The 56128-nt window shown below is 21.3% G+C and carries 48 protein-coding genes, 1 tRNA gene and 1 other RNA gene; 33 read left to right on the forward strand and 17 right to left on the reverse strand.

The features are described from left to right. On the forward strand, positions 1-1043 hold a 1043-nt coding region (locus tag T403_RS0101960), incomplete at its 5' end, for a restriction endonuclease subunit S (RefSeq protein WP_033161148.1). A gap of 104 nt (positions 1044-1147) precedes the next feature. On the opposite strand, the gene T403_RS0101965 is transcribed toward T403_RS0101960, so the two are convergent. Beyond that, positions 1148-2341, reverse strand: coding sequence for a restriction endonuclease subunit S (locus T403_RS0101965; RefSeq protein WP_033161149.1), 1194 nt, complete (start codon positions 2339-2341; stop codon positions 1148-1150). Between the two features lie 99 nt (positions 2342-2440). After that, positions 2441-4201, reverse strand: coding sequence for an alpha-amylase family glycosyl hydrolase (locus tag T403_RS0101970; protein ID WP_051619072.1), 1761 nt, complete (start codon positions 4199-4201; stop codon positions 2441-2443). A gap of 142 nt (positions 4202-4343) precedes the next feature. Between T403_RS0101970 and T403_RS0101975 the strand changes: the two genes are divergently transcribed. From T403_RS0101975 to T403_RS0102010, 8 genes are read left to right on the forward strand one after another with little or no spacing between them, the layout of a single operon-like run. Further along, the gene (locus T403_RS0101975) at positions 4344-4673 is read left to right on the forward strand and encodes a hypothetical protein (protein WP_156933539.1); all 330 of its coding nucleotides are present in this window, start codon (positions 4344-4346) and stop codon (positions 4671-4673) included. 53 nt (positions 4674-4726) lie between these two features. After that, complete coding sequence (locus tag T403_RS0101980) at positions 4727-5278, forward strand: inorganic diphosphatase (RefSeq protein ID WP_033161151.1); 552 nt, start codon at positions 4727-4729, stop codon at positions 5276-5278. A 48-nt stretch (positions 5279-5326) separates the two neighbouring features. Then, complete coding sequence (locus tag T403_RS0101985) at positions 5327-5854, forward strand: tRNA (cytidine(34)-2'-O)-methyltransferase (protein WP_033161152.1); 528 nt, start codon at positions 5327-5329, stop codon at positions 5852-5854. Further along, complete coding sequence (locus T403_RS0101990; RefSeq protein WP_033161153.1) at positions 5847-6572, forward strand: TrmH family RNA methyltransferase; 726 nt, start codon at positions 5847-5849, stop codon at positions 6570-6572. Before T403_RS0101985 ends, T403_RS0101990 begins: the two co-directional genes overlap by 8 nt. A 2-nt stretch (positions 6573-6574) precedes the next feature. Further along, complete coding sequence (locus T403_RS0101995) at positions 6575-6865, forward strand: DivIVA domain-containing protein (RefSeq protein ID WP_033161154.1); 291 nt, start codon at positions 6575-6577, stop codon at positions 6863-6865. Position 6866: 1 nt separating this feature from the next. Next, positions 6867-7427, forward strand: a complete 561-nt coding sequence (gene yihA, locus T403_RS0102000) for a ribosome biogenesis GTP-binding protein YihA/YsxC (RefSeq protein ID WP_033161155.1) — start codon at positions 6867-6869, stop codon at positions 7425-7427. A 38-nt stretch (positions 7428-7465) separates the two neighbouring features. Next, positions 7466-8560 (forward strand): class I SAM-dependent RNA methyltransferase, encoded by a 1095-nt coding sequence (locus tag T403_RS0102005; RefSeq protein ID WP_033161156.1) that lies wholly within the window; start codon positions 7466-7468, stop codon positions 8558-8560. Further along, positions 8553-10664, forward strand: a complete 2112-nt coding sequence (locus tag T403_RS0102010) for a Tex-like N-terminal domain-containing protein (protein WP_033161157.1) — start codon at positions 8553-8555, stop codon at positions 10662-10664. Before T403_RS0102005 ends, T403_RS0102010 begins: the two co-directional genes overlap by 8 nt. 83 nt (positions 10665-10747) lie before the next feature. Here T403_RS0102010 and T403_RS0102015 read toward each other — a convergent pair whose 3' ends face one another. After that, positions 10748-11524 carry a leucine-rich repeat domain-containing protein gene (locus T403_RS0102015; RefSeq protein ID WP_033161158.1) on the reverse strand — a complete coding sequence of 259 codons (777 nt, stop codon included), beginning with the start codon at positions 11522-11524 and terminating at the stop codon, positions 10748-10750. A gap of 80 nt (positions 11525-11604) precedes the next feature. Here T403_RS0102015 and T403_RS0102020 point away from each other — a divergent pair, with 80 nt between their 5' ends. Continuing rightward, entirely contained in the window at positions 11605-11859 is a 255-nt protein-coding gene (locus T403_RS0102020) for a hypothetical protein (protein ID WP_033161159.1), read from the forward strand. Here T403_RS0102020 and T403_RS0102025 read toward each other — a convergent pair. The 4 genes from T403_RS0102025 to T403_RS0102040 all read right to left on the reverse strand — a co-directional run bounded on the left by T403_RS0102025 (position 11856) and on the right by T403_RS0102040 (position 15883). Next, entirely contained in the window at positions 11856-13322 is a 1467-nt protein-coding gene (locus T403_RS0102025; RefSeq protein ID WP_051619074.1) for a DEAD/DEAH box helicase, read from the reverse strand. The genes T403_RS0102020 and T403_RS0102025 overlap by 4 nt on opposite strands. An 8-nt stretch (positions 13323-13330) precedes the next feature. Then, on the reverse strand, positions 13331-14041 hold the full coding sequence (locus tag T403_RS0102030; RefSeq protein ID WP_033161160.1) for a pseudouridine synthase: 711 nt from the start codon (positions 14039-14041) through the stop codon (positions 13331-13333). Positions 14042-14123: 82 nt separating this feature from the next. Next, positions 14124-15200, reverse strand: coding sequence for a nicotinate-nucleotide adenylyltransferase (locus T403_RS0102035; RefSeq protein WP_033161161.1), 1077 nt, complete (start codon positions 15198-15200; stop codon positions 14124-14126). Positions 15201-15214: 14 nt separating this feature from the next. Beyond that, positions 15215-15883: a 16S rRNA (uracil(1498)-N(3))-methyltransferase gene (locus T403_RS0102040; RefSeq protein WP_033161162.1), complete on the reverse strand. Its 669-nt coding sequence runs from the start codon at positions 15881-15883 to the stop codon at positions 15215-15217. Between the two features lie 69 nt (positions 15884-15952). Here T403_RS0102040 and T403_RS0102045 point away from each other — a divergent pair. Continuing rightward, positions 15953-16028: transfer RNA gene (locus T403_RS0102045), tRNA-Thr, on the forward strand. 20 nt (positions 16029-16048) lie between these two features. Here T403_RS0102045 and T403_RS0102050 read toward each other — a convergent pair. The 5 genes from T403_RS0102050 to rpmF are packed head-to-tail and all read right to left on the reverse strand — an operon-like array spanning position 16049 to position 20762. Continuing rightward, the gene (locus tag T403_RS0102050) at positions 16049-17080 is read right to left on the reverse strand and encodes a glycosyltransferase family 2 protein (RefSeq protein WP_033161163.1); all 1032 of its coding nucleotides are present in this window, start codon (positions 17078-17080) and stop codon (positions 16049-16051) included. Then, positions 17043-18032, reverse strand: a complete 990-nt coding sequence (gene galE, locus T403_RS0102055; protein WP_033161164.1) for a UDP-glucose 4-epimerase GalE — start codon at positions 18030-18032, stop codon at positions 17043-17045. The genes T403_RS0102050 and galE overlap by 38 nt, the downstream gene beginning before the upstream one ends. 5 nt (positions 18033-18037) lie before the next feature. Further along, on the reverse strand, positions 18038-19240 hold the full coding sequence (locus T403_RS0102060; RefSeq protein ID WP_033161165.1) for a phosphopentomutase: 1203 nt from the start codon (positions 19238-19240) through the stop codon (positions 18038-18040). A 20-nt stretch (positions 19241-19260) separates the two neighbouring features. Further along, a complete protein-coding gene (gene glyA, locus T403_RS0102065; RefSeq protein WP_033161166.1) occupies positions 19261-20517 on the reverse strand; it encodes a serine hydroxymethyltransferase in 1257 nt (418 codons plus the stop codon). 50 nt (positions 20518-20567) lie between these two features. Beyond that, positions 20568-20762, reverse strand: a complete 195-nt coding sequence (rpmF, locus tag T403_RS0102070; protein ID WP_033161167.1) for a 50S ribosomal protein L32 — start codon at positions 20760-20762, stop codon at positions 20568-20570. Positions 20763-20899: 137 nt separating this feature from the next. On the opposite strand from rpmF, the gene ssrA reads away from it, so the two are divergent. From ssrA to T403_RS0102105, 8 genes are all read left to right on the forward strand, one after another. Then, positions 20900-21261: a transfer-messenger RNA gene (gene ssrA / locus T403_RS04365) on the forward strand. Between the two features lie 53 nt (positions 21262-21314). After that, a complete protein-coding gene (locus T403_RS0102075; RefSeq protein WP_033161168.1) occupies positions 21315-21755 on the forward strand; it encodes a Dps family protein in 441 nt (146 codons plus the stop codon). A gap of 275 nt (positions 21756-22030) precedes the next feature. Continuing rightward, a complete protein-coding gene (locus T403_RS0102080; RefSeq protein ID WP_051619076.1) occupies positions 22031-23395 on the forward strand; it encodes an ABC transporter ATP-binding protein in 1365 nt (454 codons plus the stop codon). Positions 23396-23397: 2 nt separating this feature from the next. Continuing rightward, complete coding sequence (locus T403_RS0102085; protein WP_211246930.1) at positions 23398-24246, forward strand: ABC transporter permease; 849 nt, start codon at positions 23398-23400, stop codon at positions 24244-24246. Continuing rightward, positions 24239-25063: an ABC transporter permease gene (locus T403_RS0102090; RefSeq protein ID WP_033161169.1), complete on the forward strand. Its 825-nt coding sequence runs from the start codon at positions 24239-24241 to the stop codon at positions 25061-25063. Before T403_RS0102085 ends, T403_RS0102090 begins: the two co-directional genes overlap by 8 nt. Beyond that, entirely contained in the window at positions 25050-26765 is a 1716-nt protein-coding gene (locus tag T403_RS0102095; protein ID WP_033161170.1) for a type 2 periplasmic-binding domain-containing protein, read from the forward strand. The genes T403_RS0102090 and T403_RS0102095 overlap by 14 nt, the downstream gene beginning before the upstream one ends. Before the next feature lie 16 nt (positions 26766-26781). Then, positions 26782-27429 (forward strand): winged helix-turn-helix domain-containing protein, encoded by a 648-nt coding sequence (locus T403_RS0102100; protein ID WP_033161171.1) that lies wholly within the window; start codon positions 26782-26784, stop codon positions 27427-27429. A 109-nt stretch (positions 27430-27538) separates the two neighbouring features. Continuing rightward, complete coding sequence (locus tag T403_RS0102105) at positions 27539-27775, forward strand: TM2 domain-containing protein (protein WP_033161172.1); 237 nt, start codon at positions 27539-27541, stop codon at positions 27773-27775. Positions 27776-27987: 212 nt separating this feature from the next. On the opposite strand, the gene T403_RS0102110 is transcribed toward T403_RS0102105, so the two are convergent. Further along, positions 27988-28572, reverse strand: a complete 585-nt coding sequence (locus tag T403_RS0102110; protein ID WP_211246931.1) for a hypothetical protein — start codon at positions 28570-28572, stop codon at positions 27988-27990. 1058 nt (positions 28573-29630) lie between these two features. On the opposite strand from T403_RS0102110, the gene T403_RS0102115 reads away from it, so the two are divergent. Beyond that, positions 29631-29870, forward strand: a complete 240-nt coding sequence (locus T403_RS0102115; protein WP_240532060.1) for a TM2 domain-containing protein — start codon at positions 29631-29633, stop codon at positions 29868-29870. Between the two features lie 351 nt (positions 29871-30221). Here T403_RS0102115 and T403_RS0102120 read toward each other — a convergent pair whose 3' ends face one another. Then, positions 30222-30512, reverse strand: a complete 291-nt coding sequence (locus tag T403_RS0102120) for a hypothetical protein (protein ID WP_033161174.1) — start codon at positions 30510-30512, stop codon at positions 30222-30224. 434 nt (positions 30513-30946) lie between these two features. Between T403_RS0102120 and T403_RS0102125 the strand changes: the two genes are divergently transcribed. Genes T403_RS0102125 through pgmB form a run of 3 tightly spaced genes read left to right on the forward strand, consistent with a single transcriptional unit; the run spans position 30947 to position 35577 of the window. Next, positions 30947-32593, forward strand: a complete 1647-nt coding sequence (locus T403_RS0102125) for an alpha-amylase family glycosyl hydrolase (protein WP_033161175.1) — start codon at positions 30947-30949, stop codon at positions 32591-32593. Next, positions 32559-34922, forward strand: coding sequence for a glycosyl hydrolase family 65 domain-containing protein (locus T403_RS0102130; protein ID WP_240532061.1), 2364 nt, complete (start codon positions 32559-32561; stop codon positions 34920-34922). The genes T403_RS0102125 and T403_RS0102130 overlap by 35 nt, the downstream gene beginning before the upstream one ends. Next, entirely contained in the window at positions 34915-35577 is a 663-nt protein-coding gene (gene pgmB, locus T403_RS0102135) for a beta-phosphoglucomutase (RefSeq protein WP_033161193.1), read from the forward strand. Before T403_RS0102130 ends, pgmB begins: the two co-directional genes overlap by 8 nt. 128 nt (positions 35578-35705) lie before the next feature. Here pgmB and T403_RS04415 read toward each other — a convergent pair whose 3' ends face one another. Next, positions 35706-36026, reverse strand: a complete 321-nt coding sequence (locus T403_RS04415; RefSeq protein WP_156933540.1) for a hypothetical protein — start codon at positions 36024-36026, stop codon at positions 35706-35708. A 167-nt stretch (positions 36027-36193) separates the two neighbouring features. On the opposite strand from T403_RS04415, the gene T403_RS0102145 reads away from it, so the two are divergent. The 7 genes from T403_RS0102145 (at position 36194) to T403_RS04420 (ending at position 48709) form a co-directional block, all read left to right on the forward strand. Further along, a complete protein-coding gene (locus T403_RS0102145) occupies positions 36194-38536 on the forward strand; it encodes a hypothetical protein (RefSeq protein WP_033161177.1) in 2343 nt (780 codons plus the stop codon). Positions 38537-38539: 3 nt separating this feature from the next. After that, entirely contained in the window at positions 38540-38998 is a 459-nt protein-coding gene (locus T403_RS0102150; protein ID WP_033161178.1) for a hypothetical protein, read from the forward strand. A gap of 8 nt (positions 38999-39006) precedes the next feature. Continuing rightward, positions 39007-42105, forward strand: a complete 3099-nt coding sequence (locus tag T403_RS0102155) for an ABC transporter permease subunit (RefSeq protein WP_033161179.1) — start codon at positions 39007-39009, stop codon at positions 42103-42105. Between the two features lie 2 nt (positions 42106-42107). Next, positions 42108-43052, forward strand: a complete 945-nt coding sequence (locus tag T403_RS0102160) for a sugar ABC transporter permease (protein ID WP_033161180.1) — start codon at positions 42108-42110, stop codon at positions 43050-43052. A gap of 4 nt (positions 43053-43056) precedes the next feature. After that, positions 43057-44229, forward strand: a complete 1173-nt coding sequence (locus tag T403_RS0102165; protein ID WP_033161181.1) for an ABC transporter ATP-binding protein — start codon at positions 43057-43059, stop codon at positions 44227-44229. After that, complete coding sequence (locus T403_RS0102170; RefSeq protein WP_033161182.1) at positions 44229-44819, forward strand: hypothetical protein; 591 nt, start codon at positions 44229-44231, stop codon at positions 44817-44819. Before T403_RS0102165 ends, T403_RS0102170 begins: the two co-directional genes overlap by 1 nt. A gap of 95 nt (positions 44820-44914) precedes the next feature. Then, positions 44915-48709: an RNA polymerase beta'' subunit family protein gene (locus T403_RS04420; RefSeq protein WP_033161183.1), complete on the forward strand. Its 3795-nt coding sequence runs from the start codon at positions 44915-44917 to the stop codon at positions 48707-48709. Between the two features lie 53 nt (positions 48710-48762). Here T403_RS04420 and T403_RS0102180 read toward each other — a convergent pair whose 3' ends face one another. Together T403_RS0102180 and T403_RS0102185 are read right to left on the reverse strand one after the other, a co-directional pair. Continuing rightward, the gene (locus T403_RS0102180) at positions 48763-50781 is read right to left on the reverse strand and encodes an alpha-amylase family glycosyl hydrolase (RefSeq protein WP_156933541.1); all 2019 of its coding nucleotides are present in this window, start codon (positions 50779-50781) and stop codon (positions 48763-48765) included. Positions 50782-50884: 103 nt separating this feature from the next. After that, positions 50885-51811, reverse strand: a complete 927-nt coding sequence (locus T403_RS0102185) for an endonuclease (RefSeq protein WP_169734599.1) — start codon at positions 51809-51811, stop codon at positions 50885-50887. Between the two features lie 231 nt (positions 51812-52042). Here T403_RS0102185 and T403_RS0102190 point away from each other — a divergent pair, with 231 nt between their 5' ends. The 3 genes from T403_RS0102190 to T403_RS0102200 form a co-directional block, all read left to right on the forward strand. After that, complete coding sequence (locus T403_RS0102190; protein WP_051619078.1) at positions 52043-53827, forward strand: ABC transporter ATP-binding protein; 1785 nt, start codon at positions 52043-52045, stop codon at positions 53825-53827. Next, positions 53820-55772, forward strand: coding sequence for an ABC transporter ATP-binding protein (locus T403_RS0102195; RefSeq protein ID WP_051619080.1), 1953 nt, complete (start codon positions 53820-53822; stop codon positions 55770-55772). The genes T403_RS0102190 and T403_RS0102195 overlap by 8 nt, the downstream gene beginning before the upstream one ends. Before the next feature lie 147 nt (positions 55773-55919). After that, positions 55920-56128 (forward strand): helix-turn-helix domain-containing protein (locus tag T403_RS0102200; RefSeq protein WP_033161186.1); only part of this gene is annotated, 209 nt, incomplete at its 3' end.

A 56128-nucleotide genomic window follows, 5' to 3' on the forward strand; every position in this document is an offset into this window, starting at 1 on the left:
TAATGGCAATTTATAAACTTGGGGAATTGGTAGAATTATTTTGTGGAAGTAGCGATTTAACTAAAAATTATATCGATAAAAACAAGGGAATTTATCCAGTTATTTCTTCAAAAACATCAGAAAATGGTATATATGGTTATTTAAATTCTTTTATGTTCCAAAAAGGAATAACAATTTCAAAGGATGGAGCATATGCAGGTACAATTTTTTATCAAAAAAAACCTTTTTCTATAACAAGTCACGCTTTTTATTTGAAAATAAAAAATAAACTAATTTTAGAAAAATATCTTTTTTTCAATTTAAAACAAAATGAAAATTTAGTTAAAAAAATTGGGGAAGGAGCTTCTACAAGAAATGGAATTTCTAAAAGTAATTTATCAAATTTAAAATTAAAAATCCCACCATTAGAAACTCAAAAATCAATAATAGATATTATAGATCCGTTAAACAAATTAATTGATAAATTAAAAGTTTTATTTAATAAAATAAAAAAATTTTTAAAATTGCTTTATAAACAAAGTAAAAATGAAGAAATATTCTTGAGTAAAATTGTCATTTTAAATAATAAGAAATATAATAATCAAAAAAAATACGTTCCAACATCAATAGTTCATGAATTGTTTTTGGAAGAAGAATCACTATTAAAAATTAATGATGTAAACTCAAAACCGTCAAGAGCGAATCTTACAACTTTAGAAAATTCAATTATATTTTCTAAATTATTTGGTGAAAATAAAATATTTTTAACAAAAAATGAAAAAGATAAAGTTTTTTCTACTGGTTTTTTTAATTTACAAGAAAAAAATCAAAAAAATGATGATTTGATCGCTTATTTTTTAAGTGAAGATTTTATAAATTCAAAAAAGAAATTAAAAACAGGCACAACAATGGAGGGCATTAATTTAAATTCATTTAAAATGTTGAAAATGAAAAAAATGTTTTTAAATTCTAATTTTTTTTATGAGATGTTTTATTTTATAAATATTTTGTTAAATAAAATAAAAAACTTATCTTTTGTATTAATAAAAATACTAATTAATTAAAAAACATAAAAAATTTGTTAAAAAATAAAATTTTAAACTAAAAAACAATATTTTCAAAAGTAAATGTTTCACTTTTAAAAATATTGTTTTTTAAAATTAAATTTTTAAATCATTAATTTTAATATTTTTTCTTCAAGATTTTCTACCAAAAAATTCATTTTTTTTATTTCATTAGACATTCCTATGATAAAGTTTTGAATTTCTAAAGATGGAATTTCGATAAGAATTTCTTCAACAGAATAATTTCTAATTGCCGGCCTTGAAGTTCCTACTATATTTTTAGATTTTATATCTTTTTCTTTATTTTTTAATAAATAAAAAATATATTTGATTAAAAAAATATTTTTTATTTTTGGAATTAATATTATGCAAACATTAGTAATAGAAAATTTACCATTTTGTAAAAAAAATGTTCCAGCATATCCATCAGTATTCATTGTAATGTATTCCCCATCATACATATATGAATTTATATAACCAAAAATTCCATTATTTTTTGTATTAGAAGAAATAACAGGGTAAATTCCACTATTTAATCTTAAATATTTACCATTTATTACATTACCTCTTTTTATTTCAAATATATCTTTTAATTTATATTTTTTTGTGTTTAACAAAAAAAGATTTATTAATTTTATTATTTTTAGATTGAATAAGTTTTGTTTTTCAATAATTTTTATTAAATTATTTTTTATTTTTTCAATCGGCTCTATAATATCTATTAAATTTTGAATATCTTTTTTTGTATTTTCTAAATTATTTATTCTAACAAGTTTGTTATGTTTTAAAAATAATTCTTCATGTGTTTCGATAATATCTATTATTGATTTTTGAATTTCTAATGAAGGTACATCAATAATAAAATTTTTTATTATTATTGTATTCAAATTTTTTTGAGTTGTACCAGAAGCTAATTTTACAAAATTATTTCTATTTTTATGAAAGTAAAAATTCAAATATTTTATATCTAATATTTTGTTGTTGGGAATAATTTTGCAAAAAGATTGATTTATGTATAGATTTTCATAATTTTCATTAATAGCTGAAAGAGCTGGAGTTGCATACATGCTATAAACTAATTCATTTTTTTCTAGTTTTATTAAATTATTTTCTAAAATTGATTCATCGTATTTTTCAAAATTTCCATCAATTTTATTATCTTTAAAATTTCTAACTAATAATCAATTTATTTTTCCTTTTTTATTTTCATAATTATTAAGTTTCTTATTATTTTTTTTATTATTAATGCCCTTTCCGCTGATTATTTCAGCTACATCCCCAAGTTTATAAATTGCCATTAATAAATAAAAAAAATCTCGAAATAAAAATGTATTAACTATTTCAAGATTTTTTTTTGATAAATAAATTTTTATATTTAAAAATAATAGGTTTAAAATTTAAATTTCTAAAATTAATAAAGAACCATGTTTTATAAAAATTTTGTTATTTTCAATTTTAACTTTGTAATTAAAAACAACATTTTTATATTGTTTTTTTAAAATTAATTCATCATTTTTTATTTTTCCATTTGTATATAAAAATAAAAATTTTTTTTCATTTTTTAAATCATTTCTAATAAAAGTTACAGCTATGTTTTTATTATCAATATATTCGTTAGCATTGCTTATAGTTTTATTATCACTTGAAAATAAAAATGGATTTTTACCTCTAAATTCATTTAAAAATTTAATTGTATTATATATCGAATCTTTATTATTAATTTGGTTTTCAACATTTTCAATATCATTAGAAAAATTTAAAAAAATTTTATCATTACTTTTTGCTTCTGAAAAAGAAACATTATATTTACTATTTTTTCATTTAAATGGTTCTCTTAAACCAGGATCACCAAATTTTTTATTAGCATGCATACCTAATTCATCTCCATGATAAATTATTGGTTTAGCAGGATGGATTAATAAAGCAAAATAAGCAGATTTAATTGCTTCTTTTTCATCATTTGTTAATGGTTTATCTAAATCATTAACAAATAATTTTGAGACATTTGTTCTATAAGAATTTATTCATCTATCATTATCATGATTAGATAAAAATGGTACTCACTCATTTGGTTTATATTCTTTTAAAAAATTTTGAATTTCATTAATATTTTTATTAATAAATCAATTATTTTTTCAATGAGTGCTATCATATACTGTATCTAGCGCTTTATTATTTTGATAAGTAAAATATTTTTTAGCTTCTAATGGATTTTTTCATCATTCACCCATCATAAATATTTCTTTATCATTTTGATTAGTTTCTTTCAAACCTTCATTTGAAGCTTTTCTTAATTCATAAAATATTTTGCTTGTTGTAAAATTATTTTGACTTTCACCATAAGAAGAGAAAAATTCATCAAAAGCATCATATCTAAAGCCATCTACCCCTAGTTTTGTTCAATATTTTTGAATTGCTTTTAATTCTTCAATTACTTCAGAATTATCTAAATTTAAATCAGGCATACCAGCTCAAAATTTTGATGTATAAAAATGATTAGTTGGGTTTTTATCTTTTAAATTTATAAAAATATCTCTTAATTCTCTTGTATCTTGATTAGAATCATTAACTTTGTTATCATAAAAATGATAAAAATTTTTATATTTTTCTTCACCTTTTAATGCTTGTTGAAATCATGGATGTTCAAAAGATGTATGATTAAAAACCATATCCATATAAACTTTAATTCCATTTTCATGAGCTGTTTTTAAAAAATCTAAAAAGGCTTCTTTTCCCCCTAGTTCTTTAGCTACTTCTGTATAATTTATTACATCATAACCATGATATGAACTAGAAGGATGAATTGGTGATAAATAAATTTGATCTATTTTTAAATCAACAAAATAATTAATTTTTTCTTTTAAACCAATAAAATCACCAATACCATCATTATTACCATCAGCAAAAGAATATACTAATACTTGATAAACAACATTAGAATTATTTTCTTTTTTTATAAACGGAGCTAACATTTTAGCATTTTTTACATCTTCTTTATAAGATAATTTATTTTCATTAAAAACAAATTTTTCTTCCTGTCATTTTGAATAATTTTTACACGAAACAAAAAATATTAAGCAAAAAAACAATAAAATGTAAACAAAAAATTTTCTTTTATTTTTTAAAATATTATTTTTAAATCTATTATATTTTTTCATAATTTAATTTTAAAAAAAATAAATTATCTAAAATTAAATAACTTGATATATCTTTTTTAAAAAAATGTATTTAAAAAATTTAAAAAAAATCGTTTTTAATATAAAATTAACATATAAAAATCAAAAATCGAAAGAGGAAAAAATGAAAAATGTTAAATTAAAAAAACTTAATATATTAGATGAAAAACAATTTATTACTGATTATAAGTTTTATCTTGAAAATTTAAATTTAAAAGCTGATGAATTTGTAAATGTTGCAATTCACTTAATCCAATCAAACCATAACGTTGTTAATTTATTTTATGATGTAAAATACCGAGAAAAAAATAATGAAATATTTTACATAACTTATGTTGTTGATGAATTAAATTTAGCTAATTATTTTCAATTTTTCAACGACTTTAATAAAAACAATCCAAGCTCTAAAGTAAAAAACTTTAAATTTGATAATTTTCACTATATAAAAAGTTAATTACTAAAATATTTAAATTATTTTTTTAATAACTAAATGATAAAATAAATATTATGAAAAAAATAGTTACTGTTAATATTGAGATACCAAAAAACTCAAATATAAAATACGAATATGATCGTGAAAGAAATCAAATTGTTGTAGATAGAATTTTAAGAGATGGTTTTAGATATCCGGCAAATTATGGATCATTAAGAGAAGCATTAGATTGAGATGGTGATGAATTAGATGTTCTTGTTTATTCTAATGAAGAATTTTTAACAGGTTCAGCGCTTAATGCAAGAATAATTGGTGCTATGAAAATGATTGATGATGGTGAAACTGATACAAAATTAATTGCTGTTCATGAAGATGATTATCGTTTAGATAATATTAATAAATTAGAAGATTTACCAAAATGATGATTAAGAGAAATTGAAATTTTCTTTTCTAATTATAAAAATTGAAAAAGACCAAATATAACTTCAATCGAAGGTTTTGGAAATACTGAATGAGCGATTAATGAATATAATGAATGTGTTGAATTAATGCAAAAATATGGTAATTTACCAAAAAAAGATTTTATAAAATTAATGAAAGAAAAACATCCAGATAAGTATAAATAAAAAAAATAAAGTTGATACTTTATTTTTTTACTATATTTAAAAAATACAATGTTGAATATTGTTTTATATCAACCAGAAATATCACCAAATACTGGAAATATAATTCGCACATGTTTTGCTGTAGGAGCAAAATTACATATTATTAAACCAATTGCTTTTGATTTGGAACCGAAATATTTAAAAAGACCAGCAGCAGGAAAAAGATTAAGTGACATTAGACATGAAATTCATGCAAATTACGATGAATTTAAGAAACTTTATGGTAATAAAAATATTTTTTATATCACTAGATATGGGTTTAAATCATATTCAGATGTAAATTTTAAAAAAGAAGATTTTGAAAAAAAAGAAATATTTTTAATGTTTGGAGCTGAATCTACAGGCATACCTAAAGAAATTTTGCAAAATAACATTGAAAATTGCTTAAGAATTCCAATGGTAGAAGAAGCTAGATCGATTAATTTAGCTAATTCCGTTTTTCTTTTAGCTTACGAAGTTATGAGACAATTAAAATTTAAAAATCTATCTTTATACGAAAGCCAAAAAGGCAAGGATTTTATTTTAAAAAATGATTAATTCAATTAAAAATAATAAAATAATTGAATTGTCAAAATTGAAAATAAAAAAATATAGAGATTTAACAAATACTTTTTTAATTGAGGGACAAAAAATTATAAATGAAGCTCTTAATGAAAATCTTATTTTAAAAATTTATACAAGTGATTTAAATTATAAAAATAATTTTGTTGAAGTAATTTATGTTTCGCAAAATATTATTAATAAATTATCTTCTTTGCATAGCAAAGATAATAAATATATTGCATTATGCAAAAAGAAAAATTTTTCATTTGGTAAAATGAAAAAAATAGTTATTTTAGACAATATTCAAGATCCAGGAAATTTAGGTGCCATAATTAGAAACTCAATAGCATTTAATTTTGATAGTTTAATTGTTGAAGGTGTTGATATTTATAATGAAAAAGTTATTAGAAGTTCAAAAGGAGCGCTTTTTAAATTAAATATTATTAATGTAAATAATTTAGCTGAATTTTTAAAGCAAATTAAAGAAAATTTTTTAATACTAGGTACTGATTTAACAAAAAAAGCAATTGAAATTCAAAATTTTAAATTGGAAAAAAGTAAAAATGTAGCTATTATTTTTGGTAATGAAGGACATGGAATATCGCCTCAAATTTCTCAATACATTGACCAAAATATTTATATTAAAATAAATTTTGAATCATTAAATATAGCAATAGCAAATGGAATAATATTATATTTTTTAAAGGATTAAATATGCAAAATAAAAAAGAAATTAAATACGAAAAATATATTAAAGAAATTTTGGATAAAAAATTTGATGTATCAATAAATGGTTACGATCCCGAACAAGTAGATTTATTTTTTGATAATTCAATTGTTTGAATTAATAATCTTTTGGAAGAATTAAAAAATACAAATAATTTAAATGAAACATTAAAAGAAGAAAATAAAAAAAATCTTTCAAAAATTGAAGCACAAAATCAAGAAATTTTCACACTCAAAGAATATATAAAAAAACTTAATTCAAAAAAAGAAATAATTTAAAATGTGAAAATTTATAATATCTTCTTCTAATAAATCAAATTGATATAATCATTCAAATTATGAAATTTGTTTTATAGGTCGTTCTAACGTTGGAAAATCTTCACTGTTAAATGCTTTAGCTAATCAAAATATTGCCAAAATTTCAAGTGTGCCCGGTAAAACTAAATTAATTAATTTTTTTGAAAATAATGATAAAAATATTATTGTAGATCTTCCAGGTTATGGTTATGCAAAAATGTCAAAAAAAGATAATGAAATAATGTTACAAATGCTTTACGATTATTTTAAAGATAGAAGCCAATTAAAGACAGTTTTTTTATTATTTGATACAAGAATTGGTTTGCAAAATATCGATCTTAATACGTTGAAATTTTTAAGTGAGTTAAATCGAAAAGTTATTTTAGTGGGTACTAAAATTGATAAATTAAATCAATCACAATTAGCAAAAATTAAAACTCTATTAGAAAAAGAAAAAAAATATCAATATATTTTTGTTTCAAGCAAAAACAAAAAAAATATTCAAATTTTAAACGAAATAATAAACAATGAATTTAAAGCATAAATTTATTTTAAATTCATTTTTTTTAATAAAGGAAAACTATGTTTGTTTGTAAAATTGAATTTTATAATCAAAAAGGACAAGGTGCATGTAAATGAAATAATAAAATAGTTTATATGCCATTTGTAATTTTAAATGAAGAAGTTGAATTTAAAATTATTAAAGAATTTAAAAATTATATTATTGCTAATGTTGATAAAATTATAAAACCATCATTAATGAGAAATTATGATTTACCTGATAATTATCAAAATATTGGTGGTTATGAATTATTTCATATGAATATTGAAGCTGAAAAAGAATATAAAATATTTAACACTTTAAATGCATTTAAACAAAATGCTAATTTTAATCTTGAAAATTTAGACTATTTTCAAGGAGAAAAAATATTACGCTATAGAAACAAAATAACTTTATTAGATGGAAAATTTCATAAACCAAAAACTAATGAATTGATAAAGTTAGATGATTTTCTTTTAAGTGATATAAAACCTGTCACAGATAAGAAAGGTAAAGTTATTTTTAGACAATTAGATGATCTAATAATTGGAAATGAAAATGATAAGCTTTATACAACTGATACTTTATTAGATTTAAAATTCAGAGTTAATATTAATTCATTTTATCAAATTAACAAAGAAGTGGCACAAGTAGCATATCAAGATATTTTAAATTTTTTAAATAAAGAAGATGTAGTTTATGATTTATATTCCGGAATTGGCACTATTGCTCTTTTAGCTTCTAAAAAAGCTAAATTTGTTTATTCTGTAGAATATAATAAATTTTCTTTTAAAGATGCTTTATATAATGCAAAATTAAATAATATAAAAAACGTAAAATTTATTTTATCTGATGTTAAAGAATATTTAAAAAATAATAAAGAAAAAAAATTATCTGGAACATTAATAATCGATCCATCACGTAGTGGCTTAAATTCAAAAATAGTTAATTTAATTTTAAAACATGATTTTAAAAAAATAATTTATCTATCATGCAATGTTTTTACCCAAGCAGCTGATTTTAATCTTTTTAAACAAGCTTATAAATTAACATTTGCAAAAATTTATAACATGTTTCCAAGGACGTATCATATTGAAAATTTAATTGTTTTAGAAAAAAGGAAAATAAATGAATAAAGAAATTTTAAATTATTTAGCTAATTTACTAAAAACTGAACACCTCTATATTGAAAGAGTTTTACAACTTTTAAAAGAAGAAAATACCATTGCTTTTATTGCAAGATATCGAAAAGATTTTACTAATAATTTAGATGAAAACGCAATTAAATTAATTAGTGATGAATATAATTATCAACTTAAATTAGCAAAAAGAAAAGAATTTATTTTACAAACTTTAAAAGAAAAAGAAATATTAACTGATGATTTAACAAATTTAATTAATAATGCAAAAAAACTAGTTGAATTAGAAGCTATTTATAAACCTTATGCAACTAATAAAAAAACAAAAGCATCACTAGCTATAGACTCGGGGCTTAAACCTTTAGCATTAGAAATTTTAAGTTTTAAAAAAGATGTTTCATTATCAGAAAAAGCCAAAAAATATATAAATAAAAATTTTGATAATGAAGAAAAAGTTTTACAAGGTTCTTGCGACATTATAGCTGAAATTGTTTCACAAGATCAAGATTTAAGAACTTATTTCATTACAAATATTAAAAAATGAGCTAAATTAACAACAAAGAAAAAAGAAAATTCTTTAGATGAAGATAGTAAATATAAAATTTATTATAATTTTTCTAAACCTTTAGTTTTTTTACAAGATTATCAAGTAATGGCACTTGATCGTGCTAATAATAAAAATATAATAAGTTTAAAATTTGAATATGATAAAGAATTTTTAATATCAAAAGCTGTTAATAAATATACCAAAACATATATTTGAGAAGGTTATGAACTAATTAAAAAAGCTGTTATTGATGGTTGTAAAAGATTACTTTTTCCAAGTATAGAAAATCAAATATATAATGAAATATTAGAAAAAGCGCATTTAAAATCTGTTAATACATTTAGCAATAATTTAAGTTATCTTTTATTACAAAAACCATTAAAAAATAAAACAATAATGGGTTGAGATCCAGGTTTTAATTCAGGTTGCAAACTTGCAATTGTGGATAAAAACAATAAATTATTAGATATTAAAGTAATTTTTCCTCTAAAGCCACAAAATAAAACTAATGAAGCTAAAAAAATTATTTTTGATTTAATTAAAAAATATAATATTGAAATAATAGCAATTGGTAATGGAACTGGTTCTTGAGAAAGTATTGAATTTTTAGAAAAATTAATAATTGAAAATAATTTGAATGTTAATTTTTTAAGAACATCTGAAGTAGGCGCTTCAATTTATTCAGCATCTAAAAAAGCGCAAGAAGAATTTAGTGATTTAACAGTAGAAAAAAGAAGTGCAATTAATATAGCGCGTAGAGTGATCGATCCAATGGCTGAATTAATAAAAATAAACCCACAAAATATCGGAATCGGCCAATATCAACATGATATTAAGAAAAAACTATTAGAACAAGAATTAGATTATACAATTAAATCTTGTGTTAATAAAGTGGGTGTAAATATAAATTCAGCCTCAATAGAACTTTTAAATAATATTTCTGGCTTTAATAAAAAAATAGCTTCTAGTGTTATTAAATACATTCAAACTAAAGGAATGATAACTAATAGAAATGAATTATTAAAAATACCATATTTAACAGAAAAAGTTTATGAGCAAGCAGCAGGTTTTTTAAGAGTGTATGAATCTGATAATATTTTTGATAAAACTAAAATTCATCCCGAATCATATGCTAATGCAGAAAAAATATTAAATTTTTTAAAATTTGATAAATCATTAATTGGAACTAAAAAAACTGAAATCACTGAAACAATTATTGAAAATATTCAAAAAGAATTAAAAATTAATTATTATGATATTAAATTAATTTTAGAATCAATAAACGAACCTTTTAGAGATTTTAGAGAACAATTTGATGATCCTATCTTAAGAAATAAAAATTTAAAATTCGATGATTTATCTTTAGAACAAAATTTAAAAGCAATAATTACTAATGTAACTGATTTTGGATTGTTTGCTGATGTAGGGTTAAAAAATGATGCTTTTATGCATATTTCTAAAATAAATAATAATGATTTTTATGTTGGTCAAATTATTGATGTTAAAATCGAATCTATTGATCAAGAAAAAGAAAGAATAAACCTAAAATTATAATTTATCAACCTTTATTTTGTCTAATCAAAAATCAAAATATTAAAAAAATTAGTTGTTTAAAAAGCAACTAATTTTTATTTTTTTTAAATTTTTATTTCTTTAATTTCGTTATTTGTAAATATATTTTTAAAATCTAATTCTCTAAATTTAACATTAATATTTATGCTTGAATTGTTATTTTTTTTATCAGCATAATATAAAATATTTTTTATTTGGCTTAATTCTTCATGTTTTAGAAGTTGTAAAATATTAAAATGGTTAAATTTAACAACATTATTAAAATCATCAAGTGAATTAATAATTTTTAATTCAATCAAATTAAAATATTCACTATTTTTATTTAAATAAGTTATTTTATTTATGCAATTATAAAAAGAAATTGTTTTTATATTTATATTATTTCAAAAAGGAAAATTTTCAATATTTGTTTGTGGATTTTGAAATGAAATAAATTCTATATCGTTATCAGCAAAACTTCCTTCTGATAAGATATTTAATTCTTTTTTAAATTCTATGTTTTTAATTTTGTTTTTAGAAAAAGCAAAATCACCAATTTTTTTCAATTTTTCATTAAATTCTATAATTTCAATTAAATTATTTTCAAAAGCTGATTCTTCTATATATTCTAAATTTTTGTTGAAAACAATGCTGGAAATTTTATTAAAGGCAAAAGCACCAATGCCAATAGTTTTTAAATTAATTGGAAGAATCAATTTATAAATTAAAAATTTACAATTTGCAAAAGCAAAATCATCAATCTTAGTAACATTTTTTAATTCGCTTAAATCCAAAATATTTTTATTAAAATAATTTGAATCTTTTAATAAATTTTTTGCTTCTTTCTTGGTTAAAAGTTCCATTTTTTTCTCTTTTCTTATTTTTTTATTTTTTTTTGCTTTTTTTAATAAATATGGCTATTGTTTTGAGGAAGGAGGTAATATTGAAAGATAAACTAGTAAAGCTTAATAACGAACAGCTTGAAAATATTGGCGGTTCCGGAATATGAGCTGCTTTAATTCCGTTAATTCCGCTGGCAATTAATGCAATATCATCATTGGCAGCTACGTATAAAACACTAACAAGTTCTAGTGGCGAATACAAAACAAAAGATACTAGCCATAAATGAGATAGTGATAATAAATCTTCATCTCGTTCTTCGAGCTCTTCATCGCCAATTGTACTTATGCAATATTAACGATTTTTAGATTTTTTTAAACTTTTATTTATTTTTTTATCCAAAAATTTATTTTTTTTATTTTTGGACTTCTTATTTTTCAATCTATCATTTATATTATTTTTTAAATTATTTTTATTTATTTTAATAATAACACTTGGTTCGGGAGTTAATTTTATATTTTTTTCAAATTTTTTAGTTTTAGAAATATAATCAGCTAATAATGTTGCTAATTCTAATTTATTAAATTTTCCAAGCAAGTCATCTCGAATTGGTGTTTTTATTAATTCATTACTTTCAGCCAAAATCTTTTCGAATTTTTTTCAAATTTTATTATTTCATGTTTGCTTTAAATCTTTTTCTGATGGAACTAAAATTTCTTTAATATTAGAACAAGTATCAATAGCAATTTTTTCTAAATGTAAAATTTCATCAGGTTTTACAAAACTCAATGAATACCCGGTTTTTCCAGCTCTACCGGTTCTACCAATTCTATGAGTATAATATTCAATCTCTTGTGGAAGATCAAAGTTAATAACTCATTCAACGTGTTCAACATCGATTCCACGCGCCATCACATCAGTGGCAACTAAAATTTTTATTTCTCTCTTTCTAAAAATATCAATTATTTTATTTCTTTCTTTTTGGGGTAAATCACCCTGTATTCCTAAAGCTTTAAATTTAAGGGATTTTAAAGCTTCTGTCAATTCATCTACCCTTCTTTTGGTTCTACCAAATATAACAACTGATTTTGGCTGATAAAATTCTAAAAATTTTATTAAAGAAATAAATTTATTTTTTTCTTTTAAAACAACAAATTCTTGTTCAACTGAATTTGTTGTTTTTTTTCCTTCAGAAACAAAAACATTTTTTGCATTTTTAGTAATTAGTTTACTTAAATTTTCAGTTTTTTTATCAAACGTTGCTGTAAAAAAGAAATTTTGTCTTTTTAAAGGTAAGAAATCGAGTAGATCTTTAATTTGCTCATAAAATCCAACTTTTAATAATTCATCAGCTTCATCAAGAGTTAAAGTTTTTATTTTTGATAAATCAACTTTTTTTTCAAATTCTTTTTTTGTTAATAAATCAAAAAGTCTTCCAGGTGTGGCTATTAATATATGTGGTTTGTTTTGTAAAACTTTTCTTTGCATTTCATAATTTAAACCTCCAATTATAACCCCGATTCTGATGTCGAAATTATCTTGAATTAATAATTGGAATTGATCAGCAATTTGACTTGCCAATTCTCTTGTAGGTGCTAAAATTAAATGTTGAATTATTTTATGTTGTGAATCAGTTTGTTCGATAATAGGAATAGCAAAAGCCGCAGTTTTTCCGGTACCTGTTTGTGCTTGTCCAATTATATCAAATCCTTGTTTTGCTAATGGAATTACCTTATTTTGAATTTCAGTTGGATTATTAAAATTAATCTTTTTTAGTGATTTTAATATTTGATTACTTAAATTTAGATCGTTAAAATTCATTTCTCTCCTTAAATTAAATTTACTATTTTTTTTAAATACCTTATTTCTTTGATGTTTAATTTTCTATATTCACCTTTTTTTAAACCAATATGAGAAATGCCGGCAAATTCTATTCTGTTTAATGTTTTTACTGTATAGTCAAAAATTTCAAATAATTTTTTAACGTGATGATAAGATCCTTGGTATAACTCCACAATATAAGATTTGTTTGCGACTTGTTTAACAATTTGTTTAGATTTTTTTTGGTTAATTATAACTTTATCGCTATTTAAAAATAACAATTGTTCATTTGTTAATGGTTTATCGATTTTAACTTTATAAACTCTTTTTATTTTATATTTAGGATGTAAAAGTCTTTGTGTTAATTCGCCATCGTTAGTAAGTAAAATTGTTCCTGTTGTATTATAATCTAGTCTTCCAATTGGAAAAACAGTTGTATTTACATTAAGTAAATCAATAATAATTTTTCTTTTTTGAGGATCATGCAAACTACAAATAACTTTTTCTGGTTTATTCATTAAAAAATAAATTTTTTCTGTTTTTTTAATGATTTTTCCGTTTACTTCTATTTCATCGTCAAAAGATGCTTTTGAACCTAATTCTGCAATTTTCCCATTAACTTTTACCTTTTTTTCTTTAATTAAAATTTCAGCTTTATGTCTGGAAACTAATCCTGATTTTGCAATTATTTTTTGTAATCTTTCAACTTCTTTTTTCATAATAGTTAATTTTAAATTATAAATTATAAAAAATTAAAAAAATAAATTAAACTTAAAAAATAATTTCCCAAAGTTTAATTTATTATTTAATGTGAATATTATAAATTTCTAATTGTTCATCACTAACAGTTGTTTTATTTAAATTAAAATTTTTTGTTTTTTCTACGATAGATGAAAAAGCTGCTTCAAAATCATTAAAAGCTAAATTTCTTATTTTTTGAATACCTTCAAATTTTCTTCCTTTAGACAATTTATCAGCCATAAAAACAATTTTATCTAAAACATTCATTTTTTTAGATAAAGATGTATGAACACTTATTGCATTTATTATTTCTTTATTTTGTAATTTATAAACATTTTTTAGTCATAAACTCCCAGTTAGTTGGTGTAATTTATAATCTTCAATTTGCTCATTTTTAATATTATTTTCATTTAAAAATTGTCGATGTTTTTCGATAGTTCAATTTTTAGTAATATCATGACACAAACCTGCAAATCAAGCTATTTTTGAATCATAATTTAAACTTTTAGCATATTCAGCTGCTAATTCACCAGTTGCTACTGAATGTTTATGTCTTTTAGCTTCAAGTGTATTTTTCAATATTTCTTCTATATATAATCAATTTTTTCCAATATATTCATTAACTAAAGGATTTAAATTTTTAAAATTTCCTTTTCTTATTTCGGTTGAAGAAGCATCAAAAATATCATTATTTAACAATTGAGCGTTAAATTTTTTAAGATTGATTTTACTAAAGTTTTTTGTTCTTTTAAAAACAACAATTTTAGCTAATTTACTAATTGTTTCAATTTCTTCTCACTTATGAAGTGTTGTTAAATTATCAGAACCAATTAAAAAATAAAGTTGTGCATCTTTAAATTTTTCAGAAAAGTATTTAATTGTATCAATCGTATAACTTATTCCTTTACGATTAATTTCAAAAAGTGAAATTTCAGATTTTGGTAAAAGAACAAGTTCGATCATTTTAACTCTATGATGTGGTTCGGCAATTTTATCTTTTACTTTATCTGGAGATTTAAAAGTTGGTACAAAAATAAGTTTATCTAATTTTAAATGCTTAATAGCATATTCAGCAATTTTTATATGCGCGTTATGTATCGGGTTAAAACTCCCTCCAAAAATAGCTATTTTCTTCATATATTCCTTTGTTTTTATTGTTTAATTCTTGAAAGTATAAATATAGAAGCAGTTTCTGCTCTTAAAATTCTTTTACCAAGTGAAATAACTTTAAAATTATTTTTTTTAGCTAAATTTACTTCATTTTCACTAAAACCACCTTCTGGTCCTACTAAAAATATTGAATCTTGCTCAAAAAAATAATTTGTCAATGAATTTTCAGCTTTTTCATGAGCTATATATTTGTTTTTAATTTTGACATTTACAACATCTTTAAAATGAATTGGCATTTTTACTATCATTGCTTTATTTCTAAATGATTGTTCAGCAGCATTTTTTGCAATTAAATTTCATCTTTCAACTTTATGCTCGATGTTGTTACCTAATTTTTGTTTCATATTTTCACTATATATAGGCCATAATTCGCTTGCACCTAATTCAGTAGCCTTTTGAATTAGTCATTCAAATCTTTTGATACTAATTATTGCAGCTGCAATAATAACTTTATTTTCAAATTCATGATTATCATCTAATTTTTTAATTATTAAAGCTTTTTGATCTTCTAAAACACATAAATAAAAATATTTTTCATAAACACAAATAAATTCTTTGTTATTAACTCTTGCTACTTTAATGTGTTTTAGTGTTTCATTATCTAAAATAAAATAATTATCTTCTTTTTTTGCTACAAAAAATCTAAACATTTTTAACCATTTATTTTCTATTTTTTTTAAAATTTTAGTTTATAATAAAAAATATAATAAATTTTTTACGCCATCATAGCTCAGTAGGTAGAGCACATCCATGGTAAGGATGCGGTCGCAGGTTCAATTCCTGTTGTTGGCACCATATCAAGCTTTTGACCAATATTATTTTTTATTATTTTCATTATATAATTTGTAAACTTTTTCATAATTATATAATGAATTTTTTAATAAAAACGAATATCAAGATTTATATTTTTTTAACTTATTAATTAAATTATGTTTTTTAGCAATTTCAAAAAAATACAAAATTGAATCTTTATATTCTTTTGTGTTTTTTTTATAAAATTTATATTTTTTTCAATAAAATAATGATACAAAAAAAGCTTTTAAAAAATATCATTCATAATTTTTAGTATACTCATCTATTAATTCTCTTTTTATAATTTCATTATTTAAAAAATCTAAATTATGAGCAATTCCTAAAATTTTGCTTTTACTAAGTTTTAGTGATAAACCATTTAAATTTAAACAATATTTGTATGTTTTTTTATTTGTAAAGCCAAAATTTTTACTCAATAAAAACATGATAGTTGTAACAGGAAAATCTTCAAATGTATAACCTTTTTTACAACTTAAATTCAAACTTAAAAATCATTTTCTATTTATCAAAATATTTCAAAAAAAACCTTGAAAATTTTTATAACCATTACTATTTTTAGCTATTTTTCAATTTAAACGTCTATTGTAATTGTAAGTTGCAAAATTTAAAAGTTTTATTTTTTTAAAAAATAAACTAAATTTTGAATAAACTAATTCATATTCATTATTTTGGATTTTTTGATTAAAATAAAATAAAGCATTTTTATAAATAAGATCATCAGGATCTAAAAATAAAAAATAATCAGTTTTACAATTTTCTATTAAAATATTTCTTGCATTAGCTAATCCGCCATTTTTTTCTAATTCAATAATTTTCATATTAATTAAATGACTAAAATTGTTTTTAAAATCTTTTGTAATTTTTAGCGAATTATCAGTGGATTTATCATCTAAAAAAATAATATTAAAATTTTTATCTTTCTGTTTGAGTATTGAATTAAAAAAATTAGGTAAAAATTTTTCTTTATTATAAATAGGAACTAAAACAGTTATTAAATTATTTTTCTTTAATTTTATTTCTTCATTTTCATTCATGTCCAATAATATCCTTTAAATTATATTTATTTTTAAAACCTAAAATATTTTTTATTTTTTCATTATTTGCAATAAGCTTATCTGGATCTCCTTCTCTTCTTGGGGAGAATGTAAAATCAATTTTTTTACCTATAATTTTTTCAAATGTTTTTATGATTTCTAAATTTGAAATCCCTTTATTTAGTCCAACATTAAAAATATCACTTTTATTATTATTTAAATAATTATTTAATAAATAATGAGCTCTAGCTAGATCACTTACATGAATATAATCTCTTATGCATGTTTTATCTTTTGTTTGATAATCATTTCCAAAAATCTTAATTTCTTTATTTTCTAATATAGAATTAGAAATAACAGGAATTAAAAGTGAATAATTATTTGTTTTAGAAAATAGTCCACTTCTAAGATCGGGATCTGCTCCAGCTACATTAAAATATCTTAAAATACCATATTTAAAATTAGGATTATTAACAGCATAATCAATAATAATTTTTTCGCAAAATAATTTTGATTGTCCATAAGGATTGATTGGATTTAAAAAATCATCTTCACTAAAATTTTGATTTGGATTTTGCCCGTAAACTGCAGCTGTAGATGAAAAGATTAATTTTTTAATTTTGTATTTATCAATTAATTTTAAAATATTTATTATCCCATTTATATTATTTTGATAATAATCTAATGGTTTTAAAACAGATTCACCCACTTTAATAAAAGCTGCTAATTGCACTATAACATCTATTTTATTTTCGCTGAAAATTTTTTCTAATTGCTGAAAATTATTATGATCAGTTTCATAAAATTTTGCTTCAGGTGGTAAAAATTCTTTATTTCCTGTTGATAAATTATCAACAATAATAATATTTTGCTTTAAATCAGAAAGTAATCAAGCAAAATTACTTCCAATATAACCAGCACCGCCTATTAAAAGAAAAGTTTCTTTATTCATATTTCTTAAATTAATTTATCAAAAATATCTTCACCAGTATCGATTAATTCTAAATCAAAGTTTCGAGCAATAATATTTCCAGCAGTTCCAAGCCCACTTAATGTTCCTAAATTTTTATTTTTTCCTTTAAAGGATTTAGAATAAACAGTTAATGGTAAAGCTTCTCTGGTATGATCGCTTCCTGGAAATGAAGGATCATTTCCATGATCTGATGTCATAATTAAAAGATCATCTTCATTCATGGCATTAATTAATTTTGTTAATTTAACATCAAAACGATTAATATTTTCAGCATAACCCATTAAATTTCTACGATGCCCATAATGTGAATCAAATTCAACTAAATTAACAAAAATAAATTGATTTTCACTTTTTTGACTCGCAATGTTGATAGCTACATCCATATTTTCATCATCGCTAGCAGGAGGATATACTTCATCAATTCCATAATTTACAAAAATATCATTAATTTTACCAACTGCAATTGTTTTAATTCCTTTAGCTTGAAGCTTGTTTAAAATAGTTTCTTTTGGTGGTTTATTTGCATAATCATGACGGTTAAATGTTCTAGTAAATTCACCATTTTCTCCAATATAAGGACGAGCTATAATTCTTGCAACATTTCACTCTGGATTATCAGAACAAATTTTTCTAGCTGCTTTAGCATAACGATATAAATTATCTAGTCCCATATATTTTTCATGCCCACAAATTTGTAGTGTTGAATCAGGTGAAGTATAGACAATAATTTCGTTATTATCAATTTCTCTTTGCCCTAATTCAGCTAAAATAACAGTACCACTTTCAGCTCTATTACCAATAATTTTTCGATTATCAAATGCTTTTTCTAATTTAGTTATTAATTCTTGAGGAAAACCATTTTCTATAAAATTAGGATTAGGAACTTTTGTTTCTATTCCCATCATTTCTCAATGTCCAGCTAAAGTATCTTTAGCGTTAGATCTTTCAACTATTCTTGCCATATAAGCTAAATGATCTTTATTTTTTTTATTATGTTTAAATACTTTTGTTATTTCACCTATTCCTAATTTTTTTCATGTTGGAATATTTAAAATTTCACTCTTTTCACTAACATGTCAAAGTGTATCAGCGCCTGAATCTTTAAATTCTTTTTGCCTACCATCATCACCAATTCCAAGTGAATCAGTAACAATCATAAAAATTCTTTTAAATCTATAATTTTTCATTTTTCTCCTTAAACAATTGATTAATTTAATCAATAACTTTTTTTAATTGGAAAGTTTTTAGTTAAATCTAAAACTTTTGCTTTTAATTCTTGATGTAAAATTTCGTTTTTAGGAGCCATTAAAGCTTTATGAATAATTTTAGCAACTAAAGTAAATTCTTTATTTTTAAAACCTCTTGAGCTCATTGCGGCAGTTCCTAACCTTATACCAGAAGTTATAAATGGTGATTCATCATCATTAGGAATTGTATTTTTATTCACTGTTATATTGATTTTTTGTAAAATTTCAGAAGCTTTTTTTCCTGTTAAATTGTAGCTTTTTTTTGTGTTTATTACAAAAAGATGATTATCAGTTCCATTTGAAACTATTTCTACTTTTTTCTTTAAAAATTCATTAGCAAAATGAATTGAATTTTTAACAACATTTCTTATATATTTATAATAAAAAGGTTGTAAAGCTTCATTAAAAGCAACAGCTTTTCCAGCTATAGAATGAAATAAAGGTCCCCCTTGATGACCAGGAAAAACAGCTCGATCAATTTTTTTTGCCAAATATTCATTATTTGTCATAATAATAGCGCCTCTTGCACCTCTTAAGGTTTTATGAGTAGTAGAACTAATTACATCAGCATAACCTACAGGGCTAGGATGGGCTTTTGCTATTATTAAACCAGCTATATGAGAAATATCGGCTAACAAATATGCTCCAACTTGATCAGAAATAGCTTTAAATTTTTTAAAATCTACAACTCTAGAATATGCAGTAAAACCGCAAATAATTAATTTAGGATTAACTTTTTTAGCAATTTGCAAAATTTGATCATAATTTAAATAACCTTCAGCATCAACACTATAAGTATAAGTATCATAAAATTTTCCAGAAAAATTTATTTTCATTCCATGAGTTAAATGCCCGCCAGAATTTAAATCTAAGCCTAAAATTTTATCTCCAGGCTCTAATAAAGCAGAAAATACTGCTGCATTTGCTGTAGAACCCGAATAAGGTTGAACATTAGCGAATTTAACTTTGAATAACTGTTGTAGTCGCTCAATTGCTAATTTTTCAACTTGATCAATATTTTCACAACCATTATAATATCTTTTTCCTGGATATCCTTCTCCATATTTATTAGTTAAAATACTTCCGGTAGCCTTTAGAACATCTTCAGAAACATAATTTTCTGAAGCTATTAGCTCAATGTGCTCTTCTTGTCTTAATAATTCATTGTTAATAGCTAATTGAATTTCTTTATCTTTTAAATTAATTTTTTTATACATTTTTTATTAATAAAAAAAATATCTCTTTAAATTCAAAGAGATATTAACTATTATTTATCATTTAAAGCTGTAAAACCTTGAACTTTTTTACCTTTGTAAAAACCACAAAACATACAAACTTTGTGTTGTTGAATTTGATTTTTGCATTCTTTACATTGAACAAGATTAGGAACAGTTAAAGCATCATGAGTTCTTCTTTTATTTCTACGTTGTTTAGAAGTTTTGCGTTTAGGTACTATTGCCATTATTTCCCCTCCTATTTATATATAATCTAATTTAAAAATAAATTAGCAAATTAAAGTTTTAAATTTAATATTTATTATTTTACACTATTTTTTAAAAATTCTATAATTTATGTTAAAATTTTTATACATTCTTTAATGGGGGTGTAATGGCTTCGACATCTATAGGCAATTTTAAAGTTCAGTGGTCTAATAAACCATAAATATTTCTAGGCTTAAATAAACGGAAAAGCTAAAAAACAAGAAGATGTAACTTTAAATATGTTAGCTTCTTCACAAAACTATAATTTTTCTTTTGCTTAAAATAGCAAATTATTTTTTATTAAAAATATAAAAACATAGATTAAACAGATCATCATAAGTTTAATTTTATTAATGATGGCTAATGAAAGATTTTTGATAGTTTTAAATTTCAAATTAGCTTAAAATAAAAACTACTAAACTGTAAACCTTTATCTTTGTTTTTAGGTGGACCCGGGTTCAACTCCCGGCATCTCCACCATTTTTTTTTGTTTTTTTGTTATAATTAGTCGAAAAACAAGGAGATGTAAAAAAATGTTTGATTTAGAAATAAAAAAATTACATAAATTACAAGCTACTTTACAAATGGCTTACCATAACATTACTAATATTCATTGACATATTGAAGGAAAACGTTTTTTTGAAATTCACAAGAAAACTGATGAATTAAGAAGCGAAATCATTGAATTTATTGATATGGTTGCTGAAAAAATAATTATGTTAAATGGAAAAGCATTAGTAAATATTAAAGAAATTGAAAAAACATCTTTAATTAAAGAAAATAGTGAATTAACATTCTGTGAAAAAAGCGCAAAATCTGTTGTTGAATATTTAACAACTGTTTTAAATTTAGTAACTAATGTTAATGATAAAGATTTTAGTTTTAGTTTAAGAGTTCAACCTTTAATTGATGAAATTATTTTATCAATCGATAAATGAAAATGACAGTTTGAAAAATATTCAATTAATTTTTAATATTTTAACTTTTTTTTGTTAAAATAAATTCATTATGAAACTAGTTAGCTATAATTTTATATTTTTCGTTAAAAAGTATATTTATATACTTATGTTTTATGTTGATATAAATTTAGCTATTAAAAAAAACATAATTTCTTTTTTTGATAAATTCCCCATCTCTCTTCATTAGAGAGAGGTTTTTTTATACCTTTTATATAATGAAGTTTTTAAATTTTTTATTTTTTTTAATATAAATAACATATTTAATTCTATATTGGATGAAAGGCGAATTTATGGAAATAAAAGCTAATAAATTTTTTCAAAATTCTTTAAAACCGTTAATTAACTTAGTTAATGTAGAAAAAGAATTTGATAATAAAAAAGTTTTAAATAACATTAATCTTAAAATTAATAAAGGTGAATTTGTTACTTTACTAGGGCCTTCTGGTTCGGGAAAAACAACTATATTAAGATTAATTGGTGGTTTTGAGTGAACTACAAGAGGTGAAATCAAATTCAATGATATTGATATTAAAGACTTATCTCCTAATAAAAGAAATGTTTCAACAATTTTTCAAGATTATGCTCTTTTTAGTCACTTAGGAATTAAGGGAAATATTAACTATGGATTAAAATTAAAAAGATACGCAAAAGATTTTGTAAAACCTGAAATATATAAAAAACTTGAAGCTAAAAAAGTTTTATGAACTAAAATAGCTAATTTAAAAATGAAAGAGCTTGATAAAATTCAAATCAATTATGAACAAGAGCTTAAAAAACCAAAACTTTCGAAAATAAAGCGAAAAAAAATTCAAAATTGACTAGATGATTCTGATTTTAAATATTCATATTGAGAAAATTATGTAAATGTAAAGGTTGAAAAGTTTTCTAAAAAATATTTAACTAGAAAAATTACAAAAGCAGAAATGGAAAAAGAATCTAAAGAAATAATAAAATTAGTTGGGCTAGAAGGAAGTGAAAATAAAAAAATTAGTGAACTTTCTGGAGGTATGAAGCAAAGAGTTGCATTAGCTAGAAGTTTAGTTTTAGAACCACAAATTTTATTATTAGATGAACCTTTATCAGCGCTTGATGCTAAAATTAGACAAAAAATGCAACAACTTTTACGTTCAATTCAAAAAAAATTAAATATCACATTTGTATTTGTTACTCATGATCAAGATGAAGCGCTTGAATTATCAGATAGGATAGCAATTATTAGAGATGGACAAATTGAACAATTCGATACTCCTAATAAAATTTATGATTATCCTATAAATAAATGAGTAGCTAATTTTATAGGATCTGCTAATTTTTTTAAAGTAAAATATTTATCTAAACACAAAGTAGAACTCTTAAATAAAATAGTCTATTGAGACGAAGATAAAAATTCTTCAACGAGTTTTGTTCCTAATCAAATATTAGATGGTCTAGTAAGACCAGAAGATGTTAAAATTTCTTTAACTAGTGGTTTTTTCGATGGAATAGTAAAAAAAGTGGTGTACAAAGGTTCTTATTATTTTATTGACGTTTTAGTAAATGAGCAAATAATTTATGTTGAGACTAATGTTAAATATTTAGAAAATACTAAAGTAAAAATTAGCTGGGATGATGATTCTCTTCATTTAATGCTACTTGATAAAAAAGGTTTTAATTAGTTATGTTTTTAAAGATGTATGAAAAAATTAAAACATTATTAAATTTAAGATTGATAATGTTTTTACCTTATTTAGTTTTTGCTTTTATTTTTATAATTTTACCTTTAATTTTGCTTGTTTTCAAAGCTTTTATTCCATTAAAAACTGAACAAGAATATAATTTTGATAATTTTGCTTTAGTGAAAGATACAACTACATGAAAAATTATGTGAAGATCGATTTGACTATCAGTTTTAAGCGCATTAATTTGTTTAATAATTGCCTTACCTTATTCATTTTTTGTTGCTAATTCTAAATCTAAAATTTTTAAAATTTATGCTATATCTTTAATTATTTCGCCTTTAATTATTTTTACCATTTCTAAAATTTTTGCCCTAAGAGCTTTGTTTGTTTCTATTTTTGATGAAAATCAAATAAACAATGAATTTTTTATGTTAATAGCATTAATATATCTTAATCTCCCTTTCATGATAATTCCACTTTATACTGTCTTTAGAGATATGCCAAAAAATATTTTAGAAGCATCAGCTGATCTTGGCTATAATAAATTTTGAACTTTAATAAAAGTAGTTTTACCTTACGGAATGAAGGCAATTTTTTCAGGAATAGCTTTAGTTTTTTTAATGTCAGCTACAACGATTATCATTTCAGATAAATTTTTACCTTCAGGTTCACAAAAACAATTTATAGGAAATTTAATTAATAAAAATGCTAGTTTAGTTAATGCTTTTGATTTAGCAAAAGTATCTTCATTAGTTTTAATTACAATTTTAGTACTTTATACTGTTTATGGAATTATTTACTTATTCCCTTTGATTTTATCAAAAATAAAAGGAGTTAAACATGACTAGAGTTTGAAATTTTATTACAAAATATGAAATTTTAAAAAAAACTTATATTTGAATAATTTTAATTTTGTTTTATATTCCTTTATTAGCTGGAACAATTTTTTCATTTAACAAGTCATCAGAAAAAGGTTTTGTTTCTACAACATGAAATTCCTTTAGTTTAGAAGGTTATATTTATTTAAGTTCTGATAAATTTGTAAATTCATTAGTAAATTCAATCATTATAGGTTTTTGTAGTGTAATTATCGTAATAATTATTAGTTTATTTACTGTTTTTGCAATTTGAAAACAAAAATTAAAATTACCTAAAAAATATTTAAATGTTAGTTCGAATATTTCTTTAATTAATCCAGATATAATAACAGCAATTTCTTTAGCTATAATTTTTAGTTTTTTATTTGGTGTTTTAAAATCTAGCAATGAAGGAATAATAAGAGCAATAATTGCGCATTCAACAATGGCTTTACCTTATGGGATTTTATTAATGTATCCTAGAAGCGAAAATTTTTCTATATCTTTATATGAAGCATCGCAAGATCTTGGTTATAGTAAAATACAAACTTGATTTAGAGTTTATATCTTTTATATGTTGCCTTCAATTTTTTTTAGTTCTATAGTTATCTTTATTTTATCTTTTGATGATTTTATCATTACTAGAATTACTTCAAATACCCAAACTATTGCAGTTGATCTTTATCAAGGGCAATTTAAAACTTGATCATTGGCTATTGGAACAATAATTTTGATTTTAATTTTAATAGGCAATATAATGTGAATATTTTTAAAAGTTAAAAAAGGGAGAAGATATGAAAAAAAATAAAAAAATATTTTTATGAATTATTTTCATTTTCACATTTCTTTTTGCATTTTCTTTTTTAACCATTTATAAAATTAAAAGACCTTATAGGCCGCTTATTATGAATTATCAATCTTATTTAGAACCTGATATTCAAAAAAATATTGAAAAAGACTTTAGTTATCAAGAATTCTCTGAAATTAATGAATTTGAAAAATTATTACAAGATAATCGAACTATAGGTGGAGTTTCTTCTGATTTTGCTATTGTTCAAAAAATAAAGAAAAATTTACTTAAAAAAGTAGATTATGCTTATTTATTTAAAGACAATAAAGAATTATCAGAAAAATTTGCTAGCAAAGAATTGAAAATTAGAAAACAAGCTTTTACATCGCTAGTTAGAAATGAAACAATAAATCACCTAGATAAATTTAATAAATTTTTATATAAAATTGAAAATAATCAAAAAAAATATGATCTTGATAATGATGGTGAAAATGATGAGTTATGAGAATATATTATTCCATATTATGTCCAAGATAAAGTCATAGCATATACAACTGGTAATTATAAAAGCAATGATAAATTAATTCCTTTAAAAAAACATTTAAAAAAATTAGATGAAAATACAAGAAAAGATATTCAAGAAAATGGAATAACATTTGATGAATTTACCGTTGAAGCTATTATTGATAAACTTCAAAAATATGGTTATAATAATTTTGCTTGAACAGAAGCTGTTAGAGATAATTTATTATTAGGAAGCGAAAATATAGCGCTAAAAAATAATAATCCTAGTTTATATAGTGGCCAAGTTTCGCAAGATGAAAATAGTTTATTTTTTTATAAAAAACAAATAGACGAATTTATTGAATTAATAGAAAAAGTTTCAAAGAAAAAATTCAGTGATCATAATTTTAATTTTTTCACTTCTGATGGTTTAGAACTTTTAACATCTATTATTGATACAAATAAAAATCCTTCAGTAGCTTATTTATATAATGGTGATGCTATTGATGCCTTTTATTCTAATGATAATTTTTCTAATATTGAAGATGGACAAGCTATTAAAATTATTAGACCAAAAAACAATCTTGTTTTAATGGATGGATGAGTTTTTTCAAAGAATATATCTAAAGAACATGAACAAAAATTATTAAATCATCTTTATGAAAATATTTATAAAGATGAAGATAAATCCATTGATGAAATGCTTAGCAAAATTTTAGTTAATAAAAAATATAATTATATCCAAGATGAAAATGAGAAACGTATTAAACAAGAAAATACAGCTATAAGTATTGATTTTAATCAATTAGCCCCATTTAAAAATTTTGATTATATTAATTACACTCCAACTTTTAAAAATAGTTTTGAAATATTAAAAAAATTATATTTTAATGAAAATTACAAAAGTGCTTATGCTTCTGATAAAGATGATGAGAAAGAAATTATTTTATTATTAGATAAAAATGGAAATACATTTAGTAAAAAAGAAAAAATAAAATTCAATGATATAGATACTTATGTTGATTCATCAAATGGTAAAATAGCTTTAAATTTATACATAACTCAACAAGAAGAACAAACTAAAAATGGTCATTTTGTAGATGAAAATACTAAAAAAGATGATAAATATAAATTAAAATATTCATTTTTATACCCAGTTAACGAATTATTAGAAAGTGAAATAAAAACTTATTATAATTTAAGAACAAAAAACTAAATTGGAAAATAGTGTTATGGAAACAAAAAAAGAAAAATTATTAAAATATTTAATAGATTTAATTATCAACAAACAAAAAAAACCAAATGAAATAATGCCATCAGAACAATGATTGATGTTGCGTTTTGATGTTTCAAGAATAACAGCAATAAATGCATATAAAAAATTAGAAGCAATAGGAGCTGTTTACAATATTCCTAAACAAGGAAGATTTGTTGCTGAAAATTTCTTTGGTTTAATAAAGCCTTTTGCGCATGCATATGTTATTAATAATTTTGAAATTAAAAAAATAGCTAAAAAAAAGCCAAAATGATTTGAGGAATTTAAAATTATTTTTAATGATGATTATAATGTTTATCAAAAAAAATATTTTAAAGACGATGAATATATAATTTTTAGTGAAAATTATGTAACTAAAAAATATGAAATGCCTAAAAAATTTGATAATAATTTTTCATTCACTAATTTTTTTCAAGAAAAAAATGATTTTTTAAAAAGTGCTGTTTATAAATTAAGATATGAAAAAGTTAATATTTTTAATTGTAAATATTTAGTAGTTGTTTATTGTTGATATTATGATAATAATGGAATTGTTTGAGCTTCTAAATTTATTGTAAAACCTAAATATTTCATTTTTTCTCACCAAGAAAAAAGCTTATTTTAAATCAAAAAAGCTTAATACATCATTATTTTTTAATCAAAATAAGCATTTTCTTTCTTTTTTTTTTTTTTGTAAAATTAAATTAAAAAAAAGAAAGGAAAAAAAATTAATTATGAATAATTCAGTAAATGTTAGGGTAGTTTCTCCTAAAAGTAGATTAATAACTGTTTTACTTTCATTATTTCTTGGAGCTTTAGGAGTTGACAGATTCTATACTGGTAAAATAATGCTAGGAATATTAAAATTAATTACTGCTGGTGGTTTTGGTGTGTGAGCACTTATCGATTTTATATTAGCTCTTACTGGTAACATGAGAGACTCAGCAAATAATTTAATTGCTAAATGATAAAAATTAATTCTAAGCATTGCTTAGAATTTTTTTATTTTTTAGAGATTTATTTTAAAAAATAAATTAACTATAAAAACTAAAACAAATATTAAAAAAATCACAAATATTATTTTTAATATTTGCTTAAGAAAATATGTTTTTTTAAACATATTATTTTATTTATTTAAAAATTGTAAAATAAAAACGCTAACACAAATAGACAACTTAAAAATTTACTTTAAGTTTGAATATTTTTTCAAACCAAAAAATCATTCTAAAAAAGAATTTGTAATTCCTTTTGGATATAACATTTTTTTTCACTTTCTATCGTATTTAATGTTATATTTTTTACAATATTTTTTAGCAATATTACTTCAATCTTTTAGTTTTAATTGAATTAACATTCCATAATTAGGGTTTGTTGTTCGAGATTTAACAATTAAGTAATGTAAAAAAGCGTGTTCTTCTATATTTACAATCAAACATAAACCGTTATTATAATCTAATTTATTAGATTGTAAAAAAGCTCCAGAAATAAAAATCTCTTCGATATGATGTCTTTGATAAAGATAATTATTATAAAATTTTTCTTCTCTTTTATTAATAAAATAATTACTTATTTTAAGTTTTTTATATTCTAATACTTGATAATTATTAATTTCTTGTTGATATTGTTTAATAATTTTTTTAACTATATTAAAGTAAATTTCCACATAATTAAAATCAATTTCATTTTTATCGTTTTGGTAATTTAAATTAATTAAGTCATTAGCTTTTATTTCTTCATTTAGTATTTTTGTAATAATTTCATTATTCATATTTTTTACTCCTTAATAAATTATATATTTTTTAGTAAGTACAATTTGGTTTAATTTACTAAACTAATTATTTATGAATTGTGTCAAAATATTAACTTAAATAGCCGCAATTAAATTAACTTTATTATTGAAAATATAATACTTAACTTTTGAAAAAATAAATTAATATTTTTCAAATAGTGACTCATAATTTATTTTTAAATGTATTTTCTAAGTAATTCGCAAAATTATAAATTCAAATATTTGTCTAACTAATATTATTTAAAAGAATATTAAACACTGTTTTGTACGCTATCAAAAAAATTATAAAACAAATTTTTATTATCTTGCCGCATAAAAATAATTATATAAAAAACAAAAAAAATTTTAAAATAAATTTATGACACATGGTGTTTCATTTTTTTTCGTTTCAAAAAAATTAAAAATTTAATATTTTTTTCAATCAAAAATTATTTATTTTATCAAATAAAAAAACATATAATTTAAAAATAAAGAAAAGTCAAGTTTATTAAAAATTAAACAATAGCTATGAATTTAATTGAATAACTAAAGAAAAAAAATAAGCAATTAAGCAATATTTTAAAATATTTATAATCTAAAAATAAAGATGAATTAACTAATATATTCATTTTGTAAATTTTATTATTTAAATACTTAAATTTTCAACAAAATTTTACATTTACAAAGGATTTGATAAATATAATTAAAATTATTGAAATTAAACTGTTAATCCACAAAATGCTTTTACATGCTTACATACTGATTTAACTGAAAAGAAAAAAATGATTTTTTAAAAAGTGGAGTTTATAAATTAAGATATAGAAAAGTTAATATCTTTAATCATAAATATTTGTAATTTTATAGTTGATATTATGATAATAATGGAATTGTTTGGACTTCTAAATTTATTGTAAAACCTAAATATTTCATTTTTTCCAGCCAAAAAAAAGTTCATTTTAAATCAAAAAAAGCTTGTTGCATCATTATTTTTTTATCAAAATAACCATTTTTTTTTTTTTTTTTAAAATTAAATTAAAAAAAAGAAAGGAAAATAATTTATGAACAATATAGAGTCATATATAACTATGATTAGCCCAAAAAGCAGAGCTGCATTAACTATTTTATCATATTTTTTAGGTGGTCTTGGAATTGACAGATTTTATGCAGGGAGAATAGCTTTAGGAATATTTAAAATCATAACATTAGCTGGATTTGGTGTATGATGGATTGTTGATTTTGTATTAGCTGTGACAGGGAATATGAAAGATGCTAGCGGACATCTTATTGCTAAATGATAATAAACAAATAAAAAAATGAATTATTAATAAAAAAAATTAAAATTAAATTTCTAAGCAATACTTAGATTTTTTAATTTTTAAAAAATTAATTTAAAAAATTAATTATAAAAAATAAAATAAATATTTAAATCATTTTCTTTTGAAAATAATAAATAATAATTTTGTTATTATTTAAAAATAGATAAATTTTTAAAAATCGATTATGATGAAAAACTAATAGCTGTACTATAAATTTTATTATTTTAATAGCAATAAATATTATTTGATTTTAAAATGAATAAAAACACAAACTTTTTATGTAAAATAAATATTTCGGTTAAAAAGTTTGTGTTTTTTATTAAAAATATTATATTAAGAATTTGTAAGAAGATCTTGTAAAATTTTAGCATCTAATGCGGCAAGTTTTACAAGGTAATTATCTTTGTATTTTTCTTTATATTCTTTTTCTAGCTCTTCTTTTAATTTATTAATTTCTTCTTCTAAACTTTTTGCTTTTTCTTCATCGCCGCTATTTTTTGCTTTAAAAGCTTCTTTAGATTTAGAAATATATTTGCTTTCTGTTGAAGCGCTACAAGCTATAAACAATCCTATTGGAGCTATAGCCACAGTGGATAATAAAAATAATTTAAATAATTTTTTCATTTTTTCCTTTCTTTTTTCTCTTCATTGTAAAAAAAAAAAAAAAAGCCAAACTTTTTAATAAATTTGACTAAAAAACAGCAAAAATTTGGCTTATTTTAATATTTTTTAAAAAATTTTTATAATAAAAAAATAATTTTTGATATAAGTAAAAATCATTTTACTATTGTTGTTTTCTAACTAATTTCAAACAAATAAAATACTTTTCATATAAATAAAATTATTTTTTCTAATTTCTAAAAATATAAAATTTTTTAAATTTTATAAACAGACGCAAATATTTCCTCAATTAATTTAAAAATAATAAATTTTTATTAATAAAAAATATATTCACAATGCTTAAATTTTTTATTTTTGATATAACAAATAAAAAAACATATTTTATTTTCTTATCTTTTAAAATGTTTTTAAATTTAAAAGAATAAGGAAAGGTAAACATGAGTTCTATATTAAAAAAATGAAATGAAAAAATAATTTATCAAATTTTTCCAAGATCATTTTATGATTCAAATAATGATGGTGATGGAGATTTAAAAGGAATAATTAAAAAACTTGATTATTTAGAAGAATTAGGAATAAATGCAATTTGACTTTGTCCTATTTACGATACTGAATTTAAAGATTCTGGTTATGATGTTTTAGATTATAAAAAAGTTTGAAAAAATTTTGGAACATTAGCTGATTTTAAAAAACTTGTAGTTGAAGCTAAAAAAAGAAACATTGAAGTCATAATGGATATTGTTTTAAACCACACTTCAACTAAACATAAATGATTTTTAAAAGCAATTGAATCAGAAAAAAATCCTGAACATGATTTATACATTTGAACAAAAGAACCAAAAAATGAACAATCTATTTTTGGTGGTAGTGCATGAGAATATATTGAATGCGTAGATAAATATTATTTCCATCTTTTTTCTAAAGAGCAAGCTGATTTAAATTGAAATTCTAAACAAACTATTAGATCAATGGCAGATGTTATAAATTTTTGATATAAATTAGGAGTTAGAGGTTTTAGACTAGATGCAATTCAACATGTACATAAAGAATTTAAAAATGATCATGTAATTGACTCTTTTGGTTCAAAAATGGTAAATTATCTTCAAAACTTCCTTAATTTAGTAACAAAAGAAAAAAAAGATATTTTCTTCATTGGAGAAGCTTCTGGAATAAATCCGGAAAAAGTTCTTTTATATGCTAAAGGGAAAAATAAAATTGCTGATAATTTTTTCAATTTTAGTAATTGATATGTTGGTTGATCTAAACAAACTGGAAGAAATGGTTATGATAAAAAATGAGATCTTAATGAACTAATAAATGATCAAGTTTTAGAATATCAAAATAATGATTTAATAAAAAATTTAATGATAACAAATTTTTTATCTTCGCACGATACAGCTAGAGCAATTTCAAGGTGAGCTGATACTGAAAATTATTGACAAGAAGCTGCTAAAGCTTTTGCAATGTTTCAATTTATGCAAAAAGGTTTAATTTCTATCTTATATGGTGAAGAAATAGGGATGATTAATACAAAATTTAATTTAAGAACAGAATTTAGAGATGTAGATGCTTTTAATGCTTTTGAAATTTTAGTTGATAAAAATAAAATCTATAGTGAAAAGGAAATGATTGATTATCACAATATAAACTCAAGAGATCATTCTAGAGTTCCGATGATTTGAAACAATTCTATTAATTATGGTTTTAATAAAGGGAATAAAACATGAATTAAGTTAGCTGATAGAAAAGTCAAAAATTCAGTAGAAGATCAGTTAAAAGATGAAAATTCAATTTTAAATTTTTATAAAATATTAATTAAACATCGTAATAAATATAAAAATATTTTAATTTATGGTAAAACAAATCTTCAATGAAATGAAACTAGAGAATATTTAATTTTAAAAAGACATAATAAACAAAAAACAGTTATTGCACTAATAAATTTAAGTAATAAAGAAGTTAACTTAAATTTAAATGAACAAAATAGATGAAAACTTTTACTTTCAAATTACAATCAAAAAGGGGAAAATACAAATATTTTAAGAGCTTATGAAGCTAAAATGTTTATATTTAAAAATGATTAAATTATTTTATGATACAAAAAATTTAAAAATTTATCAAAAAAACTATAATCCTTTATTAACCGCTAAGACTGAATCGATTTTTGCTCAAGGAAATGGTTTTTTAGGAATAAGAGCAGTAGATGAAGAAAAATCATCTTTTCACAAAGAAGATTTTTTTATTAATGGTTTTTTTAATAAAGGAGATGATAATGAAGTTTCAGAATTAGCTAATTTAGCTAATTTAATTCAATTAAATATTTTGATTGATAATAAAATTGTAAAAACATTTGATGCTTTTTACTATTATAAAGAATTAGATTTAACAAATGGTAAATTAACAAGAGTTATTAAATTAAAAAATAAATCTAAAATTTTTAAATTAACTTTTGAAAGAATAGTCGAACAAAAAGATAAACAATTATATGCTCAAAAAATAACTATTGAGCAGTTAAAAGGACAACCAAGTGAAATTAAAATTTTCCCTTTAATTGATGGACAATCAACCAATAGAGGTGTTCAACATCTTAAAGAAGGTAAAAAACTTTTAATTGATGAAACACTAATTCAATATCAAGAACAAGCTAATGAAAAAGATTTTTGAGCTATTCATAATATGAAAATTAGAGCTTTTTATAATAATAAATTATTATTAGCTAATAATGATGATTATGTTATTAAGATGGCTCGTCGTCAAATTGGTTATGAAATAAAATCTAATTTAAAAGTTAATGAACCTTTTGTTTTAGAAAAAATAATGTCAGTTACTTCTTCTATTGAAAATAAAAATAAAAATTATGATCAATTAATAGAAATAGCTAATAAACAAGCAAAAAAAATAAATAAATTAACTTTTAATGATTTTGCTAATCAAGCTTTTGATCAATATAAAGAAATTTATAAACAATTTAATGTTGAAATTAAAGGAAATAAAGAAGCAAAATACGATTATTTAGCATTTATTTTTAGTCTTTATCATATGAACAGCTTTGTTCCTAGTGATAATCCACAATTATCAATTGGAGCAAAAGGATTAACTGGTGAAGGATATCAAGGACACTGTTATTGAGATACAGAATTTTTTATTGTTCCAAACTTTGTTTTTAGCAATCCAAAAGTTGCGAGAAATTTATTAGAATATAGATATTTAGGAATTAAAGGGGCTAGGGAAAAAGCGCAAGAAAAAAATTATATTGGTGCGCAATATCCTTGAGAAATGGCAATTCCAAGCGATGGAGAAGTAACCCCTTATTGAGGACAACCAGATATAATAACAGGGAAACAAGTTCCAATTGCTTCTAGAGAGCAAGAAATTCATGTTCCAGGTGATGTTGCATTTGCTATTGATCATTATTTTTTAGCTACATTAGATCATGATTTTATGGTTAAAATGGGTTATGAAATGATTTTTGATACAGCTGTTTTTTGACTTTCAAGACTAGAATTTAAAAATAATCAATATCAAATAACAAATGTAATGGGTCCTAATGAATATAAAGGAAACATTGATAATAATAACTTTACTAATTTAATTGCTAAAAGAAATTTAGAATTAGCGCTTAAATATTACAATGAACTTTTAAAAACAGAAAAAAGCAAACAAATTTTATCTAATGTTTTAGCTAAAATCCCTTATAAAGTAGATTTTGATAAAATGGAACAAATAATTGATCGAATTTATTTACAAAAACCAAATGAAAATTTAATAATTGCAGAAAATGATCAATTTTTAAAACTTAATAAAATTGATGTAACACCTTTTCAATTTTTAGGGGATGCTGGTAAAAAATTATTCAACACAAAAGAAGGACATAAAAGATTAGCTTCGCAAGTTGTAAAACAAGCTGATGTTGTTTTAAGTACATTTATTTTTAGAGAATTATTTACTAAAGAAATAGTAGAAGCTAATTTTAATTATTACGAACCATTAACAACTCACGATTCATCTCTAAGCGCAACAACTTATGCAATTACAGCAATTGATTTAAGAAAAATGGAATTAGCTTATAAATTATTTAGATATTCCATTAATATAGATTTAGGAGAAAATTTTCACTCATCTAATGAGGGGATTCACGCAGGTTCATTAGCCGCAATATGACAAACTATTGTTTTTGGTTATGGTGGATTTAGATTTTATAATGATAATATTTATTTTAATCCAATTTTACCTAATAATTGAACCAAATTATCATATCAAATTACAATTAAAAATATAGATCTATCAGTTAATGTTTATAAAAAATATTTTGAAATTATTAAAAAATCTAAACATGAATTAAAAGTATTTATTAATAATGAATTGAAAGTGCTTAAAAAAGAAAAAGAAAGATTTTGTATTAATAATGCTTAAGGGGATAATATTTGATTTAGATGGAGTAATAACTGATACAGCTTATTTCCATTATTTAGCTTGAAAAAATGAAGTTGAAAAATTAGGTATTAATTTTGATGAACAAACTAATGAAAAATTAAAAGGACTTAATCGAATTGAAACGCTAAAGGCGATTTTAAAAATTTACCAAATAAAAATAGAAGAAAATGAAATTATTAAAATTGCTAATGCTAAAAATGAATATTATAAAAAATTATTAAAAACTAAATTAAATGAAACTTATATTTTAAAAGGAATAAAAGAATTTATTTTAGAAGCTAAAAAAAATAATTTAAAATTAGCTATTGCATCTTCTTCATTTAATGCACCATATATTTTAAAAAAAATTAATTTATTTTCATATTTTGATTTTATTGTCGATCCATCAAATATTAAAAAAGGAAAACCGGATAAAGAAATTTTTGTTGCAGCTCAAAAAGCTTTAAATCTTGAGTCTGATGAAGTTATTGGAATTGAAGATTCGCTAAGTGGAATAATATCATTAAATGATGCAAATATTTTTTCAATCGCCATAACTAATGAACCAAAATACTTTAAAACAGCAAATATTATTTTAAATAATACTAGTGAATTAGATTTAAATAAAATATTAAAAATTTTCAAAAATAGATAAATAAAATGATATAACAAACACTTTCGCTTGATATATCAACAAAAAAAAAAAAAAGGTTAACCATTTTTATAATAAAGGAGCTACTAAATATTTAATAAGGTAGCTTCTTTATTTTATTAACTAAATTATTAAAAATTTATTAATAAAATGAACATTTTTGTTGAATTTATAAACAAATCAAGTATTAGAAAAAATATGAAAATTAATGAGATATTATTTGGACCTCCAGTAAAAAAAAGAACACATTTACCTAATGTTATAGAGCATTTATATTTTTTATATTCTGCTATTTTTTCTTTTTTAGCTATTTTGATTTTATTTTTCATTTTCATTTCTATATCTGGAAATTCATTTATAGATAAAATTTTTCTTGCTTTTAACAATCTTTTTTTTCGTGTTGGATTAACTTTATTATCAATCAACTTTATTTGTAATATTTTTTTAATCATTAGAACAATAAAAATTTTTCCAAATACTGAAAATTATAAAATTTGAGTAATTTTAGAAATTATTGTTAGTTTATTATTTATTTTTTCTTTTTTAAATTTATTTATTAGTTTGTTTTGCCTTAAATTCAACAAAATAGTTTTTTACTAAATTTATGTTTAGGAGAATTATGTTTAAAAAAATAAAAAAAATATCAAAAATTTTCTTATTAGTTAGCCCATTAGCTGCGCTAACTGCAATTGGATGTGCAGCTAAAAACCCTTATGCAGAAAGTAAAGAAATTTTTGTTGCAAGAGAAGGTGTACAAAAAAGTTTTTGAGATAGTGTAGTAGAAAACTTTTCAAAAACACAATCATATAAAGATGGTTATAGAATAAAATTTGTTGAAAAAGATGTTTTTGGAGCAATCGATCAAGTCACAACAGTTGGATTTAATGATAGTAACAGCCCAGATCTTATTTATTCACCTCAAGATCGTATAACTTCATTATTACAATCTAAATCTATTAGACCTTGAGATGTAACAGTAAAAGATCAAATTTTAAATGATATTGGTGCTAATGATGATGAAAAAACATTTATAAATGAATTTGGTAAGTTTCAAAAATTATCAAGCAATAGTCCAGAATTTTATAACTTTGCCCACAACAAAGAAGGTATCGTTCTAATGACTAAAAAATCATTAGAAGAAGTTAAAAAAGATTTTAGTGATACAAAAACTGATGAAATGGTTGAATTGGTAAAAGAAGGAAAAGCATTTTTTAGAATTCAAGATGGTTGATTTGGTAATGGTATCTTAGGTGGTGTATTAAATGAAGAATTAATGAAAAAAATCATTTATAAAAAAGAAGATGGTAATTGATCATCAGGATTTTTAACTTCAGATGCAAATAATGTTAAATTTAAAGAAGCATTAGATATAGCAGCTGAATTAATGTATCCAATTTATGAGGCTGTTTATGTAAAAACCGCTGAAGAGTACAAAAATAGTCCATTTGGAAAAAAAGGAATTTCACAAGATGATTTAAAAACACTCCTTAGCAGCAATATGGAAGTTGTTCAAAATAAAGTTTTAGAATTAATTTCAAGTGGAAAATTGGAATATGGAATGGTAGGTTCATGAGATATTGGTAATTCATTTAAACAAGGAATTGAAACATTTGTTGCTTTCCCTAAATTAAAAAATAATTACCACTATAAACAGGCTGCAGGTTCTTGATCATGAGCTATTAATGCAAGAAATCAAGGTGTAAATCAAAAAAGACTTGATGCAATTTATGAAATTTTAAAAATTATATTTAAATCAGAATCTTATGCCGCTTACTTTAAACAAGATTCTAAAATTCCTCTTGTTAAAAATACACAAACTTCATTAGAAACTTTAATAATTAGTGAAAATAAAACTCATTTAGCAACAATTACTAAATTAGCTAAAGATCTTGGATATTCCACTAATGAAGAATTTTTAAATGCTTATGATAATTTATTTAAAAAATTAAACGAAACTCTAGATAAAAAATTATATAAAGATTCATGATCATTTAATGAAAATACTTCCCCTTTAGATAATTCTAATATTAAAAAAGATACTATAGCAAATGTTTTAGGTATAAATGATAGTAGTAAATCATTATTCTTCGGAATTACTGATGCTTTATTTAACGAAATTAAAAATCTTAAACTAAAAGATAAAACAGGATTAAGAAATTTTGTTGCTACTATTTTAAAAATTGATAATATCAATGATTTAAAAGGTAGCGGTAATGAAGAATGACAAGTAAATCCAAGTTTAGTTAAAGTTACTTTTGATGAAGAATTACATGTAGAAAAAAATACAAATCAAAATGCACATATTAGATTAATTGAAAATAAAATTTTTGGTATGAATGGTGATAATGAATCAACTATTTCAGACTTTATTAAAAGCTTCCATTCCGAAGGCGTTACTTTTGATTCTAAAGTTATAGAATTTGTTGCAAAAGCAAAAGAATTTTCAACTAAATATGCAAAAACTACAGTTGAAGATGCAACTATAAAAAAAGCGGTTGAATTATATTTAGCTAACTTCTACAATCAAGTCATGTGAGAGAAATTACAAAAAGAATACAAAAAAGTATGAACCACTTCTAAATTTAATAAAAAAGATAAAACTGCATCAGAAGAAACTATCGAAGCTGTTAATAAAAAAGTTGATACTCTTCGTTCAGGTAATGTTTCAAGTAAAGTTATCAATGTATTAACATCAAACAAAACATTTAATGATAATGGGTATGGAATTATTCAATATCAAAAAGAAAGAATTGGTAATGCAAATCCTCAATTTGGTGGAGCATGATGAGATATTTGAAATAATCAACTTTTTGGAAACGCTAAAATGTATGAAGATTTTCAACAAAATGTAAAAACAGAGGCAGCTTTCAAAACCAAAATTAACGAAAAAATTCAATCATTATACACTGAAAAAGTAAATGCGTTAAATTCTTCTCAAGCTGAAGATTTTATAGCTGATTAATATTTGAATAATAAATTTTTAATAGAGAGCAAAGTATTTTATTTCAAAATAATTTTGCTCTCTATTTATGTAATTTTGCTATCTTTTTGAGTTATTGAAATTGTTGTTTTCGGAACAAAACAATTTAATAATTTAAATGAAAATGAATATAATAATCAAATAGAAAATTTTTTAAAAATAAAAATATTTTTATTTGTCTTTAATTATTTAATAATTATTTTTTATTTAATAAATTTAATTATTTCTAAAAATAAAGGAATTGGTTATTTTTTTACAATAATTTGAATTTTTTTATTTTTAGCAATATTTATAACAAATTTAATAGATAAAAGTTTTTTAGAAAATAATTGAAGAATTAGTTTATTGATTTTATTTAACTCAATAATAGCATTAATTATTTTAACTTTATTTTATTTTATTTTTAAAATTTATCAATTAAAACAATTAAACAAAATTATATAAAAAAATAAATGGAAAATATTCAACTTTGAAATTGATACGGTCATAAATTTGATAAAAAAAATAGTATTAAAAAATTAGATTTTTATTATTATAAACAACAAATTCAAAATGTTTTTGATCGACAAAAATTAATAATTAATAAAAATAAAAAAAGAAATAAAGAATTATTTTTAGAGGCTAAAAAATCTTTAGAAAACGAGAAGAAAAGAATTTTAAAAAATTTAAAAATCACTTACAGTAATGATTTAAACATCGCTAAACAAACTATTAAAGAATTAAAAATTAGTAATAATTTATTAAGATTAATTGGTTTTGAAATTAAAAAAATTAACAATAAATTATTAGATTCTAAAAAATATGTTAAAAATTATTTTAATTTGCTAAAAAATACTTCTGATACTTTAGATACTAAAATAAATATTATAAATAATTTAATAATAGAAGCTAAAACCAACGAACAAAAAGAATTTAAAAAATTAGCTTTTTTAAACGTAGCTAAAAAATATTATGAAAAAAATAAAATTCTTGAAATAAATTATGATATTTTTAATATTCAAGATTTAAATTTAGATGATTTTGAAAAAAATATTTTTTTAAACAAAAAGGCACAAGAACAATTTATTTCTTTTTATCGTAAATTAGTTAATAAATTAAACTATTTAAAAAATGAAAAAGAACTAAAAGTCAAAGAAATAGAAAAATTAAAAACAGAATCTACTATTAAATATAAAAATGAAAAATTAATAATCAAAAAAGATTTTGATTTAAAAATCAAAGAAATTGAATTTTCTTATAATAAAGAACATTATGAACAAATAAATTCAATTAAAAAAGCAAAATTACACGCTAATGAAAAATTAAATAAAAACAAAGAAAAAATTATTAGTTTAAATCAACAAGAAAAAGAAAAAATTAATCAAATAAAATTGACTGAAAAAGAAAAATTACTTTCATTAAAAAAAGATTATTTACTTAAACTTAAACAAGTAAAAATATTAAGCAAATATGAAACTTTATATAAAAAAATTGTTTTGATTAATGATTTATATAATTTAAATTCAGAAAAAGTAAATTTATATTTTAACGATTTAAAACAAAAAATTTTATCTAATTTGGATTATAAAAAAGCGTTAGATTTATTTTTATTTGAAAAAAATAATGCATTTAATTTATTAACAAAAGATAATTCAAACAAAAAAATAATAATAACTAAAATTTTCAATAAAAATTTCAATTTAACAAAACTTTATTGACATAAAAAAAATAAGTTACTTTATCAAAAGAGTTTATATTTTTTCAAAAAATCAGAGATTTTAAAAAACACTACATATGAAAGTGAATATTTAGAAAACTGCGCAAAAGCAATTCAAACTTTTGTCAAAGATTTTGAAAAAGAAATTGAAATTTCTAATAATGATAATGTCAAAGCTATTAATCAGCTTTATTTACAAAATAATAATTCCAAAAAAAATGATATTAACAATATCAAACTTAAAATTAATGAAGCAAATAATGAATTTTTAAAAGCAAAAAATGAACTTAAAGATTTATTAAAACAAAAGCAAATTACTTCAAAAGCATATAATTCAAGTTTAAAAAAATTAAAAATTGAAAATCAAGAAAAAAACAAAGAAATTAAATTAGAAAATGAAAATTATAAAAATAATTTAATTTTAAAAACAAGTTTTCCTAAACTTTTATATAAAAAGAAAATAACTAGTAAAATTTATAAATCACAAATTTTAGAAGCACAAAAATCAATTCCAATTGAAGCAAATAAATTTAGTTCATATAAAGCATTTTTTCTAAATTTAATATTACCTGGAAGTGCAGAATTATTAATATTTAAACAAAATTTAAAAGGTTTAATAATGATAATTTTTAGCTTATTATTTTATTCTGTTTTTTTACCTTTTTCTTTTGGATTAACATGAACTAAAATTGGTGGAATTCAAGGTCTTGTGGATCTAGGGGCTAAAATTCATGATGCATCTAAAGGAATTACTCCTGATGCAAGATATTGAATGTTTGGGGGAGTAGCATCCTTAATTTTATTAACAATAACTTTCTCTTATATAATAGCTTCAGCTATTTCGGCATGGAGAAATGGGAAATATTTACAACAAGGAATGCGACCATTAAATTGACAAGAAACTAAAAAATGAATTTCTAATCAAGGTTTCCCTTGAATGATTTCAATACCAGGATGATTTTTAATTGCTTTTATTGTTATAACCCCATTATTTACTTCCTTGCTTTTATCATTTTCAAATACAGGATTTAACCATGAGCCTCCTGGAAGAACAGTTGATTGAGTAGGATTTAGTCAATATGGGAAATGATATATTTTTAGAAATAATAATCTTTTACTTTCATTATTTAGAGTTATAAGTTGAACAATTATTTGAACATTTAGCGCTGGATTTTTAGTTATTATTGTAGGTAGTGCTTTTGCTCTTTTAGTTAATAATCATCACATTAAATTTAAAAAGTTTTTTAGATTAGTTTATATTATTCCATGAGCTATTCCCGCTTTTGTTACAATTATTTTTCTAAAATCAATTTTCCAAGCAGATGCCGATTCATTAGTAAATAACATTTTAATAAAATTAGGTATTATCAAACAAAGTATTAATTATTTTGCAAATGTTCATACTACAAGATTTTTAATAATTGTTATCCAAACTTGACTGGGTCATTCATATATTTTCCTTTTAATAACTGGTAATTTACAATCAATTCCTAAGGATATATATGAAGCGGCTGCAATTGATGGCGCTAATAAAAAGAAAAGTTTTTTAAATATAACTTTACCAATTTTATTAAATTCACTAACACCACTTTTAATTGGACAATTTATTTTTATGTTTAATAATTTTAGTATTATTTCACTATTTTCAGGCGGAGGCCCTGCATATAGTAAAGCAACTGTATTTTTAGAAGGTGGAACTGATATTATGATTTCATGAATATTTAAGCTTACAACAGGTGCAGTGCAAATTGAAGGAAATACTGCTTTTGCTTCAGCATTAGTTATTTTATCTTCATCAATTTCCGTTGGTTTTGCAGCTTATGGATTTATTAAAAACACTAGAAAAAGGAGTTAATTATGGCTAAATATAAAAGTTTTATCAATGATAAAGAATTTGATTTTGAAAAGTTAAAAAACTCCAAAGTGAAAATTCATCTTTTAGATCAAAAACCTTTAACATTAAGTGAAATGATTTATTTATTTTTCAATTATTTAATTTTAATAATTTGAGTGGGAATCATTTTTTTTCCAGTAATAACAATGATTATAGGTTCGTTTAACGTATTTAACCCAAGATATGTTAGCGTATCACCTAATTCATTTAAATTTGGTCTTGATAATTTTGCTTATTTATTTACAAATCCTCGTAGTTTATATGTAAAATGATATTTAAATACAATATCAATTTCAATTGCAACAATGATTATTACAGTAATCTTTGTTGCATTAAATGGCTATGCTTATTCAAGGTTTAAATTTAAAGGCTCTAAACATTCATTATCAGTTATTATGCTATTGCAAATGATTCCAGCTACAGCATCGCTTATTTCACTATATATTATAGTAACTCTAGGTACAGAATTATCAATCGATCCAAGAATAATGCTTGTGTTAATTTATTCTGGAGGAGCAATTGCAGGAAATACTTTTGTTTTTAAAAATTATTTAGATTCAATTTCCCGCGAATTAGATGATTCAGCTAAAATTGATGGTTGTGGAAATTGAAAATTATTTATTAAAATTTTACTTCCAATTTCCAAACCAATGTTATCTATTATTAGTTTATGAACATTTTTAATTCCTTTTGGCGATGTTATTTTACCTAGATTTACAATTGTAGATCGAGCACAAACCACACTCGCTGTTGGTCTTGATAGTTTTATAAATGCTGAACCAAAACATATAAATGTAGGAGCTTATTCAGCTGGAGCGCTTTTAGCATCACTTCCACCATTTATTTTATTTATTGTTTCACAAAAAAATATTGTAGGTGGCTTAAGCGAAGGAGCTGTGAAAGGATAGAAATATGATTAAAAAACACAATGATGAAAATGACAATTTTGATTTAGAATTTGAACAATTTTTAAATCAAATTGGAAATAATGTATCTCAAAGTCAAGGCGGAAAAATTGAGCTTGTTAATTTATCTAAAAAATATGAAAATAATGATAAATGAACATTAAAAGATATTAATTTAACTATTGAATCAGGTAAATTTTGTATTTTTTTAGGACCTAGTGGTTGTGGTAAAACAACACTACTTAGAATGATTGCCGGACTTAATTCAATTACACAAGGAGATTTATTATTTAATAACAAAAGAATTAATAATCTAACTCCTTCTGAAAGAAATATAGCAATGGTATTTCAATCATATGCGCTTTATCCTCATATGAATGTCTATGAAAACATGAGTTTTGGGCTAAAAATGGCAAAAGAAAGAAAAGATGTTATCGATCGTAGAGTTAAAGATGTTGCTAAAATTTTAAAAATTGAAAAACATTTATATAATAAACCTAAAGATTTATCTGGTGGGCAACGTCAAAGAGTTGCTATTGGTAGAGCGATAGTTAGAAAACCATCTATCTTTTTAATGGATGAGCCTTTATCTAACTTAGATGCAAAATTAAGAGAATCAATGCGTCGTGAAATTGTTCAAATTCATAGAATGCTAAATACTACATCAATTTATGTAACTCATGATCAATTAGAAGCGATGACCATGGGTGATCAAATAGTAGTTATAAATGATGGTAAAATTCAGCAAAATGGAACATCTAAAGAGCTTTATTTTAAACCTAAAAATGTTTTTGTTGCCAAATTCATTGGAATGCCAACAATGAATTTATTGAATGGTTTTTATGAAAATTCTCATTTTGTATTAAGTGAATTTAATTGAAAACAAAAAATATCAAATAATTACAAAATAAATGAAAAACAAAAAATAATTATTGGTTATCGTTCAGAAGATGTAATTTTAAATAAAAAAAATGTAGTTAATTCAATTAAAGGAACAATTTTTAATGTTGAATCTTTAGGGAAAGAATTATCGATTGTTGTAAAAATTAGTGAAAATATTGAAATTATTGCAACTGTATTGAATAATGAAGATTTTGAACTTTATTCTCATGTTTTTATTACATTTAACGAATCTAGAGTTCACATTTTTGATCACGAAACAGAAGAGAGAATTAATTAATGATTTTTTCTAAAATTTATATTTGAAAAAAAATATCAGTTATTTATTCAGTGATTTTAGCTTTTTTAACTTTTATCTTTTTTTATTTATTTTTTAATGAATTTAATGTATATTTACTAAAAGAAAAAGAATTTCACAATTTAAAAAACATTGAAGATACATTTAATTATTCACAAAAAAATATTTTTATTATTTTTTATGTATTATTATCGCTTTTATTAGTTATCGTTATTATTTTTTCTTTTTTATGAATTTATAAATTTTTTTATTTAAAAAATATCGGTAATAAAAATTTAAAAATTATTTTATTTACAGCTACTTTAATAATTATTTTAATTTCAATTTTATTATCTTTCCAACCAAATTCTCAAAAAAAAGTAATATCTATTACAAATAATGAAAATACTATAAGAAGACAAATAGCGCTTGAATCACCTAAATATATTTGAGGTTGAATTTTATTTTTCTTTTGAACAACAGGAGCCATTTTAAATATTATCGCTTTAAAAAATTACGGTTTTTTTATTGACTCCAAACAGAAAAAAATAAATTTTTTAAATTTTAAAAAAACAAATAGTAAAAAAATATAAAAAATATTTTATTATTTGTTTTTTTTTATTTTTTTAAATTATATTTATTTTATATATTATATAATTTACAATAATTTTGAAAGAGTAATTAAAAAATGAAAAAAATTTTATATTCACTTTTAATTGTTAATTTACCTATAGTTTCACTTGTAGTTAGTTGCAATAAAACAACTAATGAAATAAAAACTATTAATTTAAATAAAAGTCAACTTAATTCTATAAAGAAAACAGAAAATAAATTTTTATTTAATTTTAAAAATAATTTAATTAATGATAAAAACTTTATTCAAGGAACTATTTCTTATAAAAATAGCGCAAACTCTTTAAATAATCAAGTAATTAAAATTAATTTTATAAATAATGAATTGCTTTTCGAACTCAATTTTAATGAAATTAAAGAAAATTCAACTTTTTATTTAGATAAATTTATTTCCAGGGATAAAAATATAATTTTAAAATTTGATAATATTGAATTTATTTTAAATAAAGATGATTCGAAAAAAAATGTAATTAAAGTTCCTAAAAAAACAAAAGAAAAAGAAGAAATAGATAATAAAAAAGAGGATGATAAAAATAAAAATAAAAAAGATGAAAAAGTATCGTCTAAACCTGATTTTTCTAATAAAGAAAACGAAGAAGAAAATAAAGAAAATAATTCAAGAGAAAATAGTGTTGATTCATCAACAAAAATTGATGAACAAAAAAATAGTGAGCAATTAAAAGAAAATAAAAACAATATCAATGAAGATAATGCAAAGAATGAAAATAAAATTTCAAATTTAGAAAATAATAAAATTAATGAAAACTCAATTCCCTCAGAAAATAACGATGAAAATAATGTTGAAATTAAAAATAAAAATGATGATTTAAATATTGATCTAAATAAACAAAAAGAAGATTTAAGCATCGAAAATGAAAATGTAAATAAAAAAAGTGATTCAGATTTAAATAATCCCAAAATTGATGAAGATAATAATGAAAACAATGATAATTTAGAACTTTTTGTCAATAAAATAACAAACATAAATAATAAATTAAATGAAAAAATATTAGTTTTTGAAATAAAAAATAAAAAATTAAAAAATATTGAAAATGAACTATCTTTTCAAATTAATAATAATAAATATAATAAAAAATTTTATTTATGGGAAAACCAAATTTTTATAAAAATTAATGATTTAGTTACTGATTTAAATCAAATTAGCAATTTAATTTTAAATAATGTTGAAATTAATTTGGAAAAAACTAAATTAAACATTGAAAATATAATAAACGACAGTGAAATATCTAATTTTAATTTACTTAATAATGAATTTTCATTTAGTCAAAATGAAAATGATTTAGTAATAAACATTAATGAAAATATAAAAAATTTCAAAGATAATCAAACTTTAATTTTAGAATTTAAACCTTTACAAAATAATAAAAATTTTATTGCAAAATATTTAGCTATTTTTAGAAATAATCAAATTATTGTTAAAAACATTGAATGAATAAATAATTTTTATAATGAATATTTTTTAACGTCAATATCAACATCTGACAATTTAAATAAATATATTATTCCTGAATTTTTATCATTTAAATTAAAGAATAATGAAAGTTTAGAAATCAAAAAAATAAATTTAAAAGAAAAAAGAATAAATGAATATGAATTAACTTTTAATTTATTAAATTTAAAAGATGAAATATTTTATCAAAACAAAAGATTTATTTTAACTTTTAATGAATCAAAATCTCTTAATGAAAAAAATAACTTTTCTTTAAATAAAGAATTAAAAAAAGTTTATAGTTTTAATGAAATTAAAAATGGAATTTTAATAAACAATTTACCGGAAGGTTTTAAATGAAAATTAACAAAAATTACTTTAGTTTATAAAGAAGATTTAAGTTTGATTAATGAATTAAATAATGCAGCTAATGTATCTTCGCCTTTTAATACGCCAAGTTATAAAGAATTAAATTTTAAAATTATTAAAGATGAAAATAGCGAAGTTAGTTTTACTAATAACCAAATAGTCATTGATGATTTAAGCGAAAAAGATACATTAATTTTATCTAATAATAATTTAAAAAAATTAAATCATTATTACTTAGTTAAAAGTCAATTAAATTTAGATCTACAAAATGAATCTGATAAAAATTTTTTATTAAATAAACAAGAAATAAAAATAAAAAAAGATGATCAAAATATAATAAATCACGATTGAAAAATTTTGCAAGAAAATTTTAATGAAAAAACTTTAATACAAAATTCTAACAATTATTATGAAATAAAAAAATCTTTATCATTATTTGATAATTCTTCATATAAAAATACTTTTATAAATTTTAATTTTTTTGGTACATATGATTATGCAAATTTGCACAAATGACAATATTTTAATGATTCATATGCAGTAAGCTTTTTATTAGATGATTTAAAAGCGAATAAAAAATTAGAAAATCTTTATATTCATTTAATTGCTGATTGAAAAGAAATTTATAAAAACAGAGGAAATAATATTGCTATACATTTTAAAGATTTTAACGCAGGTAATGAACATATTTGAAAAAGAAGCAAAGAAGATATAGAAAATATTATTAATCAAAGACTTAAATTGGATGTATTAATTGAAAATGAAGAAATAGTATTTAGAATTTCGCCTAAAAAAGGAATTATCAATACAAAAATGCATATTCATAATTTTTCTAAAGATATTTCTACTTTTATAGAAAAAAATAATAATTTTATCTCTTATATGTATTTAACTGAGCAAAACATTAATCCTGATACTGATGCTTTAGTAAGTAAATCAAATAATTGAGAATATAAAACTATAATAGAAAATGTTGTAAGTGATAAAGAAAAATTAAAAACTTTTAAAAAAAGATATAAATTTGATGAAATTAATTTAAAATTTGATAAATCAAATGAAGATGATGTTATTAAAAAAATAAAAGCAAGAGCATTTGCAAATCGTGATGGAAGTTTATGAATGATTGCAAAAGTAAATGATAATCCAGATGATCATCGTTATTATGTCGGAACTAATAGACATGTACCAATATTAACAAATACAACATTAGCTATTCCAAAAACTCATGAAAATATTAGAGACCGTGAAGCTATTTTTAATAAAAATAAACAATGAAATTTAAAATCAAAGGTTTTTTGATTAGCTAAAGATAATAAAATAATTGACGGCTCAGATAAATACGAATCATCAAAAAATGGAGCAGATTTACAAGTTGGAATAATTGATATAACTGAACTTGTTGAATATTACATCCTTAATAAAGATAAGGTTGATAAAGAAAACGATGATAATTTTTTAATTGCAAAACATTTTTATAATTGAAAAAATCTTGATTCAATTAAAATATCACAAAAATTAAAAAATCTTAAAATTAATCATATTTTTGATTCATATATTTCTGCATTTCCTAACGATTTGGATGCAGAATTAGGTAAATTAACTGAAGATTCAAGATTTTTTGAAAGAAAAAATATTCAATTAAAAATGAAATTTGGAAATCTTTTAACAATAGCATCGAATGAAGGTTATGAAAATCCTGAAATAAGCGATAATATTGGAATGCATAATTTTAAAGATGCATTAAACAATACTGAAGGTGAAATTTGAGATAAAATCAATGTATTGTGAGCAGGGAGTTCTGGTTCTGCTATTTATGATGATGAAGGTAATTTATATGGAGTTCATATGGGGATGTATTCTTCATTGTGACAAACAGCATTAATTTCAAATCCAAGATTAGATTTATTTGGTCACTATAATGAATTTAACAATAAATCATTTGCTTCTAAAATTCAACTTGCTAATCGTTTATATCCTGAAAAATATAAATTAATTTCAAGTTTTGGAGAATTTGAAAATCCAATTAAATAAAAAAGCACATGGGTGCTTTTTTTTTATTTAAAACTAAAAGTATAAATAATTTTTTATTCGAAAATAAGACTACTTTTTGCGGGAATATAATTTAAAATATTTTGGTTTTCTGTATCAAAATCTGAATTAAAAATTATTTTTTTAATTTTAATATTTTTTAATTCAATTTTTTTATTATTAAAATTGTGAATAATAAAAAGCGAAGAATTTTCCACTTTAATTTCGTAATAAATATATCCTTTATCTATTTTATGAAAAATAATTTTTTTATTTTTTAAATTTAAGTTAAAAAATTTTGAATTTTTATAAAAATTTAAAAGCTTTTTTAAAAAATTATAAATATTATTTTCAATTATGTTATTTTTTAGTAAATCTCATTTTAGTCCATTAGTATAATCGCTAGTTTTGTAACTATTTGAATTAACAAATAAATTTTCATTATCATAAACGCTATTTTCATTATTAATAATTTTTAATGAAATTTCAGAATCTTGTCCTGTAAAATCTGTCGGCTTAGTCTGTAAAAATTCACTTCCCGCTAAAATTAATTGTTTTCCTTGAGAACTAAATTGCATAATAAGTGCTTGTCTATAAAGTTTTAAATTTTCTCTAAATGATAAATTAGTTGTTGTTATTATTTTATCTCATAAAGTAAAACCATCATGACAAGCGCTATACTGAAGAGCCATTTTTGGATTTTTAGCAAAAACTTCATAACTAATTTTTTTATTAGTCAATTTTAAATTTGTTTTTATTGCCTTACTATTTCCAACAATGGAAATTAAAAAATCATTTAAATAATTTAAATTACCTTGTATAAGTCCATAATCATTTGTTGATAAATTAACTGAATCACTACCTTTAATAGCATTTCTTAAAGTATCATTAAAATATGCAAAATCATGATTATTAAAATTAATCCCTTTTGTAAAACTATCTTGATAATTTAAATCGCTAAATTGTCAAGCTTCTCCATGTAAAATAATATCTGGCTTAATTTTTTTTAATTTTTTACAAATTATATTTAGTGTTTGCTTATCAATAAAAGTTGATAAATCAAATCTAAAACCATCAACATCAAAATATTTAACTAAGTAAATTAAAGAATCTAAAATTAATTTTCTTACCATTTTGGCTTGTGAATTAAATGGTGGTTGATTAACTGGAAAAATTTTTGCTTTGTTTCTAAAATAGTAATTAGGAACTATATTTTCAAATAATTTATTTATCATTAAATGATTGAAAACAACATCAATTATAATTCCAATCTTTTTTTCGTGAGCTTTATTAATAAAATTTTTAAATTCAACAAATCTTGAATTATAATTATGAGGATTATTAAAATATCAACCATTTAATGAAAAATAATTCATCGGATCATAACCTCAATTATAATTAGTTGTTCATTTGTTAGCTTGATTTTTATTTATGATATTTAAATTATTATCGTTTAATGTATATATTGAATGAATTGGTAATAATTGTAAAAAATTAACATTTAAATTATTAAGATAATCAAAAATGTTATTTTCAATAGCAGCATTAAATGTGCCTTTTCTGTTTTGAATATTATTGTTTTTACTTAATGAAGTAAAATCTCTTATATGTAATTCATAAATAATAACATTTTCATTATTTTGTTTATTTAATTTAATATTTTCAATTTTATTTAATTCATTTTCTCAATCAACTATAACAGCTTTAGGAATAAGATTTGTTTTACCTTTTCAATCAAATGTTTCTATTGCTTTAGCATAAGGATCTAAAATTAAAAATTCTTTATTATTTCTAATTATTTTAATATGATAAAAATAGTTTAAATATTTTAAGCTTATTTTAACTTCTCATATTTTATTTTTTTTGACAAAATCAATTTCATCAACTATTTTATTTCTGTTTTCTGAATCATAAATAGTAAACAAAACTTTTTCTGCTAAAGGAGCTCAAAATTTAAGAATAAAATTTGACTTTTGTTTATATAAGCCTAATTTTGTGGTTGTGTAATATAATTTATCGATTTGTTTTATATTTTTATTATATTTAGTAATTTTATCTATTTTTTTATTATTCATCATCTAATTATATAAATCATTTTTTTTAAACTATTTTTTCTTTGATATATTAAAAAAAAGAAACAAAATTTTTTGGGATAAAACTTTATTTCTTTCTAACTCTTTATTTGTTTAAACCAATTAAAACGCCTTTATTTTTAAATGGAACTAATTCATCTGGGTTTCCAAATAAACTTTTTGCAAGATCTGGATAATCAATGAATGGATTTCTTACTCCGTGTCATTTTTCAGCTATTTCATTATTTCTTTTAATATCGAATTCATCAACACTATCTTCATTATTTCATTTTATATATAAATCTAAATAGTGTTTTTTTAAATATGGAAAAATATTTTGTAAAACTAAATTTTGATCTTTTTTAACATTGAATTTTTTATCTTTATTTCAAGTAATAGCATAATATAAATAAGCTCTAGCAATATCGCCTTTAAATTCATCTACTGGTTCAAAAACATTTTTATTAAATTTATTTTTACCTTTTTTTGAACCATTTTTTGTTTTTTTCTCAAGCTTTAAAACTTTATCATGGGGAAAATTCTCTCTTACACTATTAACATAAATATCACTTGGTCAAACAAATTGAGCATCAGATCTAATTGGTTCTTTTTTATCAAATCATGATTGAGGAATTAAATGTTCTCTATTTAATCCAGCGCCTTCATTTTCAGCATGTTCTTTTGAATTTGCATTATATTGTTGATAAAAATATTCATCTTTTCCATTAGGATTTTCTGAATAAACATCTAATATGCTTTTATCATTTTCATAGTATAAATCTTTAAAAGCGTTAGAATCATCATAAAATTTTTTCAAATTACTATATTTTGTTTTAACTTTAAATGATTTTTTTTGTATTTCATTTAAAATTTCATACAATTCTTGACCTTTTTTGCCATCAGCTAATTTATAATAATCATTTAATTCATTATATAAATATTTTTGATTATTATTTACTACTTGTTTTTTATTTTGGCAAGAAACAAATACACTCGGAACAAATATAATTGAGCTTGTTAAAAATAAGAACATTTTTTTTCAAATTTTTTTCATTGATTTAATAGTTTTAAAAAAACTATTTCTCCTTTATGTTTTTTTAAATTTTTTTATAAAAAAATAAATTTAAAATAATAAAAAGTAAAATGTTTATTTTTTATTCAAAAAAAAAAAAAAAAGTATTTTTTTACCAAAAAAAATTCATTAAAATTAATTTAGTTATATAATTTTTATTTAACTTTTTTAATAAATAGAAAGGAATAAATAATGTTTTATTTAAATTCATTTAATAAAAAAATGCTTTGAAAATTAAGCTATGGTTATCGTAAATTGATACTAGTAACGTTAATTATGGTTTTATTTGAAACTGCTGTAAATGTTGTTATTCCTTTATTTGTAAGTTATATGATTAATGAAGGAATTCAAGTACCAGTAGAAAATAATAAGCAAATTGGTTTTAAAACTGATATTTATAAAGTTCTTCAGTGGGGAATTATTATTATTTTAATGTCCTTGATAGGCTTATTTTTTGGTGTTTTTTCTGGTATAACATCAGCCAAGGCATCAGCTGGAATGGGAAAAAATTTTAGGCAAGTTATATTTTACAAAGTTAATAATTTATCTATTGAAAATATTAATAAATTTTCGATAGCAACTTTATTAAATAGAATGACTAATGATAGTGTAAATATCGTAAATGCTTTTAATCAAAGTTTAAGAATTATTGTTCGTGGTCCATTAATGTTATTACTTTCATTATCAACTTCAATAATATTAAGTCCAAAATTATCACTTATGTTTGTTGTGATGATTCCTTTTGTTATTTTAATTTTTTCACTTACCACTTTTTTTAGTATCCCACTTTTTAAAAAAATGTTGAAAAAATATGATGATTTTAATTTTAAAATTAAAGAAAACCTTGAAGGAATTAAAACAATTAAATCTTTTGTTAATGAAGATCAAGAAATGGAAAAAGTTAAAACTAAAATTAACGATTTAACAAAAATTAATATTATTGTAGAAAGAATAATTTCATTAACTGGTCCATTATTTTTCTTAATAATCTTTATCGCCGTTTTATTTTTAGGATCTTATGGTTCATTATTAGTTTTAAATAATAATTTACAATTGGGAACTTTATTTTCATTTACAAGCTATATTTTTCAAGTTTCAGGTTCTGTAATTATGATAATGTCAGTTATAAATATGATAATAATGGCTATTCCTAGTTATAAAAGAATTAAAGAAATTTTAATTGAAAAACCAGCAATGGATTTAAATCCTGAAGGAATTAAATTAATTGAAAAACCAAAAATAGAATTTCAAGATGTTAGTTTTAAATATAATGCTAATTCATCAAATAATTTAAAAAACATAAATTTAAAAATTATAGAAAATCAAACTATTGGAATTATCGGTCCAACCGCAAGTGGTAAAAGCACATTAATTTCTTTGATTGCAAGATTATATGATGTAAATAATGGAAATATTTTAATTGATAATATTAATATTAAAAATTATGATTTAAATTCATTACGTAAACAAATATCAGTTGTATTACAAAAAAATATTTTATTTAATGGTACTGTAAGAGAAAATATTCAGGTAGGTAATTTAAATGCAAGTGATGAAGAGATAATAAAAGCTTTAAAAATTGCTAATATCTATAATTTTGTTGAAAACAAAAAAGAAAAATTAGATTTTATAATTGATAAAAACGGTTCTAATTTATCTGGTGGTCAAAAACAAAGAATAACAATTGCAAGAGCTCTAATATCTAAACCTAAAATTTTAATTTTAGATGATGCAACTAGTGCTATTGATGCGAAAACAGAATCAATGATTCAAAATAGTTTAAAAAATGAAATCAAAGACTGCACCAAAATTATTATTTCTCAAAAAATTTCTTCAATAATAAATGCAGATGAAATCTTTATTATTGATCAAGGTAAAATTATTGCTAAAGGTAATCATGATTATTTATTAAAAAATAACGAATTTTATCAAGAGCTTTATAATACACAAATTAATTTAGGAGGAATAAGTGAATAAATTTAGAACAAAAAATTTTAATAATATTAATAAACTAAGTTTTAAAGAATCTAAAACTATTTTAAAAAAAACTTTTAAATTAATTTGAAATTATAATAAATTAGGTTTTTGACTTGTTATTTTCTTTATTTTTATCTCTAGTTTAGGCAATATATTTAATCAATTATTTATTGGTAAATTTTTAATAGATGGAGTTTTAATCAACCCCCAAACTAATAATTTAGTTAGCATTGATAACTTTGATTATACAAAATTTTATTTAACTATTTCATTGGGGATCTTAATTTTTTCGCTCAATATTTTATCTGTTTGACTTTATCAGTGAATTATTATAAAAATAGCTTTTAACGTTATAAAAAGAATAAGAATTAAATTATATGAACATGGTCAAAAACTATCAATTAGTTTTTATGATACAAATAAAACTGGCGATCTTTTAACAAGATATACAAGCGATATTGATGTATTAAGACAATTTATCTTATCTTCTATCCCACAATTTGTCAATACAATTTTATCAATTATTACTTTATTTGTATTAATGATTTGATTAAATTGATTTTTAACTATTATAAACGTAGTTTTATTAGCTGGTTTGATTCATATAGCTAAAGCATTTAGTAAAAAAACAACAAAAAATTTTATTGCTCGTCAAAAATTAAACGGAAAAATTAATGGTTTTAGCGAAGAGATTTTTAATGGTTTAAGTGTTGTTAAAGTTTTTAATTATGAAGATAAAGCTTTTGAAAAATTTAATTCAATTAATGAAGAATTTTATCAATCAGAAAAAAAAGCTAATCAAGGAACTAATATTCTTTTTCCGTTAATTTGAAATGTTGGAATAGTTATTTTTTCTGTTATTACAATCATAGGCGCAATAATTTTAACAAACTCAAAACTTCAAAAGTTTTTTGGTTTATCTATTGGTAGCTTTGTTTCCTTTGTTCAAATATCAAGAACTTTTTCTTTTCCAATAGTGCAATTAAGTCAACAAGCAAATACAATTATTATGTCAATTGCAGGTTCGAAAAGAGTTTATGAGATTTTAGAAACAAATCCTGAAGAATATGAAGGTAAAATTTCCCTTGCAAAAGTTATAATTAAAAATAATAAAATTTATGAGCTTGAAGATTTTGCAACTTTAAATGACAATGCAATTCTAGCATGAAAAATACCTACCAAAAATAATGAATTTTGTTTTAAACCTGTAAAGGGAGAAATAATTTTTAATAATGTTTGATTTGGTTATAGTCCTGATAATATGATTTTAAAAAATATAAATATTCATATTTTACCTGGTCAAAAAATTGCCCTTGTAGGTCCAACTGGAGCGGGAAAGACAACATTTACTAATTTGATAAATCGCTTTTATGATATTCAAAAAGGTGAAATATTATATGATGGAATTAATATTAAATTAATTGATAAAAAATCATTACGTAGATCATTAACAATTGTTTTACAAGAAAGTAATTTATTTTCAGATACAATTAAAAATAATATTAGTTATGGATCGAAAGTTGTTGATGAAGATAAATTGATAGAAAGCGCTAAAATTGCAAATCTAAATTATTTTATCGAAAGTCAAAGTGAAAAATACGAAACTTTTTTAGAAAATTCCGCAAATGACTTATCACAAGGACAGAAACAGTTATTTTCCATTGCCAGAGCATCTTATAAAGATAGTTCAGTTGTTATTTTAGACGAAGCAACTTCAAGCATTGATACCAAAACTGAAGCACTTGTTCAACAAGCTATGGATAATTTAATGACTAATCGAACAAGTTTTGTAATCGCCCATCGTCTTTCTACAATTAAAAATGCTGATTTAATTTTGGTGTTAAACAATGGAACTATAATTGAACATGGAAATCATGATGAGTTATTAAAATTAAAAAAATATTACTATAATTTATGAAAAAGTTCTACTAGTAATTTAAAATAAAAAAAAGCACATTTAATGTGCTTTTTCCCAAATTCTATTTCTAAGTGCAACACATTTAAAATTTTTAAAAAAGTAATAAAATTTTAAATGGGGGGGCACTTTTTTTATATAAAAAAAGCTCCCCCCCCATTTAAAAAAAGGAGAACTATGAATAATAATTATACAGTTTATAATTATACTAAAAAATATTATCATTTAGATAAAAATAAAAGATTAATAATTGAACAGATGCTTCAAAAAAATAAATCATTAAGACATATTGCAAAAATTTTAGGTGTTAATGTTTCAACAGTTAGTAGAGAAGTTAAAAGAAATTCGCATCATGAATATGGTTATTTAGCAAATTACGCTAATTA

Source organism: Mycoplasma collis ATCC 35278 (genome assembly GCF_000701825.1).
In the GTDB taxonomy this organism is placed as follows: Bacteria; Bacillota_I; Bacilli_A; order Mycoplasmatales; family Metamycoplasmataceae; genus Mesomycoplasma_A; species Mesomycoplasma_A collis.